Origin of the sequence: Nonomuraea sp. B19D2 (assembly GCF_040137845.1) — a bacterium.
GTDB lineage: Bacteria > Actinomycetota > Actinomycetes > Streptosporangiales > Streptosporangiaceae > Nonomuraea.
In genome coordinates this window covers 57,099-114,769 of sequence record NZ_JBEFAK010000013.1, presented here as the reverse complement: position 1 = coordinate 114,769, position 57,671 = coordinate 57,099, and the positions used below count along the sequence as shown (strand labels likewise).

Below are 57,671 nucleotides of genomic sequence, written 5' to 3'. Positions count from 1 at the left end.
CGGCAGCTCCACCGCGACGTGGGCCGGTTGCCGCCGCCCGAGGTAGCGCAGGATGGTGCCGTCGCGGCGCTCCTCCATGATCCGGCGCAGGAAGGCGATCCTGGCCGGGCTCTCCCCGAACAGCGCGCCGCCGTTGCCGATCCAGGCCCTTTCCTGGTGGCCGGTCAGCGACTCGCCGTGGCCCACGTAGCCGCCGCGCGCCATGCCCTCCCAGAACCGGTCCACCAGCTCGGCGCCGGTCACGTTGCCCCAGCGCTTGCCGAGGTTGCCCTCGTAACAGATCTCGTCGATCACCACCGGCTTGGCGCAGGCCGTGAGCCACTCGCCGGTCAGCGTGGCGTCCCAGTGCTGGATGCTCTGGTGCGTCACCCACGGCTTGGTGAAGTCGTACAGCGACGCCACCTCGTACATCCGCGTCCCGTTGTGGATCGACCGCAGATGCTCGTACGGGTCCAGCCGGAGGATCGTGCGCAGGACGTCGTCCCAGTCGTGCACGGTCTTGGCCCGGTTGAAGTCGTACTCGTTGGCGGCCGACCACCACACGTTGCGGTAGGCCGCCAGGCGGGCGATGACGTAGCGCAGGTAGGCGTGGTCGGTCTCCCTGCCCATGTCCTCCACGCCGCGCAGACCGCCGTCGTACGGGTGGAAGAGGATCACGTCGGCCTCGACCCCGATGTCCCGCAGGTCGCGGACGCGCTCCTCCAGGTGGCGGAAGAACACCGGGTTGAAGCGGGTCTTGTCCAGCCCGTCCGGATCCGCACCTGCGAACGGCACCTCCGGCGGCGCCATCTGCCCGGTCGGCAGCACGCACATGCGGAGCTTGTTGAACGGCGAGGCCGCGAGCGTCCGCAGCGTCTCGCGCTCGCGGTCCTCGTCCATGTCGTGCGTCCAGTGGTAGCAGGTCGTCCCGAACGGCAGGTACGGCGTTCCGTCCGCGTAGGCGAAGCCGGTCCCCACGGCCCGCACGGGGCCGTGGTTCCCGGAGGAAGCAGGCGTCACCTCGAAGCCGCCGGTGTGCCCGTCCAGCTCGGCGACGTTGCTGACGGTCGTGAACCGCCACGGACCCACCGCGTCCGGCATGAACCGGACGCGGTAGACGCCGTCACCGTCGTAGAAGCCCTCAGCCTCCACGATGCGGTTGCGGTACCGGTACCGGGCCGACAGGCGGACCTCCGCGAAGGGGTTGCCGCCCGCCGGACCGGCCAGCTCGAGCTCGTGGACGCCCCAGCGTTCCACGGTGGTCAAAGGGTCACCAGTCCTTCCCAGCGGCGGCCTGCGCCTTGATGTAGGCGGGGATGCCCTCCTGCTCGGTCACGGTCAGCGACTGCTCGGGCGTCATGCCGTCGCGCAGGACGTGCTGGCGGAAGACCTGCCACAGGGGGAGGTCCCAGTACTCGGTGTTCTGGTAGTTCTTCACCGTGGCGTTCTCGCCCCAGTAGACGGCCGAGGTGTCGAGGTTCGCCAGCTCGGGCACGCTCTTGCCGAAGTTCGACACGACGGCGTCGGTCTGCAGTACGGCCTTGACGCCCTGCTTCGACAGCTCCGTCTGGGCCTCCTCCGACACCAGCCACTTCACGACCTGCAGCGCCTGGTCCTTGTGCGCCGCCGCCGGCGGGATGAACGCGGCCCGGCTGTTCGGCTGGTAGACCGCCTTGGAGCCCGACTGCAGCACCGGCACCGTGGAGACGCCGATGGAGACGCTCTTCGCGTCCTCCTTGAACTGCTCCTCGTCCCCGTCCTCGATGAACAGCTCGCGGCCCGCGTACATGTTCAGCCGGGACAGCGTGTCCACCGCCATGGCCAGGTGGCCCGGCTTGGCCATGTCACCCTTGAAGAAGTCGTTCACGGTGGTGAACTCGTTGCGCGGGATCATCAGGAACCGGTACAGGCTCTCCACCTGCTGCTTCCACCCGTCACCGGTGATGCTCACCTTGACGTCCTCGGGCTTGGGCTGCTCGCTCGTGGTCGGCAGGAACGGGTAGAGCCCGAGCTGGTTGAACTCGAGGTACTGGTCGGGGTGCTGCATGTAGCCCTTGTAGTGGTCGAGCCCCTCGTCGCGGGTCAGCTTCTTGGCCAGCCGGTACGCCTCGTCGTACGTCATGCCGGCCTTGGGGTGGGGCACCCGGAACTTGTCGAAGATCTTCTTGTTGTAGAGCAGCACGTGCTCGTCGATGAAGAGCGGCACGCCGTAGATGCCGCCGTCGGAGCGCGACTTGACCAGCTCGACGGCCGCCTGGTTCAGCTTGCCGAGGTCGATGCCGGCCTGCTGCAGCGACGGGGTGAGGTCGCCGACCCAGCCCAGCGGCTCGAGGTCGCGGTCGATGCGGGTACGCGGGTCGTCGATGACGATGTCGGGCGTGACGCCGGCCTTCTTCAGGTCCTCGTAGCGGACCGGGTAGTCCCACGTCGCGTACTTGATCTTGACGTTGGGGAACGCGGCGCGCAGCTTGTTGCCGATGACCTCGTCGAAGACCTTGCTCGCCTGCCGGTTCTCGTCGGCGGTGGCCTCGAACGGCTTGTAGTTGGCCGCGAAGACGAACAGCTCGTCGTCGCAGACGCTGAACGGCTTGTTGTACTTGTTCGGCACGTCCTTGCAGGCCGCGGCCGAGGCCGAGGCGTTGGCGGAGACCGGGGCGGTGGTGACGGTCAGAGCGAGCGCGAGCAGCGCGAGCCCACGGGCCTTCATGTTCATTCAGACTCCCCCTTGGCAGGCGTGTAGCTGCACCTGGACACGACGTTTCGGCGCACGCCGTTCTTGAACTCGGTGATCGTGTGCTGGGGCCAGTTCGACAGCAGGCCCACGGCGTCGCGGAGATACTGCTCGTTGAAGACGACGTGCCGGATGTTGTTGCGGTTGTAGGAATAGACCATGTGGATGAAGCCGTCGCTGCTCTGCGTCATCACCGGATAGGTGAACTGCGGCCCCGACTGGGCCTCCACGTCGACCGAGTTCTCCCAGGTCCGGCCCTTGTCCGGAGAGAGCGACACCCGCATGGGGGAGCGGTGCTCGACCCAGGGGTTGTAGGCCAGCACCAGCTTGCCGTTGTCCAGCTTGAGCGCGGCGATCCGGGAGTTCGGGTTGCCGATGGGCTCGGCCACGGGAGCGCTCCACGTGCGGGCGAAGTCGGTGGACTGGCTCTTGTAGATCGCGCCGTCCCCGGTGCGCATGTACGCGACCAACTTGCCCGGCTCGACCTCCACCACCGTCGGCTGGATCGAGCTCTTCGGCGTGCGGATCCAGCTCGTGTGCTCCTCCGGGTACGCCTTCCACGAGCTCATGTCCTGGCTGAACACGTAGAAGCCCGAGCTGGACCCGGCCTCGTCGTAGATCGGCACCAGCACCTCGCCGTTCGACATGCGGATCGGGTTGGTGCCGACCATCCACCCCCACTCCCTGCGGATGTAGGTCGGGCCGCTCCAGGTGTGGCCGCCGTCGTCCGAGGTGATCAGCCGGATCGGGGCCTGTTCCCAGCCGTGCCCCTCGATCGTCACGAAGAACAGGTACAGGCGCTTGCCGTCCGACCACAGCACGGGGTTGCCGTCGGCCTTGCCCGGCTCGTCGAACACCACCTCGGGCGTGGACCAGGTCCGCTTGCCCACCGCCAGGCGCGACAGGTAGAGCGCCTGGTTGGACGCGCCCTCGGAGGTGCCGCCGTAGTAGACGGTCAGGATGTCGCCCGTCGGCGCCTGCGCGATCGCGGCTGCGTGCACCTTGGGGACGTTCGGGTCGGGGGCGGCCACGTCCTGGCGGCAGGCGTAGGAGCCGGTGGGCTCCACCTGCACCTGGCCGCCGCCGTCGTCGTCGGTGAAGTACGACGGGACGGCCACGGCTGCCGCCAGCGCCCCGTATAAAATGCTCTGCCGGAATTTCATGGCTGGCCAATCTCCAGATATTTGATGGTTTTCCGCAGGTAGGAAAAGGCGACGTGCAGGCGTCCGCCGCCGCCGTCGATGAGGCTCGGGTAGGAGTAGCCGAGCTCGTTCTGCCAGTACTCGGGGTCGGTGTCCTGCAGCACCTGCCGGTACGGCCAGCAGGCGCCGCCGTCCTCCGACACCGCGAGGACCAGCGGGGTGCGCACCGCTTTCTTGCGGAGTTGCCCGTTCTTGCGCACCCATCTGAACTGGTCGCGCTCCAGGCTCGCGTCGTTGTAGACGAGCGCGAGCCGTCCATCCACCCTCGTGAGCTGGACGGAGGAGTCGTTGTTGGGCAGGCCGGTCCGCTCGGGAGCGGACCAGGCCCGGCCGTCGGACGAGGTCGAGGCGTGGATGCGGCCCGCCCTCCGGTCCCTGAACAGCGCGAGCAGCCCGCCGTCAGGCCGCCGCGCGATGGTCATCTGCACCACGTCGCCGCTGCCGGGCACCTCGTGCTCGTCCCACGTGCGCCCGCCGTCCGCGCTGACCTTGACGACGCTGCAGTCGCCGGACTTCCCGCAGTGGTAGGCGGGCAGCAGCCAGGCGCCGCCGTCCAGGATCAGCGGCGGGTGCCGGACGAAGGTGCCGGGCTCGGCGAAGAGCACGCGCGGCTCGCTCCACGTACGTCCCGCGTCCGCCGAGGTCCTGGCCACGACGTGCGCGGTGGTCTGGTCGTACGGCTCGCTGGAGGTGTGCAGCAGCCAGACCAGCCCGTCCGCCTCGAACAGCACGGGGTTCTGCTCGCTGCGCTCCGGGTCGGCGGCGACGACCCGGGGCCGCTCCCAGCGGTCGCCGGTCAGCCGTGACAGCACGACGTTCGTGCCGGGATGGCCCTCCTCGGGGCCGCTGAACCAGGTGCACAGCAGGCCGCCGTCGCGCGTGCGCAGCAGGTTGGCCGCGTGGTTGTCCGGCCCGTGCGGCGCGGGCAGCAGCGCCTCGCGCGCACCCGGCAGGACCGCCGACGGGCGCACGATCCCGTCGAAGCGCGGATCGGCTGTGTTGATTGGTCGCTCGCTTCGCTCGCTCATGCCGTCACCTCCCGCACGTCGGGGTCGGGCACGCCGCGCAGCTCCAGCTCCTCCGCGAAGTGGCAGGCCACCCGGCGGCCCCCGACCTCGCGCAGCGGCGGCGGTTCCGTACGGCAGGTGTCCTTGGCGTACACGCAGCGCGGATGGAACGGGCACCCCGGCGGCACGTGCGCCGGGTCGGCGATGTCGCCCAGCAGCTTGATCCGCTCCCGGTGCCGCTTGGCCGCCGGATCGGGGTCGGGCACCGCCGACAGCAACGCCTCGGTGTACGGGTGCCGCGGCCGGGCATACAGCTCCTCGGTGGGGCCCTGCTCGACGACCTTGCCCAGGTACATGACCGCGACGACGTCCGCGACGTGCTCGATGATGCCCAGGTCGTGGCTGACGAACAGGTAGGCCAGGCCCGACTCCTCCTGCAGGTCCGTCAGCAGGTTGAGGATCTGGGCGCGGACCGACACGTCCAGCGCGCTCACCGCCTCGTCGGCCACCACCAGCCGGGGCGACAGGGCCAGCGCCCGCGCGATCCCGACCCGCTGGCGCTCGCCGCCGCTGAAGGCGTGCGGGTAGCGGTTGGCGTACTCGGGGCGCAGGCCCACCCGGTCGAGCAGCTCGCCGACCCGCTCGTCGATCTCCTCCTTGGTGCCGTACTTGTGTGCCCGCATCGGCTCGCCGATGATCTCGCGCAGGGTCTTGCGCGGGTTGAGCGAGGAGTGCGGGTCCTGGAAGATCATCCGCACCTGCGCCCGGTACGGCTTGAGCTCCTTCTCCTTCAGCCCCGCGACGTCGATCACCGAGCCGTCCGGCTGCCGGTAGAGCATGCGCCCGCCGGTCGGGTCGTGCGCCCGCACGATGCAGCGGCCGAGCGTGGTCTTGCCGCAGCCGGACTCCCCGACCAGGCCGAGCGTGCTGCCCGCCGCGATGGTCAGGTCCACCTGGTCCACGGCCTTCACCGCACCCACCTGGCGGCCCAGCAGCCCGCTGCGGATCGGGAAGTGCTTGGTCAGCCCCTCGATGCTGAGGAGAGGTTCGGTGCTCACGCTTCCTCCTCGTAGAGCAGGCAGGAGACCTCGCGGTCGCCTACCGGAACCCGGCGCGGCGGCACCGTGTCGCACTTCCCGGCCAGCACGGCGTCGCAGCGCGGGTGGAACGTGCACCCGTCCGGGCGGTTGAACGGCGGCGGCACCATGCCCTTGATCGCCGTCAGCCGGGTGCGCGAGGCCCGCCCGAGCCGGGGCATCGAGCGCAGCAGCGCCCGCGAGTACGGGTGCCGCGGCTCGGCCAGCACCTGCTCGGCCGCCCCGTACTCGACGACCCGGCCCAGGTACATGACCGCCATGCGGTCGGCCACCTGCGCGGCCACGCCCAGGTCGTGGGTGATCAGCATGATCGCCATGCCGAACTCCGCCTGCAGGTCCCGCAGCAGCTCCAGGATCTGCGCCTGGGTGGTCACGTCCAGCGCGGTCGTCGGCTCGTCGGCGATGAGCAGGCTCGGCCGGCACGACAGCGCCATCGCGATCATCGCCCGCTGCCGCATCCCGCCGCTCAGCTCGAACGGGTAGGCGTCCACCCGCCGCTCCGGCTTGGGGATGCCGACCCGGTCGAGCATCTCGATCGCGCGCTGCCGGGCGGCGGCCTTGCCGACGTTCTCGTGCAGCCGGACCGCCTCCACGATCTGGCTGCCGATCGTGTGCACCAGGCTCAGCGACGCCATCGGCTCCTGGAACACCATCGCGATGTCCCGCCACCTGATCTGCCGCAGCAGCTTGCGGTCGGCGCCGACCAGCTCGACGGGGCCGCCCTCGCGGTGCAGCGTGATCCGCCCGCCCTCGATGTGGCCCGGCGGGTCCACCAGGCGCAGGATCGAGCGCGCCATGACGCTCTTCCCGCAGCCGGACTCGCCGACGATGGCCAGCGTCTCGCCCTTGCGCACCCGCAGGTCCACGCCGTCCACCGCGCACACCACGCCGTCGTCCAGCAGGAAGTGGGTACGCAGGTCCTCGATCTCAAGCAGCACGTCGTCTGCGGCCACGCCGGCTCCCTCCGTAAGGATCGGCGGCGTCGCGAAGCCCGTCACCGAAGAAGTTCATGGCCACCACGACGATGACCACCGCGACGCCCGGCGCCAGCAGCCAGGGCGCGTTCGCGACTACGCGGACGTTCTGGGCGCCCTCCAGCAGCACGCCCCAGCTCACCGCGGGCGCCTGCAGGCCGAGCCCGAGGAAGCTCAGGCTCGTCTCGCCGAGGATCATGCCCGGGATGGCCAGCGACAACGACGCGATGATGTGGCTGGCGAACGACGGGATCATGTGCCGGAAGATGATCGACAGCCGGCTCACGCCGTCCAGCCGGGCGGCCATGACGAAGTCCTCCTCGCGCAGCGACAGGAACCGCCCGCGCACGTCCCTCGCCAGCCCGGTCCACCCGATCAGCGACAGGATCACCGTGATCGCGAAATACCTGGTCAGCGGCCCCCAGTCGGTCGGGAGCGCGGCCGAGAGCGCCATCCAGAGCGGCAGCGTCGGGATCGCGATGAGGAACTCGATCACCCGTTGCACGGCGTTGTCCACGCCGCCCCCGAAATATCCGGATATGCCGCCTATGAGCATGCCGAGTAAGAAGCTCGCCGCGACGCCGACCAGGCCGATCGACAGCGACACCCGGGCCCCGTGGATGAGCCTGGACAGCAGGTCGCGCCCGTTCTGGTCGGCGCCCAGCAGGAAGGCCGGCTCGCCCTTGGTGACCGGGCCGATCAGGTGGATGTCCGACGGGATCAGGCCGAGCAGCTTGTACTCGTCGCCGTGCACGAACAGCCCGACGTCGATCCGCTTGCCGGGGTCCTCGGTGTAGCGCTGCTCGTACGTCTTGGGGTCGCGCTCGGTCCGGTAGCCGTGCACGTAGAGGCCCAGGTCGCCGGAGTAGCGCAGCAGCTGCGGCGGCGCGTACGTCATGGACGTGTTCGCGGTCGAGCTGGACATCGGCGCGAAGAACTCCGCGAAGATCGCCCCGAAGTACACCGGCACCAGGATGGCCACGCCGGCCAGCGCGAGCCGGTGCCTGCGGAACTGCCGCCACATCAGCCGCCACTGCGGCAGCGTTCCCACTTCCTTGGAAGGTCGCCTGAGGAACATGTGGCGCTACTCTCTCTTGTACCGTTTGCGGATTCGCGGGTCCCACCACGCCAGCGCCAGGTCGCTCACCACGGTTCCGATCACGGTCAGCGTGCTGAGGATCATGATGAAGCTGCCGACCAGGTACATGTCCTGGTTCATGACGCCGTTGAGCAGCAGCGGGCCGCCGGTCGGCAGGCTCATGACCACCGACACGATCGTCTCCCCGCCGATCAGCCCGGGCAGCAGCCAGCCGACCGTGCTGAAGAACGGGCTGAGCGACATCCGCACCGGGTACTTCAGCAGCAGCTTCCACTCCGGCAGGCCCTTGGCCCTGGCCGTGTGCACGTAGGGCCGGTAGAGCTCGTCCAGCAGGTTCGCCCGGGTGACCCGGATCATGCCCGCGGTGCCCGACACGCCGATCACCACGATCGGCACCCACAGGTGGCCGAGCAGGTCGAGCACCTTGCCCAGGTTCCAGGCCGCGTCCTGGAACTCGGGCGAGAACAGGCCGCCCACGCTCTGGCCGAAGAAGCGGAAGCCCACGTACATGAGGACCAGCGCCAGCATGAACTCCGGGACCGCCATGCCGATGAACCCGAAGAAGCTCGCCGTGTAGTCGCCCCACGAGTACTGCTTGACCGCGCTGTAGATGCCGATCGGGAACGCGATCGCCCAGACCATGAGCAGCGAGCTGATCGACAGCACCGCCGACAGGGCGACCCGCTCGCCGATGAGCGTGGAGACCGCCTGATTCCAGGCAAACGATTGACCGAAATCGCCGTGGAAGACGATGGCCGTGATCCAGCTCCAGTACTGCACCATGAGCGGCTCGTCCAGGCCGTAGCGGTGCCTGAGGTTGGCGATCTCCGCCGGGGTGATGCCCTCGCCGCCCGCCTGCGCGTTCGCGACTAGCGTCGAGACGTAGTCGCCCGGCGGCAGGTTGATGATGACGAACGTGACGATCGAGATCGCCCAGAGCGTCACCACCACGTACACCAGGCGGCGGCCGAAGTAGCCAAGCACGTCGGCCCCTCAGAGGGAGTACTGCTCGGGCTGGGTCGGCCCGGGGGTCACGGGGGCGGAGGCCATCGAGTCGGGCACGTTCTTGAAGCTGTTCGACACGATGCCGTACTCGTCCGGGTACGTGCTGATGCCGATCGCGTAGAACTGCTGCGCCGCGATCTCCACGACCTTCTTGGCGGACTCGATCGCCTTGGTGGAGTCGTACTCGGTGCGCATCTTGGTGAACGCCTCGAGCTGCTCCTTGACCTCCTTGGGCGGCTCGTCGCCGGACTTGCCCTTGCTGCCGTACCACTGCGCCCAGCGGATGGCGTAGCGGGCGCTGCCGGAGTTGCTCGGCACGTAGTAGTGGTCGCCGCCGGTGCCCGTGATGATGTCGAAGTCGCTGCACGTGTACGACGAGGCCTGTGGCTGGTTCGCCATCGTGCGCTCGGTGAACAGCGTGTCCGCCACCGGGTCCACCCGGAGCCCGACCCCGACCGCCTCCCAGCCCTTCTTCACGAACTCCAGCGCCTGGGTGTGGTGCGGGAATTCGGTGCTGGCCATGACCGTGACGACCAGCGGCTTGCCGTCGGGGCCCAGGCGCTTGCCGTCGGCGTCCTTCTTCGTCAGCCCGGCCTTGTCCAGGAACTCGTTGGCCTTGGTGACGTCGTACTCGGTGTACTGCTTGGCGAACTGCTCGTTGTAGACCACGTTGCGCTTGGACGGCGCGGCCTGCCACGGCTCGCCCTGGCCGGCGTACACGCCGTCGATGATCTCCTTGCGGTTGATCGCGTACGACAGCCCGATCCGGAAGTCCTTGTTCCTGAACAGGTCACGCAGCTTCTCGTCCGCGATCGTCTGGTTGAACTGGATGATCATCGTGTTGCTCAGCCGGCTCGGCACGTCGAACAGCCGGTACTTGCCCTTCGCGGCGTTCTGGGCGACCAGCGGCTTGTTCTCCGGCGTGTTGAAATTGCGCAGCTGCATGCCGAGCTCGCCGTTCATGATCTTCAGCAGCTCGACCTGGACGTCACCGAGGACCTCCGCCCTGAACCGGTCCAAGTAGGGGAGCTGGCGCCCCTGCTGGTCGACCTTCCAGTAGTACGGATTGCGCTCGGCCACCAGCGCGGTGCCCTTGCCGACCGGGTTGCTCACCTTCCAGGCGTGCAGCGTGGGCTGGTCGGCGTTGTGCCACGGGTCCTGCTTCAACATGAACAGCTGCGTCCAGTCCTCGAGCTGCGCCTCCTTCGCCAGCTGGTCGACGTCCGGGTTGTACTTCTTGTGGAACTGCTTGAGGTAGTGCTTGGGCAGCAGGAACCCGGTCGCGCCCGGCCGCTCGAACGTGGCCACGGCGATCTGGAACAGGAAGCCCGCCTTGGGCTCCTTGTAGACGTACCGGACGGTCCGCTCGTCCACCTTCTCGACCTTCACCCGCTCGGTGGCGCTCCCGTTCTCCAGGAAGAGGTCGTAGATGCCGGTGGTGTGCAGGTCGTGGTAGGTCGCCACGTCCTCGAAGGCGAACAGCAGGTCGTCGGCGGTGCACGGCTGGCCGTCCGACCACTTGAGGCCCTCGCGCAGGCGGAAGACGTACTCCCGGCCGTCGTTCTTGACCTCGAACTCGGCCACGTTGGCCACGATGTCGTCCGGGCCCTTCTGGCCGTTCGTGCCTGGCTTGAGCCTGACCACGGGCTCGTACCCGAGGGTGCTGGTCAGCCACTCGAGGTCGTCCTCGCCGACGAGGGCCGAGGCCCACGTGCCGCCGTACTTGCCCGCTTCCTTCAGCGGCGTCACGACGAGGGGGTTCTTCGGCAGGCGCTGCTCGAGCGGCGGCAGCTTGCCGCTCTTGACCAGCTGGGCCAGCGTCGGCGCCTCCTTGGCCGACAGGTCGGCGGCCTGCGCGGCCCCGCCCGTGTCGGGGCTGGTGTCGAGGAAGCTGCATCCGGTGGCGGTCGTCAGCAGGAGAAGGCCTCCGCCGCGGAGCAGGTTCCTCCTCGTCAACGGTTGGTGTGTCATTGGCGTGCTCCCGTTCTAACGATTGACCTTCACCTGACTGAATGTGGCCGCGGTGTAGGCGTGGACGGCGTTCGCCTCCTGGTTCCCGTCGACCGCGAGGCCGATGTAGAACCGGCCGGTCCGCATCGCGATGCGCTCGTAGCCGATGCGCGTCCAGCTCAGCGTGTCCGTGGAGATGAAGGCCTCGAACTCGTTGTCGCCGCCGGTCAGGCTGCGGCAGACCAGGCGGAGCCAGTACTGCTTGCCCTTGTCGAGGGGCTTGTCCGCGACGGCCGGATAGAGCCCGACACTGGCCTGCCTGCCCTGTCCGGCGACCCTGATGGCCTTGGCGCGCTTGCCGTCCTCCGACCAGCCGAGCGCGGCCAGCATGAACGGCGAGTTCGGCGCGAGGTCCTGGCGCACCATCAGACCGGCGACGGCCTCGACGTGTTCCCTGCTGATCTCGTCGATCCGGGCGCTGATCTCGATGACCTCGCCGCGCTTGCTGAACCCGACGGCCTGGTAGGCGAAGTGGAAGGAGTCCTTCCAACCGGCGATCTTCCCCGAGCCCTTCACGGTGATCGTGCCGTCCTGGACCACGGTGTGCCCGGGAATGGGCACCTCGCCGATGTCCTGGGCCTTCCAGGGGGCGGTGCCGCCGGCCTGGTTGACGTGGATCGGCACCAGCGACGAGCCTGTTACGGACCCGGTGCTGTCGGTGGCCCTGGCGGTCAGGTAGTGCGACCCGTCCGCCACGCCCGCCCAGGTCACCTGGTACGGCGCCGAGGTGGCCTCGCCGATCTTCTGGTCGCTCTGGAAGAACTCGACCTTGGCGATGGAGGCCTGGTCGAGGGCCTTGGCGCGCGCCTGCACGGTCACGTTCTGGCCGGCCTTGAACACCTGGTCCGTGGTGGGCTGCGTGATCGCGACCTCGGGGTTGCGGCTGCCGGTCCGCTGGATGGAGTTCAGGTACCGCTCGAGGTTGGTGTAGCCGCTCGCGTCCACGGCGTTGCGGTCGTCGGCGCTCTCGGGGTTCAGCCCCTGCGCGCGTTCCCAGTCGTCCGGCATGCCGTCGTGGTCGCTGTCGGCCGGCGCCGGGTCGGCAGGCAGAGGCACGAAGCCGCCCACGTCTTTCTGGGAGTTGATGTGCCGGCCGGTGCCGGTGCGCACCTCGTTGATCAGCCGGGCGTCGACGGCGTCCCGCCGCGGTAATATCGCGCCGACCTGGTCGAGTACGGTCGCGTACGCCTCGGCGGGCGTCTGCGCGGTGATGCCGTTCTCGAACTCCACGGGCCTGGGCAGCAGCGTGATGCCGCCGACCGGATAGGTGATGCCACGCGTGTTGTCGGCGGTCACGTCGGGGTGGCCCTCGATCACGTTGCTGCTGACGTGCCACTGCCCGAACCGGCCCGGCGCCACGATCTCCCGGGCGATCGCGGGCAGCGTGTTGGGGCCCGGCTTGTAGTAGTTGCCTACCATGTTGACGCCGTTCGACCACTCACCGCCGTAGCACGATGTGATCCCGTGGTTGTAGATCACGTTGTTGCGGTGGTCGACCACCATGTTCGTGCCTTCGGTGAAGCTGAACCGGGGGTTGCGGGCGTTCTGGTGGACCAGCAGGTTGTGGTGGTACGTGATGTTGTCGCCGCCCCACAGGCCGCCCATGCCGTGGCGTCCCTTGTCGTGCACCGAGTTGGTCAGGCCCTCGGAGATGATGCACCACTGGACGGTCACGTTCGTGTTGCCGTAGACGGAGAAGCACTCGTCCACGCCCCAGCTGAAGGAGCAGTGGTCGATGATGACGTCCCGCACGCCGCGGGCGCCGAACGTGTCGATGCCGGTGCCCAGCTCATCGCCGCCGCGGAAGCGCAGGTAGCGGATGATGATGTTGTTGCCCCTGATCTTCGTCTCGTTGCCGGTGACGCAGATGCCGTGGCCGGGGGCGGTCTGACCGGCGATGGTCAGGTTGGAGCCGGTGATGTCGAGGCCGCCCTTGATCCGGATGTTCCCGGAGACGCGGAAGACCACCGTCCCGTCGGACTTCGCCACCGCCTCCCGCAACGACCCGGGCCCGGAGTCGTCGAGTGTGGTCACCTCGTACACGGCGCCGCCGCGGCCGCCGGTGGTGTACATCCCGGCGCCCTCTGCCCCGGGGAAGGCGGGCACGCCCTTCGCCGACATGGCCGTGGGGCTCTGGGCGGCGGCGGCCACGGCGGCGCCGGGCACGCTGCCCCACGCCATGGCGGGGGTGACCAGCGCCGCGGAGCGCACGAAATCCCGGCGACTGAATTCTGATTGCTGGCGATCGAAGCCAAGGGCCTCGGTCATGCGAAACGCTCTCTTTCCGCCCGAATAGACAGGGCTGTGCCGTCCTTCGGCACGACTCCGGACCACGCTGTCGCTAGGTGAGAATTTTTATTCAGCCATGAATGGAGTGGATTCATCACATCGTGAACGACACTGTTGTGACTGTCAAGAGCGCTTTTCGACGCAGCCAGAGGATCCGGTAAACCACCGGTGCTTTGACGCCCGGCCACCTGCGGTCGCCGCATCCGGGGCTCGACTTTGTGGCGTGCCGGAGACACCCCTGTGCCCGCGTCCGGGGCCCTTTGCCGGGACGTGCCAGGGGAAGCGGCGCCGGAAACACCTTTCCAGCGCCGGTGAGGTCAGTCCTTGAGGAGTTGCTCCGCCACGCCCACATCCGTGATGAGCGTGTTCACCCAACCCCCCCGAAGCGCCGCCCGGATCGCCGCGGTCTTGCGCCGTCCCCCCGCGATGGCGACGCGCCGGGGCACCCGGAGCAGGTCGGCGGCCGGGATCCCCAGGATGCGCTCCTCCAGAGGAGAGTCGATCAGCCGTCCTTCGGCGTCGAAGAAGCGCAGGCACACGTCGCCCACCGCCCCCAACCCTCGCAGCGTCTCGACGTCCTCCTCCGTGATGGCGTTGCCGCTGTCGCGCAGCAACGGTGACGGATCCAGGCTCCCGATCCCCACCAGCACGGTGGTCAGCCGCGACCAGGCGTCGACCACCTGGCGCACCACCTGGTCGTCCGAGAGCGCCTGCCGGGCCATCGCCGAGCCGACGAGGCCGGGTGCGGGCAGGAAGACGGGCTCGGCGCCGGTGAGGTCGGCCAGGTGAGCGGCCAGGCGGGTGGCCTGGACCTGCGCGGACCCCTTGCCCACGCCGCCGATGAGCTGGACGACCTCGTCCGCCACCCGTACCGGCCGGCGCTGCATGGCCTCCACCGTGGCCAGCAGGCTGGCGCTCCAGGAGGAGATGCCGAGGTGCTCGCCGCCGATCAGGGTGGCGTCCAGGTATGTCGCCCCGGCCGAGCCGAGCGCGGCCACCACGTCGTGGCTGTCGCCGGCGGCGTCCACGATGATGATCTGCTCGACGCCGTACTTGCGCTCGAGGTCCTCCTCCAGCAGCGCGTGCACGCCGCTGGGCACCACGACCACCGTGCGTACGATGCCGATCTCCGCGGCCTCCTTGAGCAGCCGCGACACCCGAGGCTGCGAGATGCGCAGCTGCGCGGCGATCTGCGGCTGGCGCACCCCGTGCTCGTGGTAGAGCCGGGCGACCCGCACCAGGAGCCGCATGCGCTCCGACTCCTGGCCGAGCCGGCGACCGCTGAACCTCAAGGGCTCACCGCCGGAGCGGCCCTTCTCGAACTGACTTTCAGCTCCCACGATCGCTGGCCTCCGCTTCGGCTCCGCCGCTTCTGCTGGTCCGGTGGCGAGCCCGGCCCACTGCTGAGTGCCATTTTGCTAGCGCGCGGCGACGCTCGCATGACGATGGGCCAGGCGCATGGGACGCCCGATCGATCCGCCGTGGTGCCGCTCGTTCCATTCGACGAGCCGGCGCACGAGGTATTCGCCGATCTCGCCGCAGGGTGCGGCGACCGGCCCGCGAATGTCGAGGCTCGGCGAAAGCAGCGCGTGCGCGATGGAGAATTGGTCGTCCGCCGCGTTCTTGGCGGCACTGTCGACGATCACCCTGCGCCGATTGGAAAAGGTCCTGCCCGGCATGGGCGGCCTCCGGTATGAATATTAATTCAGAGTCGCATCTATATTCCGATATTATGTTGTGACATTTGTGGTGTCAAGATCCCAGAGGATGACGGACAGCGCGTACGGCGAGATGGTGTGGTCGTCGTGCGTCGCGTCCTCCAGCAGGTCCCACCGCCCCTGCTCGGGCCGCCCGCCGGCCAGCAGCGCGACCCGGTCGCGCACCGGAGCCTGGTAGACGCGGTGCCCGACCCCGTTGAAGCAGCACTCGTCGAACCGGTTGAGGATCTGCAGCTGGCCGCGTCCCGGGCCGACGGAGGCCAGCACGTACATGTCGAGGAAGTCGTCAGCGGTGCCGGCGGTGGCGGCGGCGTAGAAACCGGGCAGCGCGTCCTTGGTCTGCTCGAAGTCGCCGGTCGTGGGGCGCGGCTTGGGGGAGGCGGGACGCAGGAAGAACGGCAGCGACCCCGCCGTGGGGTAGCTGCGGGTGACGCGCGGGTCGAGCGCCGAGAACACCGTCGTCGTCCAGCCGCCGCCCGACAGGCCGATCATCTCCACGCTCTTGGGCTGGTACGTGGCCTGCGCGTAGTTGAGCGTGACCGTGAGCGGCTCCAGGAAGAAGGTCAGCGTCGAGAACCCGGCGCTCTCCCAGGGCGGCAAGTCGCGGTGGGAGGGGTTGGGCAGCAGCTTGGCCGGGTCCTTGGGATCGGCGATCTGCTGCTGGTTCCAGTGCTGGAACGGCATCGCGTACGCCATCACGCGGTAGCCGCGGTCGAGCAGGGGCTGGACGGTGCGGAGCATGGTGTCGAACGGCTCGCCGTGGCCGTTGTGGTAGAGCGCCAGGCGCCGGTTCCAGGCGCGGTGCGGGACGATGTCGTACACCTTGGCGGACACCTGGTGACGCAGGGGGACCGTCAGGCGGTCGATCCTGCGTACCCCGGTCAGGGAGGCGAAGTCGGGCGCGGTCACGCCAGTCTCGACCGCAGGCAGCGTCCTCGGCCGGCCCGCGCCCTTCCAGATGTAGTCGATCATGGCCTTGCGCTTGGCGGCGATGCCGGCGGCGGAGTCGATGCCGATCAGCGGCTCGATGTCCACGCCTGCCACGGCGGCGGGCAGGGTCTTGTACTCGGGGCCGAACCTGGCCGCGACCTCCTGGTTGACCGGCGCCACCGGCCGCGGCGTCCCCTTGCCTCCGTGGGCGCCTTCGCCGGGGTCGGTCGCCGCCGCGGCGGGACCCGCCGTCGAACCCGCGACGGCCGCCGCGCCGATGCCGCCCAGCACCCCGCCCAGAATGGTGCGCCTGCTCGCTGACCTGTCCATTTCATTCCCTTCAGTGACGTTCCATGACCTCAACGGCGCCCCGGCTCGGGATCCCATCCGCCCAGGACGAACGCGGGATCGCTCCACTGCTTCGCCTCGGCCGCCGTCATCTGGCGTGAGCAGGCCAGCCGCTGCGAGGTGTCGATCGCGCGACCGGTGGTCAGGTCGGTGCTGCCGTACTCCCAGAAGGCGAGACTCTGCGCCTGTGCGCAGTCGTTCGGGTCGATCACCCAGCCCACGGGGGCGATGTGGCCGTCCATCCTGGTGTCGATGAAGACCGCCTGGCTGTGCGTGAACCGCCACACGGCGCTGCGGCTCAGCGTCACCGAGCCGTCGGGCACGCCGGGGGCCCGGGTCAGCTTGGTGCGGACGAACACCGCTCCCGGGCGGGTCCCGTCGTTGCGGCTCTGCGAGATGTAACCGGCGTCCGTGGACTCCAGCACCGAGTCCTGGATGAACACCGTGCCGGTGCCCCACACGAAGTCGGTGTCGCCGCTGATCCGGCTGCGGGTGACGAAGCCCTTGCCCTGAAGGCGCAGGGTGTCCTGGTGGCTGCGCAGGTCCACGCGCTCGAGCGTGATCCGCTCGTTGTTGCCCCTGAACGCCTCGGCCTGCGAGCCGCCGTCGGGTGTCGTGTTGTGCAGCGTGAGGTCCTGGATCCGGAAGTCGGCCGCGTCCACCCCGAACATCGCCCGCCAGCAGTTGTGCAGGTCCGAGGTCTCCAGCACGCGGCGCGGGCACACATCGGCCGGCCCGCCGTCGCTCAGCGCCTTGTCGCCGTTGCGCAGGTCGTTGTTGGCGTACCGGATCACGGTCCGCCCCGCGCCGGCGCCGCGGACGGTGATGTGCGGGCGGTCCTCGCGCACGTAGACGATCTCGGTGTAGACGCCGGGCCGCACGTCGATGGTCACGGGCTCCCGGTTGCCGTGGGGAACGGCGTCGACGGCGCCCTGCACGGTGCAGAAGTCACCGGTCCCGGTCCCGGAAACCGTCAGGTGCCGGCCGTGAGCGCCCCGCTTGCGGGTCCTGAACTCCCACTTCCCGGGCTCCCGCACTCCGTCGAACCCCGCGAACACGCCCGGTTCGACGGTGACGTAGTACTCCTGTCCGTACTCGAGCTGCCGGTGCAGGTAGACGCTGGCCGTGCTGCCATCGATCACGATCGATTCGTACGAGAAGTCGTGCGGCAGCCCCCCGTCCGAGACCGCGGCGCCGATGTTCTTCCTGTCGGCCTTGGCGGCGGCGGCCTCGACGCGATCGACCAGCGCCCCGTCGGCACGGCGCACCTCGATCGCGCCGGACGGGCCGAGCGCGGGAGGCTCGGGGAAGGTGATCTTCAACGGCGCGTCGACGCAGGTCCCCATCGCCTGGCCCGGCACCGAGAACCGGACCTCCGATCCGGGGGAGGCGGCGGCCGGGGTGATGGGGGACAAGGCGAGCGCCGTCGCGACGAGCGCGGTGATCGTGGCCTTCACATTCACCTCTCGAGGAGCGAATGGATATTGGAGATTGAATATATATGTAGACGTCTTCGCGGGGACGGTCAAGGGGAGCTGAGGTCTTGTCGGTGCCCAAGATGCGTGGCATGTCTCAAGTGACTTACTTTCGAAAGGGGCCACGATGAATACTTCGACCGTGCGCGTCATCTTCGACACCGACATCGGCACCGACGTCGACGACGCGCTGGCGCTCGCCGTGCTGCTCGGCTCGCCGGAGGTCGACCTGCTCGGCTGCACGACCGTCTACGGCGACACGCGGCTGCGGGCGCGCCTGGCCAAGCGGCTGGCACGCCTCGCGGACCGGTCCCTGACCGTCGTCCCCGGGGCCGGCCGGCCCCTGACGGACCGGCCCGTCTGGTGGGCGGGGCACGAAGGCCGCCTCTTCGCCGACCTGGACGCCGAGCAGGTGGACCAGGGGGACGCGGCGGCGTACCTGGTGGACCAGGTGAGCCGCGCGCCCGGCCAGGTGGACGTGGTGGCGGTGGGGCCCCTCACCAACATCGCCAACGCGATCACGGCCTCCCCGTCCTTCGCCCGGGACGTTCGGCACCTCTGGATCATGGGGGGCCGCTTCGACGGCCCGAAGCCAGAGCACAACCTGAAGTGCGACCCGGAGGCGGCGGCCATCGTCTTCGGCTCCGGAGCGCCGATCACGGTCACCGGGCTGGAGATCACCACCACGGTCCGGATGGACGCCGCGGACGTGGCCGCCATCGCGGAGGCCGGGGCGCTGGGGAAGGCCTTGAAGGCGGAGATCGAGCAGTGGTGGCGGTTCTGGAACGAGGAGTGGAACAACCCGCACGACCCGATCGCGGTGCTGACCATGCTGGTGCCTGACCTGTTCGCGGTCACCCCCGAGGGCCGGGTGGCCGTCGGGGCGGACGGGTCGAGCACGTTCGAAGAGGGCAGCGGCCGTACGCGCGTGACCACGTCGGCTCTGACGGAGCCGGTGGCCCGGGAGATCGTCCGCCGCATCGTGGCCGCCGCCGCGTAGCACGACGCGGGACTCGACCCGCCAAGGCGGTGAAGGGCAAAACTTGTTCCATGTGCGGGGGCCGATGTCGCCATGGCTTGCCAATGATTCGGTACGTGTCCCCGATATGCCCGATGAGCAGGCATATTGTCCGGGTGGTCAGCACCTGCCATGAGCATATGTTGGTTGTATCGGCTCTTGTCGGCGAATGGTGACCTACTCGTCAAGTCAAGCCGGTGCGAGGCATCGATGACCACTGCCACATTGCGTACTTCGGCCCCGACGTACCTCAGCGGGCTGCCCGCTGAGGTAACCAGTTTCATCGGGCGTAAGCACGAAGTAGCGGAAGTCAAGCGCCTGCTGGCTGACGCCCGCCTGGTGACTCTCACGGGGCCAGGAGGCGTCGGTAAGACCCGGATTGCCCTGCGCGTCGCCGCCGACCTGCGACGGGCCTTCCCCGACGGGGTCTGGCTGGTCGAACTCGCCGAACTGGACAACCCGGCGCTGCTGCCCCAGGCCATGGTCGCCGCGTTGAAGATCCAGGAGCACTCGGCCCGGCCGCCCGTCCAGGTGCTCAGCGAGCACCTGCGCGAGCGGCGGGCGCTGGTCGTCCTGGACAATTGCGAGCACGTCCTCGACGAGTGCACCATGATGGCCCAGACGCTGCTGCGCTCCGCCCCGGAGCTTCGCATCCTGGCCACCAGCCGGCAGACGCTGGGAGTCGCCGGCGAGCAGGCGTTCCCCGTGCCGACGTTGCCGCTGTTGAGCGGCGAATCCCAGCGCTCCACGCCATCCGCTGTCTCCGATGCGGTACGGCTCTTCGCCGAGCGGGCCACGGCCGTGGTGCCCGGTTTCACCGTCACGGACGAGAACCGGGACGCGATCGAGCAGATCTGCCGCCGCCTGGACGGCGTGCCGCTCGGCATCGAGCTCGCCGCCGTGCGACTGCGCGTGCTCTCGGTTCACCAACTGCTCGACCGGCTGGACGATCTCTTCGGGCTCCTCAGGGCGGGACCGAACATCGCGCCCCGCCACCGGACGCTCCGCGCCCTGATCGACTGGAGCCACGGGCTCTGCACCGAGAACGAGCGCCAGCTGTGGGCCAGCCTCTCGGTGTTCACCGGCAGCTTGGATCTGGAGGCGGCCGAAGCGGTCTGCGGTGGGGACGGCATCCCCCGTGACGAGATCATCGATCTGGTCATCGGCCTGGTGGAGAAGTCCATCCTGATCCGGGAGGACCACCCGTACGGGGTGCGATACCGGCTGCTGGACACGATCCGGCAGTACGGGCGCGAGCGCCTCGTCGACTACGGGCAGGAGCAGGAGCTGAAACGCCGGTATCGCGACTACTACCGGCAGCTCTCACGTGAGGCGCAGGCGCAGCTGTTCGGCCCGGCGCAGGCCAAGCTGCTGACCCGGCTGCGCGCCGAGCATCCCAACTTGCGGACGGCCCTGGAATACTGCCATGCCGAGCACGCCGGGCTCTGCATCGACATGGCGAGCGACCTGCTCGACCACTGGATCACCAGCAGCCACCTGGGCGAAGGACGCAACTGGCTCGAACAGGGACTGGCGGACGTCGCCGGCCGGTCCGAGGTCAGGGCCCGGGCGTTGTGGGCGTGCGGCTCGCTCGCCATCATCCAGGGCGATCCGGCCTCGGCCATCGGGCTGCTGGCCAGGAGCAGGACGCTCGGCGAGCAACTGGGGCTGGAACCGGTGCTCGGCTATGTCGCGCTCTACTCCGGAATGGTCGCCATGCAGGGGGGAGACACCGCATCGGCCATCGGATCCTTCGAGGAGGCGGTGACCCATCATCGCGCCGGCGGAGATCCCGCGGGCGAAGTCCAGGCGCTGACCTGGCTCTCCCTCGCGCACTCGTTCATCGGCGACTCGGAACGCGCCGTCGCCGCCGCCGAAGAGAGCATCGCCATCTGTGACGCTCATGGCGAGAGCTGGCACAGGGCGTACACGATGACGGCGCTCGGCATCGAGCTCTGGCGCCAGGGCGACACGCGGCGCGCGACGGCCTTGGAGCGGGAGAGCCTGCGCGTCTTCAACACGCTGGGCGACTCGGTCGGGGCCGGGGTCAGCATCGAGGTGCTGGCCTGGATCGCTGCCTCACAGGGCGAGTACGCGCGGGCCGGCGAACTGCTGGGCATCCTGCGCAACCTCTGGGCGGCGATCGGCGCGCCACTACTGGGATTCGGCCACCTCGTCCGATACCACGAGGAATGCGAGGACCGTACCCGTGGTGCCCTTCGCGAACAGGCCTTCCAGGCCGCCGTCAAGAGAGGCGCCAGGCGCTCCCCTGACCAGGCGCTCGCTTACGCCCTCACGGAGGAAGAGCCGTCTCGCGGCCGATCCGGTGAGGCCGACCCGTACTCGCCACTCACCCCGCGGGAGGCGGAGATCGCCCAGCTCATCGCCAAGGGAATGAGGAACAAGGAGATCGCGGCGGCGCTGGTGATCGCTCAGCGCACCGCAGAAAGCCACGCCGAACACATCCTGCAGAAACTCGGCTTCACCTCCAGGGCCCAGATCGCCGGCTGGGTCGCAGAGCGTGCCCGCCCCGCCGGCGAGGGAGCTGCCGGCGGCGAGTGAGCATGCCCGTGAAAGACACGATCTGGAACGTCCAACAGCCGGCGGGGGACTGGCAGCAGACCGACGCCACCGGTTTCGTCGGACGACGGCACGAGATCGCCGAGGTCAGGCGGATCCTGGCCAGGACCCGCCTGCTGACCCTGACCGGCGCGGGCGGGGTCGGCAAGACCCGCCTGGCACGACGTGTCAGCGAGCTCCTGCCGCAGCGCTACCGGGACGGGGTCCGGCTGGTGGAGCTGGCCACCATCGACGACGAGGACCTGCTGGCCCCGGCCGTGGCCGCCTCGTTGGGGATCCACGACCGCACGCCGGACCTCGTGGCCCTGCTGACAGAGCATCTGGCGGACAAACAGCTGCTGCTGGTGCTGGACAACTGCGAGCACCTGCTCGGCGCGTGCGCCCGGCTGGTGCACCAGCTCCTGCGCGGCACCTCGCGGCTGCAGATCCTGGCCACCAGCCGCCAGTCACTCGGGGTGTACGGCGAGCAGGTGCTGCCGGTGCCGTCATTGCCGATCCCGCAGCCCGGCGACAGTACCCGCGACATCGCCCGGCGGGACGCCGTGCGCCTCTTCGCGGAGCGGGCGGCGACCATCCGGCCGGGCTTCCTCGTCAACGCGGCCAATGCCCAGGCGGTCGCCCGGCTGGCCTGGCGCCTGGACGGGATTCCGCTGGCCATCGAGCTGGCGGCGGTACGGCTGCGGACGACCTCGGTGGAAGACCTCGTGAACGAGCTCGACGAGCGCCTCGAAGTGGCGGCCGAGGCCGGCTCCGGCAGGCTCGCCCGCCACCAGACTCTGTGGGCGACCATGGAATGGAGCTTCGGGCTGTGCTCGTCCGGCGAGCAACGGCTGTGGGAGCGGCTGTCGATGTTCGCGGGTGGTGTGGACCTGGAGTCCGCCGAAGCCGTCTGTCCGGGGCAGGGGCTGGCACGCGAGGACGTGCTGGATCTGATGATGGGGCTCGTGGACAAGTCCATCCTGAGCGGAGACCAGCACGGCACCGGAGTCCGCTACCGCATGCTGGAGACCATCCGCGCGTACGGCCGCGAACAGCTGTCCGCACTGGACGCCGAGGCTCTGCGCGAGCGCTACATCGGCCACTATCGCCGGCTGGCGGATCGAGTGCGCGTGGACCGGGCGGAGCCGGACCAGATCGATCGCATGCGGGCGCTGAAGCTGGAGCTGCCCAACGTGCGCGTCGCCCTCGATCTCTGCTTCGGCCGGCCCGGCGACGCCCCCGCCGGTTTGGAGATCGCCTCCGAGCTGTGGGCCAACTGGCTCGTCGCCGGTGCTCTCGGCGAAGGCCGGCACTGGCTGAAACGCGGCCTCGCGCTCGTGCCCGGATCGAGCGTCAGCCGGGCGATGGGCCTGTGGGCCGACGGGCTGCTCGCCTACTACCAGGGCGATCCGGTGGCGGCAGCCGACGCGCGGGAGTGCCTGGCGCTCGCGCGGCAGCTGAAGGACGAGGCGGCGCTCGCGTTCGCCGTCCAGCTCTCCGGCGTCGCGGCGTTGTGCGAGGGCGACATAGAGGGCGGGCTCGCGCTCCTGGAGGAGGCCCGCACCCTGCACTGGGCGAGAGGCGACATCCACGCCGTGGGGGTCACCCTGTACCTCGCCGCCATCTTCGCCGCCACGATGAGCCCGGACCGGGCCGCCGAGTACGGTGAGGAACTCGTGATGTTGTGCGAGAAGCGCAACGCGGCCCTCTTCCGCACGTACGCACTGTACGGGGTCGCCATGGCCCGCTGGGAGCAGGGCGAATGGCAGCAGGCCGAGGCCGGCATGCGGGAGGTGGCCGCGTTCTGGGGCGCCGCCGACGACCGGTGGGGCCTGCCCAATTGCCTGGAGGTGCTGGCCTGGACCGCCGGGGCACGCGGCCGGCACGAGCGCGCCGCCCGGCTGCTGGGCGCCGCCCACCTCCTGTGGGAGGCGGTCGCCTGCTCTCCGATGCGGCTGCGCCTGCACGCGAGATCGCACCAGGAGTGCGCCGAGCGGGCCCGCCGCGCGCTGGGGGCCCGGGCGTTCACGGCGGCTTTCCGGGACGGCGCGCGGCTCGAGCTGTCCCGGGCGGTCGCCTACGCGCTGGAGGAGCCGTGACGAGCACCACCAGCCCCCGCTGTGCTCTGTACTGGTGTCCGAGCGTGTCACAGCTACTTGAGGTCGGAGACGAAGGTCTTGGCCAGCCGGACGACGGCTGACTGCGCGACGGAAGACTCGAAGGCCGGGGCCAGGTAGCCGGGGCTGCCCACGATGCCGCCGCCGGTTGTCGTACCTCGGTAGGTGAATTCGAGCGTGCGGTCGCCAAGGAGGACCTCGACCAGGACCTCGTGGGTGGTGCCTTCCTCGGGGCGGTTCGGCCGGTACGTGGAGGACACCACGGCGAACGCCTTCTCCCCGAGGCCGGAGATGTTCTGGCGGACCTCGTAGTCGGTGTGGATGTTGGCGTCGCCGACGCCGCCCTTGGCGTTGTAGCGGTCGAACTTCTTGGCGGCCCGGTCGAACTGGAACTTCGAGCCGAAGCCGTCCTTGCCCCAGTTGGTCAGGTGGATGACCAACGTGCCGCCACGGGCGGTGAACTCCTGGCCGGGGCTGTGTTTGACGACCTCGCTGATCTTCCAGGTGCAGCTGGTCTGCTGGATGCTGCCGGAGTTGCCGCCGACGGACGGGCCCTCGACGGTGGGGAAGAAGGCCGACTTGATGTCGGAGGTGGTGAGGATCGCGCAGGGGCCGGAGAGCTTCACGGCGGCGGCGTCCTTGGCCATCTCGGCGGTGATGAGCTCGGCGACCTTGCCCGTGGCCTCGCGGACCGAGTCGCCGGTTGGGTATTTGTCGCCGGTCCGGTTGTCGCCGCCGTACGAGATCTCGATCAGCCAGGGGCCCTGCCGCACGTACACGGTGGCGAAGAGGCCGCTGCGGCCGATCGAGCTCTGGCTGTACGACGCGTCACCGAAGGTGAGTTCCTTGAGCGGGCCGAACGTGGAGCCGGTGGTTTTGCCGTCGATCCGCTTGCCGTCGCGGACGTTGACGCGGCGTTCATACGATTTCTTGTCGCGGTCGAACTGGTCCTTGGCGTAGTCGAGCGCGTTCTGGGACCTGCTGCTGCGGGCCTCCACGGAGATCTTCAACGAGCGGTAGCCGAGAACGCCGGAGCCCACGTCCATCTTGCTGTTGTTCCACGAGCAGGCCGCGTGCTTCTCGGTCTCGGTGGCCACGCTGGTGGACGCGTCGTTTCCGCCGTACTTGCCGTCGGTGACCAGAGTTTTGCGGTACGCGTCGGGGATGGCGGCGCAGAGCTGGTCGCCGGTGAGCGCCCGCAGTTTCACCGCCGCGACCGTCGGTGTCGCGGACGCGACGGCCTTCCGCCGGGTGGCGGAGGTGGTCGCGGCCGGGCGAGGTTCGTCGCTGGACGCGCGTAGGAGCAGCCAGCCGCCGGTCGCCAGACCGCCGATCATGAGGGAGCCGAGCACGACGATCAGCCCGATCAGTAGCCCCTTCCGGCCGCCGCGGCGAGGCGGCTGAGGTGCCGGTGGCAAGTACCCACCGGTCTGCCGGCCCTGCGCTCCGTGTCCCTGAGGCTGCCCGAGCGGCTGGCCCTGCGGCCACTGGGGATGAACGGACCCGTTGGACGGCGGGTACGGCGTGGGCATCGCGACCTTTCAACCGGCAGATGGCTGGTCGCGACTCTACGGAGAGCTGAATGCCCGGTCTGTCAGGTGAACACCCGACAGGATGATCACGTTTTGGCGACTCCCCGGGAAGAAGAATCGCAAGAAGTCCGCGTGAGGTGGCGGGTTAGCGTCTTCCTCTACAGTCGGACAGTGGCTCACGATGACGATGCGACGGTGATCCGCGCGACCGAAGCGTGCAGGTCAGGGGTGTCGGAGAGGAGCTGGGCCTTCAGGTGGCGGTGCGCGGCAAGCTGGAGCCACTGCGCGCGAAGATGACCAAGCTTGCCGACCGCGGCTGGCTGCACAAACGCCCCGACGGGCGGTTCACCGCACGCCCGTAACCGCGCGAGGCGCGTGCGAGCGGGCATCGGCACTGGGCCGAGATTCAGACGAACCCATGAGCAACTCGGCTGCTCGCGTGTCGTGCCCTACAGCAGGTACATGATCGATCCGTCCTTCTGAACACCGGTCACCGTGTCTGGCGAGTTCGGATACACAGGGACTGGGGCGAGCAGTGCTGCCGCAGCGGCCACGAAGTGGGCCTCAATGTACCCGCCGTGGCGATAGCGGCTGTCGTGAGTGTCGGCGGTGACGAAGACGTTGTCGCGTATGCCCTGACGCGTTGGGTGGAGGAACCTCCGTTTCTCGTGGATTTGCGCCCAGGGATAGACCAGGCCACTGCTGGTAGCGGCCCACGAGCCCCCCGTCATCCTGTGAGCATGAGCAACTACGCAGACCTCGTCGGTACGAGTCAGGTTGGTGTTGGCCAGGGGTTCTTCAGGGTCGTAACGGCGGAACACGCGGGCGCCGTGGTCGCGGGCAAAGACGAAGAACTCCCGGGCACGCTCGCTTAAGCGCGCAAGTTCTTGTTCCGCCGTACGTTGCACCTCAGCATGGTGTGCGGCTGCGGACTCGGCGTCACTCCTCAGCCGGCGCGCGTGAGCGGCGGCAGCATCTTCCAGATCAGACATGCATCCCCTCCGAATGCTTCTCGCTGCCTTAGTGAAGCAGGCATGACAGCTGAGTGACATCCCCTACGGCATCGCCTGACGACTCAGCTTGCCCTTGCCAGAGCCAGCTCAAGTGCTCAGTGGATCGCCTTGTCGACGTCAACTGCTGTCCGGAGCTGCGCGCTGTGACCTCTTCGGCTTGTCTTCGCGAACAAACGAGCCTCGCCCCGGAATGGTCTCGATCAATTTGAGATCGTCTCGCAGGTAGGCGATGGCCTGGCGAACAGTAGGGCGCGAGACCTCTAGCTCGCGCTCGAGCTGCACTTCTGAGATGACGTCGTTGTAGCCGATCTCACCTGCCTCGATCCTGCGCTGGATCTCGTCCGCGACCTGACGCCACTTCGGGATCCGTGGGTTGTATTCGATCACGGCTCAACTCTAGATAGACCCTGTGTGGCAGGCATAGAAGGGTCTATATGCTCCTATGATTATCGACCTTTACAGGGGATGATAGGTTGTGCCACTATGGCTGACGTGCGCGGGACCTCGGCATCTGGAGGCGGTTGCAGGTGGTGTCTCTAGTCCAGTCGCGCTCACACGCAGCGCAGGTACGCCCGTTATCCGAGGTGGGACGGAAGGAGATCGCGTGATGGATCTGTACGGCAGCAAGCTCGGCGAAGTGTCGTTCACCAAGCTGTGCGGCGGAAACCAGCAGGAGGAGAACATGGAGAGCTGTGTCCTCATCGCCCCGATCCCCGGCGTAGCGGACGCCTACGCCCTGCGTGACTCGAAGAACCCGGACGCCGGGACCCTCCGGTTCACGGGTGATGAGCTTCGTGCGGCCGGGATAGCCACTATCTAGGCGTCCTCCGAGGACGGCGGTCCCTGCTTGATCCAAGCAAACAGGGGCCGCCGCCTCCCGGAATCGTACGGGAGCTCCCCACCATGCACTGGCACGGCTACCACTGGATCGGCGCCGGAGTCGATCGCGCCAACGAGGCCGAGCGTCGGCCGAGCTCGTCCGACTTCCTCGCTTCGGTGCTGCCGCCGATGCGGACCGGCGACTGGCTGGCCAAGCCCGCATCACGGATCGCGGCGACGTTTCACGGGGCCGAGCAGGCGGCGGGCTGGATGGCAGGCGAGTACGCGAAGGTGCGCGAGGCGCTTCCGCTACCCGAACGGGTGCCTCTTGAGGACCGGCTGGAGATCGCCCTTGATCTACTGCCCCGGGGTGTGGACGTGCAGTGGGGCGAATGGCTGCAGGCAGGCCGGTTCGCCACGATCGGCGTGATCTGCTGCCCGAACCGGCACGTCGCCCACCCCTGCCCGGCCCGCCGCCCCTCCGGGTGACGTGCGGGCGGCCCGCTCAGTGAGACCACCGCGTTGAGTCGCACCCGTTGCCCGGAGCTGGACATCACGATCGGCCTTGGAGGTCGGCATGACGATGGAGGAATTTCACGGTACGCACGTGAAGCCCCTGAAGGAGGGGCACGTTGCCATCGACTGGTCCGACCCGGTGGCCAGATGCAACTCCGTCAGGGTCCGAAGCTACACGTGCGACTGCTTGCCGACGGTCTACGAGCTCTGCGCGGCGGGCGGCCTCGGCCATATCCGCCGAACGGAGAGGTCGACCAAGGGCGACCGGATCAGCGAGAGCCCGTGGCTCCGGGACACGGAGGCGAAGCGCCTGTGGCACGACCTCCTTGACGGGGAAGCGAGGTAGCGTTTTCGCAGGTGAACGAGCTGGGGGGCGTTCTGGAGGAAAGCCCGGCCCGCCAACTGCGCCTGATCGTGCTCGACCGCTCAGCGGCGGCCGCCGATAACGGCTGGCTATGGCCGCCCGCCGGACGGCGGAGAGTGTGTCACCGTCAAAGGTTGTGGCAGGTGACACGGCAGGGTTGGAGGAGGCCCTCACCCGGGCGCTTCGACTGGCCGGCGACCACGTCGGCGCGCTCGACTCCAGCATGCGCTATATGGCGGCACACGCCTGGGTGGGCGGCGGCGCGGGCCCCTTCACACAGGCCATGGGCGACCAGCGCGCCCGGTTGCAGCGCGCCTTCGAAACCGCGGTCGCGCAGATCGCCGAGCGCATCCGCGCTCTCGGCGGGAACGCCGCTGCGCCGTCGCTGTCCACCCCGCTCGCCGCCGCCCCATCCGCGCGCGGCGGCTACGCCGGGATGGACGTGGAGGCGATGACTCGCATGGTGGCGGACCTGGAGCGTGCCGGGCACGAACTCCCCGCCGCGGGAGGTCGGCTCTCGGTGGCGCTGGCCTCCGCAGGCATCAGCGCCGCGCCCGCCAGCCAGGTTGGAAACGTGGGCGCCTGGGCCGGCGGACAGGTCGCCGACCTGCGCAGACGGCTGACCGTGCTCCAGCGTCGCCCCGATGGTGAGATGGCTACCGCGGCCGTGCTCGGCTTCGGGCTGTTCGGCGAGTCCGCCCCCGACCCGGGCCGCGTCGGCGACGTGCTGGCCGCCGCCGCGGCCGGTGACCCCTCGGCGCTGAAGAAGGTGATTGAGGCGCAGAACACCGGCAAGGACTCGACCCTCGCCGCCCGGGTCAGCGCCTGGTGGCAGATGCTCGACCCGGCCGCCCGCCAGCGGCTTATCGACACCGCGCCGCAACTGGTCGGCTCGCTCAACGGCGTGCCCGCCGCCACCCGCGACAGCGCGAACCGGGCCTACCTGGCCCTACGCAAGGACGCCATCGCCAAGCGGCTGGCGGAGCTTCGGGCCCTGGACGAGTCCCTGGCGAAGGGGATCATCGCGGCGGACGCGTGGCGGAGGATGAGCACGCGCCGCGAGATCGAGGCGTTGGAGGCGCAGCAGCGGCAGATCGAGGCCGTCACCAAGAGCCTGGCCCTGGGCGGGGTCAACGGCCGCCCGCCCGCGCTCCTGCTCGCCCTCGAACTGGGCGGGCTCGGCAAGGCCGCCATCTCCTTCGGCGACCCCGACAAGGCCGATTCGGTGGTCACCTCGGTGCCGGGCACGGGCAGCAAGCTTGAGGGGATCGGCGGTGACGCGGCCCGCGCCGGAACCCTGTGGGATCAGGCCGACGCGTCGGCCCCCCAGGTGAAGTCCGCCTCGATTGTGTGGCTCGGCTACACGGCCCCGCAGCTCGACGCGGGGATCCTCCATGCCGATACCTCTGTGGCCTCACCCCATCTCGCCCAGGCCGGGGCCGGGCCGCTGGCTGGCTTCCTCGACGGCCTGCACGCCACGCACCAGGCGGCCGGCGCACCGCGGTTCACCGTTCTGGGCCACAGCTACGGCAGCGTGGTAACCGGCATCGCCGCCCAGATGAGGAAGGGGACGTTCGCCGATCAGCTCATTCTCGTGGGCAGTCCAGGGACGATGGCGTTGCGGGCGGGCGATCTGGGAGTCAAGCAGGTCTGGGTGGGAGAGTCGCCGCAGGACCCCGTAGCCGACCTGGGCCATCTTCCGTTGAGCGGTGGGCGGCACCCAATCACGGGCGTGCTGCAGCCCGCATTCCCGAACGGCCCGGGTCCTTTCGGAACCGACCCGAGCAACATCGCCTTCGGTGCCCAGCGCTTCCGTGTCGATGTGACACCGGTCTCGGGCCTCTTGGGTTTTACTGGATACGACATCGGAACCCACTCCGGCTATTGGGACGATGACTCTACCTCGCTGAGGAACATGGGATCCATTATCACGGGTCAGTACGATGATGTGCTGAAGCTGCCGACGCCGAAGCCGGTGTCGCCTCCGACGCTGCTGCCGACGCCATCACCAGTTCCGTCACGCCCTTCTCCGGAACCGGTGTCCCCGCCGTTGCCCGCCCCGCAGTCCTCGCCCACCCCGCCGGGAGAGTAGATGTTCCGCTCCGTGAGGTTGATTATGGCAGCCGCGATCCTTGTCGCCGGCTGCGCGCCCGGCGGATCTTTGAGAGGAGGAGCGATGAACGCATCGGCAGACAAGCCGACGATCAGCAAGGCTCAGGCGCTCGTCCGGATCGAGCAGCTCATCAACGGGACCGTCGCCATCATCCGTCCCAAGCCCGTGCCGGAATTGCACAGGCCTAGCCTCAACGACAGCCTATGCCTCGACCCGCTCGACGGAGGTTCGGAAGAGCGGATCGTGGTCAACCGCAGGTATTTTCTGCGCGGACTGCCTAAGGGCGCGCTCAAAGAGGTGATTGCCCAGGTGAAGGCGTACTGGCAGAGCCAGGGACATTACATCCAGGCAGAGTCCGAGAACGGCCTCCAGCTCTATGGGCGCTCCCGCCCCGACGACTTCCTCATCACCATCGGGAGGTCTGCGGGTGACGTGCTCACCTTGGGCGCCACCTCGACCTGCTTGTGGCCCAACGGTACCCCCGAGCCCTCCTCCACGCCCTGAACCCCCTCCAGTAAGAACGCGAACGATCATCCGGGTAGTCGTTCTTCTCGACGTCCGCTTCGCCTGACACTGTCTCAGGCGCAGAGGAGGCGCAGCTCCGGTGTCTGCGGGAGCGAAGACATGCACTTCCTAGACTTTGAGCCACTGGATCTGCCGCGCGCCCAACTCAACGGCGGCCTTGCACAAAGCGGGAATATGGGAGCCGTCGGCAGTGAGCAGGCGGCCCGGGGCGTTGGCGGAGGCCGCCGTGGCAGTCACGAGCGCGTCTATGACGTTGCTATGACCATCGAGTCCGGCGTACTCCAGCAGCCCCGCCGCCAAATCGGCCAGTTGCTCGGTGACAGGCACGATCACCAACCGAGAGCGGAGCCAGCGCATGCGGGCCGCGGCCTGTCCGGTCCTGCGCTGCTCGGCGAGGGTAACGACACTGATGGTTGCTGCATACCCGTCCTCACGGGACACCTCCACCAGGTCCACAGTGCTAGCGTGGTCGTCGGCGAGGAGCGAGAGAGCCTGAGCGTCGAGCACCAATAGCGGTCCGGCAGTTGTCGCCGGGAGCTGCTTCAGGCGTCGCGCCACCGACGCCTCGCTTGCTCCAATCGCTCTTCGCTGATAGGGCCGTGCTGGCGCTCGTACTCATCGACTATCTCGCCTGTCTTCATCAAGGCGAGCCAGTGTTGGGCGGCTTTGGCCATGAAAGCAGAGAATTCGCCACGGCCGATGCGCGCATCGATGTCGGCGGCGAGTTGCTCCGGCATACTGATGGCCTTTTTGACCTTCGGGCCAGGTATGTCGTGGGCAATGTAGAGCGCGGCCCGAGATGACTCCGCGCAGTCGGGCGTGGCTGCGCTGGCTGCAGCGTTCATAGCTCTATCATACCATTGGTATGATGATCAAGAGGGGTGTCAGGCTGCGCTGTCTATAGGCTTCTCGGTGACAGGCAATCGCAAGGTTCGGTCGCCGAAGTCGACGACCAAGTCGAGCCGTGCGCCGAGTGCCTCGACATAGCGAGCGATGACATCGAGGGACCCCACCTCGCCGTGCTCGATCTGCGAAACCCGGGCGACGCTCACATCCATGATTGCTGCAATGTCCTTCTGTCCCAAGCCGCGTTCCTTCCGCGCTTCGGCCAGCTGGTGGCCCCTTGCCTCGGCGAGCAGGCGTCGTGCTCCTGCTTCGATCTCTGCCGGGGCGACTCCAGCAGCGTGCAGTTCCCGCTCCAGGTCTTCCCAGTCTCCCGGCGTCCTTTTCGGCATGTTCACTCCTCGCTATCGCTCGTGTAGAGGGTATAGAGCTCTTCGGCCAGCGGGATGTTCTCCCGGTACCACCGCTCCCAGTTGCCTGCCTTGTCACCACCCAGCAGGAGCAACGCGGCCCTGGAGGGATCGAACGCGAAAATCACTCTCATCTCCGAGCGGCCTTGCGATCCCGGACGCAGTTCCTTCAGGTGGTGCAGCTTGCTCCCCTTGAGACGGTCGACGAGCGGCCTCCCCAAGGTTGGCCCTTCCTCACGCAGGGCCGCAACGGCTTGGGCGACCTGGATTGCGGACTCGAGATCCTCCTTGATCAACACACGGAACCAGGCGGCGTATTCGTCCGTGACCTTCACCGTCCACGCCAAGAGATTCTCCCAGATTCAAGGGTAGCCTTAAGTTTTGAGCCAGGCTACTTCCTCGGGACTGAACACATACTGGAGTCAGCCAAAATCACAGAGTGTCCGATGGCTCGCTCAACCATCGAGCCGCGCGCGGGGCACCGGAATCCGGTGGCCTGTTCACCCGATGCCTTCCGCGAGTGGTCCGAGGACCAGGGCGGGCAGGAAGGTGGAGGTCGACCAGGATCACCACGAGGCCCGCGAGCAGGCGCGAGCACGGGGCGACGAGGAGGGGCCGGGCTGCCAATCCTCCATCGTGAGGTGCCACGACGACAACATCAAGGATGCGGGGAGCGGGCCAATCGACGTGGTGAGCGTACGGTGGTCCGCGGCGGCCAGAAGTAGGCCGCCTCCGGCAGGCTCGGCTGACGGCGGTACAGGTGCTCGCCGTCCAGGTCGTCAGGAGTAGAGGCGGTCGGGAGTCACCGTGACCGCCTACGACAGCGACTACCGGCCCACCGCCACCAAGGTCACCATCCCGGCCGGCGAAGGCGACCTCGGCCGCGAGTACGCCTTCACTTCCTCCTACGACGCCGCCGGCAACCTCCGCGAAGAGACCCTGCCCGCAGCCGGGGGTCTACCGGCTGAGACGCTCACCCACAGCTACACCGACCTCGGCTTCGCCAAGGGCCTGAGCTCCGATCTGGGTGGCTTCACCTACGTCAAGGACACCACCTTCACCCTCACCGGCAAGCTCGAGAGCCGCTCACTGGGCGGCAACGGCCAGATCAAGCGTGTCCTCGAACGCGAGCCCACCACGGACTGGCTTTCGCGCGTCTCCACCCAGACCAAGGCGGACACCTCCACCCCGGACACCGTCCAAGACGACCGCTACGCCTACAACGTCGCCGGCAACATCACCCGCGTTCTGGACGCCGCCTCGGCCATCCCCGGTAGCACCGACGGCCAGTCCGAATGCTTCGCCTACGACGGCCTGCTCCGGCTCAAGACCGCCTACACCACCACCGCGAGCTCGTGCACCGGCACCGGTGACGCCAAGGGTAGCGATCCCTACAGCCAGGCCTACGGCTACGACAAGGTCGGCAACATCACCACCCTGACCGACAACGGCCAGAGCGCCACCTACACCTACCCCGCCCCCGGCCCCACCGCCGTCCGCCCCAACGCCGTCACCAGCATCGCCCGCCCGAGCGGTACTGACACCTACGCCTACGACAACAACGGCCAACTCGCCGCCCGCACCGTCGCCGGCAAGCAAGCCACCTTCGACTGGAACCAGCTCGGCGAACTCACCCAGGCCACCGTGGACGGCCAGCAAACCGGCATGGTCTACGACGCCGACGGTGAACGGCTGATCCGGCGCGACCCCGACGGCAGCACCACCCTCTACCTCGGCTCGATGGAACTGCGCCTGGCCAGTGGCCAGGTCACCGCCAAGCGGTACTACACCACCGCCGACGGCCTGGTGGCCATGCGCGACACCAGCGGCGTCACCTGGATGCTCGCCGGCATGCACGGCAGCACCCAACTCGCCGTCAACGATGCCACCGGCACCGTCAGCCGCGAGCGCTACCTGCCCTTCGGGCAACGCCGCGGCGGCGACGACCTGCCCTTCACCGACCGCGGCTTCCTCGGCAAGACCGAAGACGCCTCCACCGGTCTGACCTACCTGGGCGCCCGCTACTACGACCCGGCCATCGCCAAGTTCATCTCCACCGACCCCGAACTCGACCTGCGCACCCCCGAATGGGCCAACCCCTACTCCTACGCCGCCAACAACCCCATCGACCAATCCGACCCCGACGGCCGCCGCGTCGAAGCCGGCGGCGGCAGCTCCGACAAGAGCTACGGCTACTCCCGCGACAATAAGCGGCCCAACGCCAACCAGAACTTCGCCGAAACCCACAACCCCAACGGCGCGAAAAAGACCGCCCGCGAACGCAAAATCCACAAGCAGCGGCACCAGCAATACGAGAAGCAGCGGACACAGAGAGCAAAGAGGGCTCGCGATAGGGCTCGCGAAGAGCTCGCCGCCGACAAGATTCGGACGCAGCGAGAGAACGACGCTATGAGAGCACAGAGTTGCCGCCATCGCCGTTGTGATCGAGGGCGTGTCGAAGAGAATGATGACGTATCGAATATCGTAGGCTCGATCGGCGGCGTCGGCAGCATCGCAAAGGCTGCGTTGACAGCGGCGGCTAGGAGAGCAGCACAGTTTGCTGCAGCCCGCGCAGCGCGAGACGCATATCTAAAGGAGTTGGCCACGCTGTCAAAGACTCAGCGGAGCAAGATATCTACTGTCACCGGAGGGATAAACAAGAGGACAGGGCAAACCGCTTATGGATGCGCCTCAAAAGGCAAGTGTGCAGAAGATGACGTAGTAGAAAAACTTGGAGGAAACTCGAGGGATGTCCTCTTCAGTGAGGCAACGCGCCCCCGAAAGGGGGAACAGCAGCCGATTTGCTTAAGGTGTCAATCCAAGTACAATCGTAGCCAGTTCCCGCGTGGAACCGTGTACGAGAAAAGGCCCCCACGTGGAGCCGACTACTAACGAAAGACCGAAAAGAATATGCCCGAATGGCCTCCCGGTGACGCCCGATGGAGACCCGAGTGGGTCTCCATCCCCGACTATGCCGCGAATATTCCGACATATCTGCGTATTCTTCGCGAATCGAACGATGCCAAGTTGATAGAGGATGCTCGAGTCTCTCTAGAGCATGCCGTCGCATTAAATCATGGGCTTTATGAAGGGGCTTATCATCTCATTCCTTTTCTGATTGAATTGCTTCATTGGCGGACGTCTCGCATCAAGGCTGCGATCTATGACCTTCTAGTAGAAATAGCGTACTCAGAGCCGCTGGGTGAGGCGGATGAGGTTGTCGGCGATGACGGTCGCACACCGGTCGCCCTCGGCATTGCATGCCGCGATCGGCTCATGCAGGCGCTATCCGTCGCATGGCATGATCTCGCCAACGACGACGACGAGGATGTCGTTTTCGAAGCGATGGATTTTATTGGTGCTGTCGACCCCGACAAAGACAGATTTGTGCAGCATCTGCGAAATTCCGCTGCATCATTTAGCGATAAATGTCGCCGTAACGCTGAGGACTGGCTCGCAGAGTACGACGGCACCGAACCTTCTCCATCGTAACGATGGTTGCGGGGGGCCGCGTTCATTACTGGCACTCGCCCTGCCCGGCGGCTGAGGGCGTCTTCGCGCCGGGGCACTTGGGCGAGCTGACCGCGCTCGTGCCGTTCGAACTCGTTGATGCGCGGTCCTTGAAGCGACGTGCAGCGACGACTGCGTGCTCTGCCCTCGCGTGTCGGGGTCTACTTCCTGCTGGCGATGTGCTTGTTCCCCGAGGTCGGCTACCTGTTGGTCCGGCAGAAGCTGACGGCCTCTCGCTGACCACCCAGGTTGTGGCGCCCATCGCCAAAGCCCTGCGCGACCTGCGTCGAAAGGCCGGCAGCGCGGAGTGTCGCCTCCCGAAAACGAATGGCAGATCGATCGCATTGAGCCTAAGTCGCGAGGTGGGTCGGGTGACCCGTCTAACGGCCAGGTCTTGTGTCGGGTCCGTAATAGGGCAAAGTGGGATAAGTGAAGGGCGATTTCCTGTGAGTAGTGAGCTGGAAGGGGCTTACCTCAACCCGGTTCAGCGAAAGATCCATAGTGATGTGGCAGCTCAGGGGTGGAGCTGGATTTGGGTCTTCGATCCTGGCATGGAACGCCCTCCTTTTGCGTACAGCATCGGGTTCGGTTCCAGCTTTGATCAACCAGAGGTGGTCGTGGCTGGGCTTCCGGAGGAGACTTCGGGAAGCGTCTTGAGCTCAGTTCAAGCCATGCTCGCTGAAGGGCTCGCGTATGGAGATGGTGACACCTCTGGCGACATTCTTGAGGGATTCAGTGTGCAGTTCCGGGCAATCTCGCAAGATCTTCTGAACGCTAACCTGGTACAGGCTTCGGTGTTCTACGGAGAGAGATCATTCAGTGCACTTCAGCTGGTTTGGCCTGATAGGGATGGGAACTTTCCCGGTGAAGAACGTGCGCCTGCCTGGCTGAGTGATCGACAAACCCTGCTGCCGTAGCCAAGGGAAACGGGATTGTCGTCTCACATGGGGGACGATTCTTGGAAGTCATCGCTGCTGGGACGAACTCCGAAGAAGGATCAACGACGGGCACATCGACCCAGACGAGCTGATCCGTATCGACGTCTACGGCGGGAAGTAGTGCTCTGATGTCTATGATCCATACGACAGACCCCGACTTCCGCGTGTGTCAGATCAGTTTCGATACTCTGCTCGAGATCCAGTCGGAGGCGGAAGATCGCGGCTGGGCAACTCGGTGGACCTCGGTGGACGCACTCCGCAGCCAGGTCAAGGAAGAAGTTGTCCTCCTCCAGGCGCTGATGCGCGAAGAGCGAGGAGGCGCTGTGCGGGCCTACCGATGCCTTCTGCTCTTCTCGGCCGTGGATGACGGGGATGCTGGCGGAATTGCCACAATCGATCTAGATCCAGCGAGGTTCGAATCGCTGGAGCGACTCGATCGGGACCCGGATGTTCGGAAGGTGCTTGCCCGGATGTTCTCCCTTGCGGTGGGTGGGATTTCGATGGTCTCGAAGAAGTAGTGGGCTCTGCTGATTTCCGCGGTTCGGTGGCCCGGAGGTGGGATCTCACCTCCGGGCTCCCACAGATCCCGGCTTGATGGTCTTCAGCCACCGGCTCTTCTCAACCTCACCGTCAGAACTCGGAATTCACCCCTCCCGCCAGTCCGCGAAGAATCGCGGGCGCAGATGGAGCTGAGGAGTCAACTTGTGTGAGGCACCGCCACGCGAGCTTCGCCGTACGGCACCAGCCGGACAGGACCAATGAGGCCATAAGGCTGGCGTGTCAGCCCGCCGTACACCGCCGGGTCGGCGACCCTGAGCCGGTTGCCGAGCGGTGTCGCCACCTCCACCCGTAGCGTGCGGACGCCACGCCCCAGGTCCACGACCGGATCGAGCTGGTTCACGGGGTCCAGGAGGCGGCCGTCGGCGAGCACCCGGCACGTGTCCGTCACCTCGCCGAGCTCCAGGTACGCCCCGCCCTCCAGCCGTATGTCGGTGGTGTAGACGCCGATGCCCGATACGTCGGCCAGATCGGGAATGTCCGACCAGGGGGACAGTCGGTCGAGGGCCATCCGGTGCGTGGTCGTCCCCTCCGGTCGCCAGTCCTCGACCTCCAGCTGCCATGACGACAGGACCACCGGCTCGGGCACCGGTCCGATCATGGAGGTCACCGTCCGGCCGTCGGACAGAGTGGTCGTGTACGTCCCGGCGCGGGAGGCCCGCACCACCAGCGTGCCCTTCTCGAACCTCACCAGGTCCGCGTCCGTCGCGACGGCGTGCGGCCCCTTCACCGTCCCGGTCCCGAACAGAGCGGGCCGGCCGATGGCCACCACCATCGACTCGCCCGGGCGCAGCCTCACCCGCAGCCGGATCCCGTCGCCGTCCTCCGCGTAGAGCGCCAGCCGCTCGGCCCGCCCGGTCCACGGGTCCAGCAGGTACGGCACCCCGTCGCGGGCCGTGCGGGCCAGCGTGACCTCGTGGTCGACCAGGGCGATCGGCGGCTTGGGGTTCTCGACGTGCTTGCCGTTGCACAGGTAGTAGTAGTCCACGTCACCGGCCACCCGGCGGGCCGTGAGCAGTGTGGACGCGGCGGCGTACCGCACGTCGGGCCGCACGCCGAGGGCGTCGAGCGCGGCCGGCACGTCGCCCGCTGCCGCGATCATGCGCACGCTGGGCCGCGACAGCAGCTCCGCCAGGAGGCCACAGAGCCGCTCGTTCTCCCCATCCCGCGCGACGCCGGGCACCGAGGCCGCCCGCCAGTCGCCCAGCAGTACGATCGGCAGCCCCGCCGTGGCGTATCCCAGCAGCCGCCGCGCCACCCCCACGGTCATCGTGCACTCGCCGGCGTTGAAGCGGTCGCCCTCCACGAACAGCGCCTTGTACGCCGGCCCGTCCGGCGCCAGCCGTCCGTGCGCGACCCGGGCGGCCGGCAGGTCGAGCAGCGGCCCGCTGACGAACTGGTGAGTCCAGCCGATGGGCACGCCGCTCGCAGTGAACCAGCCGGCGCCGATGCCGGTCTTCGTGTAGCCGGTCTGCCGCAGGACCGCCACGTCGGCACATGGCACGCCTTCTCGCATGACCTGGTGAATTCTTGCGAAATATCCGGAAATGTCGTTGATATGCCGCCAGGTGGGCTGGCGCGGCCCCCAGGACTCGGCGTACCCTGCGGTCCCGTTGTAGGGCGTGAAGGCGGCGAATCCCGGCCAGGCCGCGCCGGGCGCGGTGGCGTAGGAGAAGCCGTGCAGGACGGTCTGGTTGAGCCCGGCCGCGTACGCGCCGCCCATCGTGCGCAGCAGCTTCGTCCAGGTGGTGGTGTAGGCCCCGCCCTGGTACGCCCCCGCCTCGCAGGACAGCACCTCGCGGCCCGCCAGGTCCCGGCCGCCCGCCAGGCACCGGTAGTCGTCGAGGTTCTTGAACCCCAGCGACTCGCCCTCGGCCACGTCGAGAATCGCCGCGCTCGCGATGGCATCGGTGCGCAGCCCGTACGGCTGTGCCCGCAACTTCAGGCCGATCGAATGCGCCCAGTCGCGCAGCATCCCGAGATGGTGCTCGTTGAACAGCTCGGAGACCGTGTCCCAGTAGTCCTTGCGCGCGTGCCTGGTCAGCGCGGCATCGTAGGCGAAGACCTGGTCCTCGTCCGTCAGCACGATGACCGGCAGGAAGGGCGCCAGGTCGTAGCCCCGCCGCCGCTCGAACTCCGCCGGCAGCCCGGGCGTCCACGGCAGCGCGTCGCTCTCGATCTCGATGGAGTCCTCGAACAGCGCACCGCCCGCCCGCTTCAGCAGCCTCCGCACGGTGGGCGTGAGCAGCGTGGACTCCCAGTAGTCGATCACTGCCTGGGAGCCGGCCCGGCTGAAGTGGTCCACCACATACGCTTCGGGCACGGTGTGCGGCCCGGACTCCGGACGCTGGCCCGAGCCCCGTTCCCAATAGGCGATCAGCACCCATCCGCCCTCGGCGGGCGCGGTCCACTCGACGCGCCCGTCGCTCACCGGCACCCGCACCACCGAGGCGGGGTCGAGGCCGGTCTCGTCGCGGGTGGAGTTGGCGGGCTCGACCCTGGCCGCCTGGACGAGCAGCAGCTTGCGTACCGGATGCCCGGCCACGGCGGGAGGCGGCGCCTCGCCCGCGTACGTGGTCCCCGCCGGCACCGCCACCGAGCCGTGAGCCAGCTCTTTGACGGCCGCTGCGCTGTCCGGCGTGATCGTGGGAACGGCCGCCGGCCAGGAGGGGCCGATGGTGAGGTCGATGCGCAGGCCGCGCCTGGCCGCCTGGTCGAGCGCGGCCTCGACGGCGGCGTTCCACGCGGGTGTGCCCCAGCCGTGCCCGGCGGGGTCCAGCACGGACTTGTCGCGGATGCTGTGGTGCACCGCCGCGATCTCCGCCCCGCCGAACCCGGCGTCCGCGAGCTGGTCCACCTCCCGCCTGATCTCGGCGGGGTCCACGTGTGCGTCGGGCCACCACCAGCGCACCATCGGCCGTACGGCCCGGCGCGGGTGCGCGAACCAGCCCGCCCCCGGAGAGGTGGCGGAGGCAGGCGAGCCGGTGAGGGCGAGCGCGGTGGCGGTGCCCAGGAAGAGGAAGCCTCGGCGCGTGAGGTTGTTCACGGTGCGCTCCAGGGGGTGCGGGGCCGGGCGGTCACGCCCGGCCCCGGAGAGGTTCGCCTAGCTCGGGATCGGGTATTCGCTTAGCTCGGGATCGGGTACGGGAACGCGCTCGTCACGCCGATCTTGTCGTACTCCATCTTCGAGGTGTCGAAGCCGTCCGCCCAGTTGGCGTTGGTGACCTCGTTGCACTTGTAGGCCTGGTACTTGTCGTCGCTGACCTTGCCCACCTCGACGTTGGAGATGGAGAAGCCGCAGCCGCCCGCGTCCATGTGCACGCCGCGCGTGCCGGAGTCCGGCATCTGCCCGGCGGGGTCGTTGATGACGTCGCCGATCACCATCTGTGTGACGTGGTTGTCGATCGGGTGCGGCTCGACGTTGTGCACGCCGTAGGTGTAGAAGGCGCCCATGTCGCCGCTGTCGAGACCGGTCTCCTCCAGGCGGATGTAGGAGAACTTGTTGCCGCGGGCGTAGTTGTCCTCGTTCTTGATCTCGGGGCGGACCTCCAGGCTGATGCCGTAGCGGGCGCTGTGCTTGACGACGATGTTGCTGACCTCGTTGTAGCCGGTGCTCATCAGCTCGATGCCGGCCGCGTCGCCGGGGACCAGCTCGCCGACGTGGTAGATGTAGTTGTTGGTGAACACGTGGTGTCCGGAGATGGCGCCCTCGCCGGGATAGCCGCCCTCCACCTTGATGCCGTCGCCGCCGATGTTGTCCAGCAGGCTGTCGGCCACCTTGACCCGTTCGTTGGCGAAGTTCAGGAAGACGCCCGTGTAGCCGCTGTCCGAGATGTGCAGCCTGGTCAGGTCGATGTCACGGGTGTTCTCCAGCGTGATCATGCCGAACCTGTTGCGCGGCAGCTCGATCTGCCGGTCGTAGACCGGGTACTTGTGCTCGTAGCCCGAGTCGCCCGGGCCGTTCCACCCGTACCGGTACCAATCGACGAAGTCGGAGTACTGCAGCGCCAGCCCGTCGAAGGCGACGTTCTGCACCCGCCGATCGGGCGACGACCCGTGCAGCGAGATGAGCGTCTTCACCGTCGGGGCCATGACCTTGTCGATGGAGCTCTTCGGCCAGTAGTAGACCTCGCTGTTGGCGAAGTCGAAGTAGTACTCGCCCGGCTGGTCGAGGAAGCGCAGCGTGTTCTGCAGGAAGTAGCGCGAGCCGCTGCGGCTGTTGACGAGGTGGAAGCGGGCGTCGTAGCTGAGCGTGAAGAAGTTCTTGCGGAAGTCGGCCCCGCCGAGCGGCACGGTGTCGGTGAACCAGCTCCACGACCCGCCCGACCAGACGACCATCTGCGCGTTCTTGTCGAAGTCGGGGTCCCACTCCTTCGGGACGTCCTTGGCGTCGAAGAAGAGCCAGTTGTGCACGGCCTGGTACTCCGCCTCCGGCAGCACGGAGAACAGATAGGGCGACCACAGGTCGTCGCTGGTCCTGTTCGGGTAGCGGGCGGTAGTGGCGCGCTTGCCGTCCTCGAAGAGCGTGTAGAAGTTCCGGTCGACCTTGGTCTTGTAGATGTTGTCCTTGTACTTCTGCCAGCCGGTCAGCGGCTTGGCCCCGAGCAGCCTGGCCTTGCCGGGGCCGTCGGCGCTGCGGTAGATGATCTTGTGGCCGTTCTCGCCCGAGTCGGCCTCGGTGAAGTTGATCGTCTTGTCGACGACGTAGTCACCGGTCTTGAGGTTGACCACGATGTCGCAGTTCTGGTGGTTCTTTTTGGCTCGGAGCTGGTCGCGGGCCTGCTCGATGGACTTCCACGGGCGCTGGGCGCTGCCGTCGCCGCGGTCGCTGCCTGACGGGGAGACGTAGTAGTTGCAGTTGGCACTGGCGGCGTCCGTACTCGGGGACGTCAAGCCGCCCAGGAGTAAGACGACCGCGCCCAGGGACCTGAGGATCACTGGCTCTCCTTCACATTCCGCCACCGCTCGTACTCGGCGCGGGTTTCGGGGGTGAGTGGGTAGTAGTCGGAAAGCGCCCCGCCCTCCTCGATGCGGGCGCGGCTGTAGCGCTCCCACTGCTCGTGGTCGGCGGCGGCCTCGAGCACCGCCTCGGCCCGGCGGCGCGGCACCACCACGGCGCCGTCGTCGTCGGCCACGCACAGGTCGCCGGGCAGCGCGAGCGCCCCGCCCACCGCCACCGGCACGTCGTACGCCCACGGGAACAGCTCCGCCTGCGAGGCGTAGTGCGGGGTCGCGCCCGTGGTCCAGAGCGGCAGGCCGATGCCGCTCACCCGGGGCAGGTCCCTGATCCGGCCGTCCACGACGATGCCCGCGCCGCCCTTGCGCTTGAAGTAGCGCACCAGCATGTCGCCGAAGCAGCCGGTGTAGGCGCTCCCGTAGGCCTGCACGAGCAGCACGTCGCCGGGCTCGATGGCCTCCAGCACGGCCCACAGCGCGGTGTGCCGCTCGACGTACTCCTGGCCGAGCCCCGAGGCGATGTCCTCGCGCTGCGGCATGAACTGCAGCGTGCGGACCCGGCCGGCGATCTTCTGGCCCTGGGCGATGGGACGCGGTCCCTCGATGAAGGTCCGCCGTATGCCCTGGGCGTGCAGCTTGGCGCAGGCGGTGGCCGAGCTGATCCGGGACAGCCCCGCCACGAGGACGGGATCGGGTTTGGCGGGCAGCGGCCCGCGAACAGGCAGATCCCAGATGGCGTCGTCCATGTATCTCCTCAGTAGTGCTGGTGTGACGGCGTGCGGACGCGCGCGGTCGTGTGCAGGTCGAGCCGGATGCGGCGGCCCGGCGGCAGCTCGACGAGCAGGCGCGGCCCGTCCACCGTCACCTCCTGCTCCGACTCGGTGATGGGGGGAGAGGTGTAGGAGCGCGGGTAGCCCGGGTAGCCCTCACTCGCCCGGGTGACGACCGCTCGGTCGATGTCGTGCTCGCCGAACGCGCCCGCCTGCACCACGACCCTGCGGGTGCGGGTCAGGCCCAGGTTGACCAGCTCGACGCGGACACCGTCGGGGCGTACCGAGTCGACCAGCGCGGCCACGTCGTGGGGCAGCCCCGGGCGGTAGCGGTCGGCGTCGAAGTAGGCCAGCCTGGTGGGCAGCAGCCCGCCGTTGTAGAGCACCTGCGGGGTGCCGGTGACGAGCTGCAGCAGCGCCTCGGTGAGCACCGGGTTGAGCCGCTGCCAGTGGTGTACGTGGATGGTGGCCAGGTCCGCGTGGTCGGCGTGGATGAGCGCCATCCGCCGCTGCACCTGGCTGAGCGCGGTGGACAGCATGGCCTCGGGGAAGCCGGGGTTGGCGCCGCGCAGGAACTCCAGCCAGGGTGCCTCGTGCCCGGCCTCCTCCTTGTTCCTGAACGGGCGCACCGTGGACCAGTCGTAGCCGGAGGCGGCCCGCAGCCGGTCGATCCGCCCGGCGTCCCGCCGCCCGAGCGAGGCGTGCCAGAGCCAGACCGGCAGGCCGAGCTGCGGCGGCTGGAAGTCGAACCAGCCGTGGTCGTCGTGCCGGTTGGGCACCAGCATGGTGGGCTTGCCGGCCTCGTCGCCGAGCTCGGCCAGCCAGCGGTCGCTGATGCTCATCTCGGTCTCGGTCACGCCGGCCTGGACGGCCTTGTCGTACACGGCCTCCAGGGGCGCGCGGCCGATGGCGAGCGCGTCGTCGTCGCCGGTCAGCAGGTGGGCGTTGAGCGCGGCGATCGCGGCGGCGGCGCCCACGCTGTAGAGGCCGTGCGGCCACTGCCAGCCGTAGTTGCCGCCGTACCAGCGGCCGCCGTGCAGCTCGCCCACTTCGCCGGACGGGCCGACGTTGTCGGGCAGGATCCCGTTGTTGGCCTCGGCCCGCCGCTGCCAGGCGCCGATGTAGCGCAGCGCCCAGTCGCGGTAGCGGTCGTCGCCGTCGTACAGCCAGGCGTTGACGGCCAGGCTGGTCGCGGCCAGGTTGACGGCCACGTCGCCGCGGCCGATGCGCTCGCTCATGGCCGCGCCCATGCGGGCGGCGTTGTTCGGGTCGGCCAGGTCCTCCCACTTCGTGATGCCCGGCAGGTCGCGCAGCGGCAGCCCGTACGGCCGCATGCTGACCAGGTCCGTGTGGTAGGAGGCCCACTCCCACTGCAGCCCGTAGCGGGGGCCGCCGGCGCCGTTGTGCGGGGCGCGGATGATGTCGTGCTCGGCGTCGTAGTTGGCGGAGCCGGGCAGGTAGAGGTCGGCGAAGCGGCGGGCGCGGTCGCGGAAGCGCTCGTCGCGCGGGTCGGCCGCGCAGATGCCGTAGAACAGCAGGAGCGACTCGCCCTGGTGGAACCAGTCATAGCCGCGCTCGAACTCGTCCACCAGGTAGCCCAGCTCGGTGAGCTGCGCGGTCACGCCCTCCCAGTGCTGCTTCGACGCGTCCAGCAGGTCGTCGGCGCCGCCGAGCTGGTAGAGCGTCGGCCAGTTGAAGAACGCCTCGTAGAAGTCGTCGGCGCCGTCCCTGTCGGCGGCGGGGCCGTGGTAGATGAGCCGCCCGTCGGGCCCGCAGTAGCGGTCGGCGAAGGCCCGCCAGGCCTCGTCGAGGGCGTCGAACAGCCTGCGCTCGAGCACCGCCCAGGCCGGTGGCACGCCGAGCGGGACGGTCGCTGTGACAGAGGGATCGCTCGCGTGTCCCGGAGATACAGCTCGCATCTTCACCCTTTCGTTGCTCCCGCGGTGAGGCCGCTGATGATGTGCCGTTGCATGAAGACGAAGAAGACCAGCAGCGGGGCGATGGCCAGCAGCAGCGTCGGGAAGACCACCGTGTAGTCGGTGGAGTACTGGCTGACCGCCGCGTAGACGCCGGTGGTCACGGTGTAGAGGCCGCTGCCGGGGCCGAGGATGATCTGCGGGTTCACGAAGTCGTTCCACACCGAGAAGGTGTTGAGGATGACCATCGTGGCGACCGCGGGCCTCATCAGCGGGAAGACGATCTGCCAGAACGTACGCAGCCGGCCCGCCCCGTCCACGGCCGCCGCCTGGTCGAGCACGGCCGGGATGGTGGAGATGTAGCCGGCGTACAGGAAGATCGAGAAAGGTAGCGTTAACACGGTCTCGAACAGCACGAACCCTCGGATGGTGCCCATCAGGCCGAGGGTCTTGAGCACGTACACGACGGGGATGACCAGCACCTGGCCCGGGATGAACGTGCCGGCCAGGAAGAACAGCATCAGGATCCGGAAGCGGCGCTTGGGGCTGCGCGCGATGACGTAGGCGGCAGGGGCGGCCAGCACCACCGACAGCACGTTGACCGCCACCACGAACAGCAGCGTGACCGCGTACCCCTTGACCACGTTGAACTGCGGGTTCGTCAGCGCCCTGCCCAGGGGTTCGAGCGTGAGGTTCCCCAGGCCGAACGGGTTGCCCAGGATGTCCTGCTGGCCCTTGAACGCGTTGACGGTCAGCACGTACAGGGGGATGAGCATGAAGGCGACGGTCGCCCAGAGGAAGGTCTTTCTCACTGGTGCCCTCTCATTGGTGCGCCGCCAGCTCGCCGCGCCTGCGCAGCTTGGTCACCACGAACGCCAGCGCCGCCGTCACCAGCATGAGCAGCACCGACTGCGCCGAGCCGAAGCCGAGGCGGGAGTCGTGGAAGGAGTTCCACAGGATGAGGTAGGCGACGGTCTGCGTCTGGCCCGCCGGGCCGCCCGCCGTCAGCGACACCACCAGGTCGTACGTCTTGAGCAGCGTCACCAGCGACAGCACGATGTTGACCGTCACCGACGGGCCGAGTGCGGGCAGCGTGACGTTCCTGAACACCTGCCGGCGCGTCGCGCCGTCGATGCGCGCCGCCTCGATCAGCGAGTGCGGCACCGCCTGCAGCCCGGCCAGGTAGAGCACCACGTTGACGCCGAACCCGGCCCACACCAGCACCGCGATCATTGTGATGGTGGCCCAGGTCGGGTCGGACAGGAACGGCAGCACCTGCCCGCCCCACTCGCTCACCAGGTTGTTGACCGCGCCGGTGGTGCCGAGGATCGCCGACCAGAGGAAGCCGACCACGAGGGCGCTGAGCACGTGCGGGTAGAACAGCACGATCCGGAAGAACGTGTTCGCCCTGGAGACGCCGTTCACCAGGACGGCGAAGCCGAGGCCGAGGAGGTTGAGCCCGGCCGTGCCGGCCGCGGCCACCAGCAGGGTGACGAGGGCGGCGCGGCGCAGCTCGGGGTCGTCGAGGAGGTCGAGGTAGTTGGCGGCGCCGACGAAGGCGGGGTCGGCGCTGAAGCCGTCCCAGTCGGTGAGGCTCAGGTAGAGCGCCAGGCCGACCGGGATGATCAGCATCACGGTGTAGAGGACGGTGGCGGGGCCGACCATGATCGCGGTGGCCCATCCGTCGCCGCGCTTTCGCTTCGGGAGGGCGGGTGCTTCGGTGCGGGCTGGGGGTGCTTCCCGGGTGAGCGTCATTTGCGGCCGGCCAGCCAGCGGTCCACGCCCTCGGCGACCTCCTTGGGCGACTTGCCCACGTACAGGCCCTGGACCTCGGTGTTCCAGGCGGCGTTGAAGCCCTTGGGCAGGGTCGCGTCGCCGTACCCCTCACCCTGCGGGACGCCGGCGGGGGCGCCGTCGAGGATCTGCTGCACCTGCTTCTCCAGCGGGGTGAACTCGCGCTCCACACCGGCGCGGAAGTTGCCGTCCTGCTTGAGCTGGCTCTTGACCGCCGCCGGGTCGGTGACGAGCCACTGCACCAGCTTGAGCGCCGCGTCCTTGTTCGGGGTGGACTTGAGGATCATGTACGGGGCCGCCATCGTGGCGCCCTGCGGCCCCGGGTACTGCTGGCCCTTGCCGACCGGGGCGGGGAAGACGCTGACCTCGAAGTCCTTCTTGGCCTTGGCCTCGGCGGCGGTGAACCAGCTGCCCATGATGTACATGGCCGACTTGCCGGACAGGAACGCGGTCTCGGCGTCGGCGTACTTCATGCCCAGGGCGTTCTTGTCGACGTACCCCTTGTCGATCCAGGCGCGGTAGCGCTCCAGGTACGGCAGGAGCGACTCGCCCGCCTTGAGCTTGCCCGCCTTGATGTCCTGCTGCCAGGTGGGGTGCGACTGGGCGCGCGACGGGCCGGAGAACTGCAGGAGCTGGAGCCCGGTCAGGAACTCGCCGCCGGTCTGCAGCGGCAGCCACCCGGCCGCCTTGAGCTTGCCCATCGCGGCGTCGAACTCGTCGAGCGTGGCCGGCGGCTTGTCGATCCCCGCCTTCTCGAACGCGCTCTTGTTGTAGAAGACCAGCGACTGCGCCTGCACGCCGACGCCCACCGAGTAGATCTTGCCGCCCAGGCTCGCCTCCTTGGCCAGCGGCGTGTCCTTCGCCCATGGCTGGTCGGTCAGGTCGAGCATCTGCTTGGAGAGCGTCTCGTCCGCCGTCAGCGTCTCGACCACGTCGGGCGGATTGCCCGCGGCGAGCTGCTGCGGCAGCGTGTCCGCCACGCCCTTGCCGGTCGGTGCCTCGACCTTGACGTCGATGCCGGGGTTGGCCTGCTCGAACGGCTTGACCAGGCCGTCCCAGTACGCCTGAGTGAGGTTCGGGGTGATGTTGACCAGCATCCTCACCGTGACCTGGCCGCCCTCGTTCTGCTTCGCTTGCGAGTCGCCGGCGAAGCCGCCCCCGCCGCAGCCGGTGAGCAGGAGCAGACAACCGAGGGCGGCTGGGGCGAGGAATGGACGGGGGGAACGCATCGCACCTCCAAGGGGGCGAGATCTGCGACGCCTTTTAATGGGTCGATACTCGATTAGCGATTATTTAATACGTTGGTCACATAGCCTCGTCAAGGGGCTATGCGGCGCTACAAATAAGTTTCAAGCGGGTGGCTGAGTCATAAATACGTTAGGGTGGGGCTGTGTCTGGACGCACTGACGACAAGCGGCTGGTGCTGGGTGCGGAGGAGCGCGCCACTCTTCGCGAGTGGGCGGAGGGGTCCTCCGAGGGGTTGAGTCTGCGGAGCCGTATCGTGCTCGCCTGCGCCGACGGGCTGCCCCGCAAGGAGATCGCCGGCCGGCTGGACGTGAGCCCGGCGACGGTGGCGAAGTGGCGGGCCCGCTTCGTGGAGCGGGGGCTGGACGGGCTGGCGGACGCGCCGCGCCCCGGCCGGCCGCGCAGCGCCGAGCGGCGGGAGGCCGAGCGGGTGATCGCCGCCGCGGCCGGCGGCTCGGCCGTGCCCTCGACCCGTACGATGGCGCGCCAGCTCGGGCTCTCGCAGTCGACGGTGGCGCGGATCTGGCAGGAGCAGCAGGTCGCGCCGCCCGCGGCCCGGCTGCTGCCGAGGGAGCTGCTGTCCGACCGGGTCTACGCGCTGCTGCGCGGCTGGATCGTGGCGGGGGAGCTGGTGGCGGGGCAGCGGCTGGTGGAGGCGGAGATCGCCCGCCGGGTCGGCACCAGCCAGGCCCCGGCTCGTGAGGCGATCAAGCGGTTGGCGCACGAGGGGCTGGTCATCTCCTATCCCAACCGGGGGAGCTACGTCGCGGAGATCTCGGACGAGCAGGCCCGCGAGGTCCGCGACATCAGGGTGTTGCTGGAGGAGTATGCCGCACGCGGTGCCGCCGTCCGCATCCAGGCCGACACGCTGCGTGAGCTCTCGGCCGACGTGATGGCGATGCGTCAGGCGGCCCGCGACGGGGACATCGGGGCCTTCCGCGACGCCGACCTGGCCTTCCACCGGCGGGTCTGCGCGGCCTGCGGAAACTCGTTCCTGCTGCGGTTGTGGCGGACGATCGAGTCCAACCTGTGGAGCCTGCACGTGGTGGGCAACCCGCTGTACGACGGGGACTGGACGGCGATGGCCGGTCACCACGACGACCTGGTGGCGACCCTGGCGTCGGGCGACCCCGACGAGGCGGCCCGCCTGTTCGCCGCCCACGCCCGCGGCGAGGCCTCCCGCACCCGCCCCCGCACCCGCCCGGCCGCCGTCCCCGGCCTGGCGGGCTCGTCGTCCGGCGCGCGGGCCGGCGCGTCCGGCGTCCCGACGTTCTCGGACACCGCACCCGAGACGGCCCCCTGACGCGCCCGCCGCCGCTTACGCCGGCCGAGGGGACAGGCCGCTATGCCACGGGGCCGCCCGTCGGGTGCTCAGGGGGCGAGGTCGTACGTGGCTCCTCGGTGGGTGTCGAAGACGAGCACGCCCGGCTCCGGGCGGTCGGCCGGGACCGGGCGCCCGTGCGACGTCACCGTCACCGGCTGAGCCGTCCGGAGCGTGAGCTTGCGCCCCAGGTCCGAGCGGATGCGCCCGTGGACCAGTGCGCCCGCGCTCCACGACAGGTCCACCTCGAAGCCGCCCCGCGCCCGCAGCCCGCGGAACGACCCGGTGGGCCAGGCGGCGGGCAGGGCGGGCAGCAGGTGCACCTGGTCGCCGTGGCTCTGCAGGAGCATCTCCGTGATCCCCGACACCCCGCCGAAGTTGCCGTCGATCTGGAACGGCGGATGCAGGTCGAACATGTTCGGCGCCGTACGGGCGGGCAGCAGCAGGTTGGACAGCCGCTTGTACGCCTCGGGAGCGTCCAGCAGCCGCGCCCAGAAGTTGATCTTCCAAGCCAGCGACCACCCGGCCCCCGCCTCGCCACGCAACTCGAGGGTGCGGCGGGCGGCGGCGGCGAGGCCGGGCGAGAGGCGGGGGTCGATCTGGTGGCTGGGGAAGAGGCCCCACAGGTGCGAGATGTGGCGGCTGCGCGACAGCGCGGCGTCGCCCCGGTAGTCCTCCTGCCACTCCTGGATCTGCCCCAGGTGGCCGATCTGGTTGGGAACGAGCCGCGCCCGGGCCGCAAGGGCCTTCGAGCGCATCCCGTCCTCGACGCCGAGGGTCGAGGACGCCTCCGCGAAAGCCTGGAAGAGGTCCCGCAGGATCTGCATGTCCATCGTGGGCCCGGCGCAGATGCTGACGTTCTCCCCGCCGTCCTCGTGGTGCCCGACCTCCGGAGAATGCGACGGGTTCGTCACCAGGTAGCCGGTCCTGGGATCGGTCTGCAAGGTGTCCAGGAAGAACTCCACCGACCCCTTGATCAGCGGGAAGTGCTCGCGCAGCCGCCGCTCGTCGCCCGTGTAGAGGTAGTGCTCCCAGAGCATCAGGCACAGCCACGCCCCGCCGCTCGGCCACACGCCGTAGAACGCGAAGTCCACCGGAGCCGTCCCGCGCCAGCCATCGGTGTTGTGGTGCGCCACCCAGCCCTTCGCGCCGTACTGCGTCTCGGCGGTCCTGGCCCCCGACTCCGCCAGATCCTTGACCAGGTCGAACAGCGGGTCCATGCACTCGACCAGGTTGGTGGGCGCGGCGGGCCAGTAGTTCATCTCGCAGTTGATGTTGATGGTGTACTTCGACTCCCATGCGGGCGTGAGCGAGTCGTTCCAGACGCCCTGCAGGTTGGCGGCGTAGCCGGGCGCGCGGGAGCAGGAGATGAGCAGATAGCGGCCGAACTGGAAGTACAGGGCGGCGAGCGCGGGATCCGTGTCGAGCTGCTTGCGCGCGATCCGCTCGTCGGTGGGCAGCGCGGCCGCCTCCGACGTGCCCAGGTCGATCTCGACCCGGCCGAAGAGCTCCTGGTAGTCCCGTACGTGCCTGCGCCGCAGCACCTCGTACGGCTGCCCGCTCGCGCGTACGAGATGCCGCCCCGCCACCTCTCCCGGGTCGCCGCCGACGTCCTTGAAGCTGCGGTAGCTGGAGCCCATGGAGATCAACAGCGTGACCTCGTCGGCGCCCTCGACGATCAGCGTGCCGCCGTCCGTGCGGACCGTGCCGCCGCGCGCCTCGGCCTTGGCCACGGCGCGGAAGCGGACCTCGCCCTTCAGGCCCTGGGTGTCGCCGCTCACGCCGTCGAGGGCGATCGAGTCCCGCCCGGCCGAGGCGGTCGAGGACTTCTGCGGGCTGGAGAAGGTCGCCTGGAAGCTCACCGAGCCCGGCTTGTCGGCCGTGTGCCGTACGACGATGACCTGGTCGGGGTTGCTGGCGAAGGCCTCGCGCGTGTGGCGCACGCCGTCCCGCACGAACGTGACGGTGGTGACGGCGCGGGTCAGGTCCAGCTCGCGGCGGTACTCCGTGAACTCGGCCGAGCCCGGGTAGGTCAGCGCGAGGTCGCCCAGCACCTGGTACGCCGCCTGCTCGCTGGGCTTGCCGAGGAACTTCTTGTCCGCCAGGTTCTGCGCGGCCTGCCACTTGTCCTCCCAGACCAGCTGCCTGATCTGGGGGAGCGCGGCCAGCGCCTCGGGGTTGTCGTAGTCGTGCGGCCCGCCGGCCCAGATGCTGTCCTCGTTGAGCTGCAGGCGCTCGGTGGCGACGCCGCCGAAGACCATGGCCCCGAGCCGGCCGCAGCCGATCGGCGTCGCCTCGAGCCAGGCCGCCGCCGGACGCTTGTACCAGAGCACCAGCGGGTTGCTGCCCGGCTCGGTGGCGAATGCCGGGCTGGTCACGAGCAGGGAGCCCGCCGCCGCTCCTAAACCGGTCTTGAGTACGCCTCGTCGTGTGTAGCCGTCGTTGGACACAGTTACTCCAGAAGGCAGTGAGGGCGCGTGGATGCGTACAACCTGTCCGGCGGGTAAGCCGCTCACAGGGACGCCACAGGCGCGGTGAACGTAGGATGTATCTTTACGCGAAGTCGCCGTCATATGTCCAGATCTCCCGAGGATCTAGCCGAAAGATTGGAGGTCTGCTAGTTTGCCGATCATGGAGAAGCTCGGTCGCAGCATCGTGGCCGGCGCCCGCAGCCCCAAGGACCTGGCCCTGGCCGCCGTCCCGATCCCCGACGACCTCTGGACCGAGTTGGATTGACCTATGAGCCGCATTGACGCCCACCACCACGTGTGGGACCTCTCCGCCCGCCCGCACGGCTGGCTCGACCCCGAGCCGATGGCGCCCGTCCGCCGCACGTTCACCCTCGACGACCTCGCCGGACCCGCCGCGGCGGCAGGGGTGACCGCGACCGTGCTGGTGCAGGTGCTGCACGACCTGGCGGAGACGCGGGAGTTCCTGGCCCTGGCCGCGCAGTCCGAGCTGGTCGCGGGCGTCGTCGGGTGGATCGACCTCACCGCGCCCGACGCCGCCGACACCCTGGCCGGGCTGCCGGAAGGGCTGGTGGGCGTCCGCCACGGCGTGCAGTCCGAACCGGACCCCGGCTGGCTGAGCCGGCCCGACGTGCGGCGGGGGCTCGCCGCGGTGTCCGCCGCCGGGCTGGCCTACGACCTGCTCACGCTGCCGCACCAGCTGCCCGCCGCCATCGACACGGTGGGCGCCCTGCCCGAGCTGACGTTCGTGCTCGACCACCTGTCCAAGCCGCCGATCGCCTCGGGCGAGCTGGAGCCGTGGCGGAGCCGGATCCTGGAGCTGGCCGCCCACCCCAACGTCTACTGCAAGCTGTCCGGCATGGTCACCGAGGCCGACTGGGCGTCCTGGCAGGTGGCCGATCTGCGGCCGTACGCCGAGACCGTGCTGGAGGCGTTCGGGCCCGAGCGGGTGATGTTCGGCTCGGACTGGCCGGTCTGCCTGCTCGCGGCCGGGTACGAGCAGGTGGCGCAGGCCGCGGGCGAGCTGTGCGCGGGGCTGTCGGAGGGCGAGCGGGCCGAGGTCTTCGCCGGCACGGCCCGCCGCGCCTACCGCATCAGCTGATCGAGACACGGAAGGTCGTGTGGTACGTCCGCGACTCCTGCGGCCCCAGCCAGATCATGCTGCCGTCCTCCCTGGCCGCGGCGTCGCCCGACACGTGGTGGGTGGACGGCTCAAGGCCGACCGCGTAGTTGCCCGAGCGCAGGTTCAGCCACTCGAAGAAGTACGGGAACTCCTCCGCCCGCCACTCCACGGCGACCTTCATGCCGAGCCGCTCGTTGATCAGCGCCACCCGGTGCAGCCCGTCCGCGCCGGGGTTGAGCGCGTGCTCGTACACCTGCTCCACGAAGCCGGGCGCCGGACCGGGGAAGGTGACGTGGTCGGCCTTCTGCTCGGCCACGCTGTCGCTCTGCCAGAGCGTCTCGCGGATGTCGGCCTCGAGCCTGGCGCCCTCGTCGAGCAGCGGCCAGCCCAGGTTGATGTGGTAGAGGAACATGTGCGGCGCCGGCTCGAACCCGGCGTTGGTGACGGTGTCGACGAGCCTGATCTCGTCGCCGCCCAGGTCGGTCTCGATGCGGCGGACCAGGCGCAGGTTCTCGGCGAACACCGCGGCCTGGCGCACCTCGCCCTCGGCCCACAGCACGCAGCGGTCGCCGTCCCAGCGCTCGCCGTACCCGGTGAGCCGGGCCGGGATGTTGCCCACCCGGCCGTGCAGCCCGTGCCGCACGGACTGGCGGGGCGGGTAGCGGTAGCTGCCGGCGGGCACGTCGCCCCCGAACAGCGTGTGGTCGAGCCCGGCCGTGACGATGAGCCCGGAGAACGAGCGCAGCCAGGACAGCCCGTCCTCGTCGGCGTTCTCGTGCAGCCCGGGGTGGCGGAAGCCGGTGGGGGAGCGCCAGCCGAACGAGCGCCCGGCGTGCTCGGCGTGCCCGATGTCCATGCACCTGTCCACCAGCACGTCGAACGCCAGCCCTGAGCCGGTGCGGAACTCCAGCGTTCTGATGCCGCGCTCGAGACCGTCCCCGAGCGTCACCAGCCGGACCCCGCCGGCCGCGCTCAGATCCCCGGTCAGCTCGGCCAGCCGCCTGCGGTCGGGCGTCATGCCATCACCCACCCTCCGTTGACTTCGATGGTCTGCCCCGTGACGAACGAGGCGTCGGGCCCCGCGAGGAACGACACCACGGCGGCCAGCTCCTCGGGCGTGCCGCGCCGCTGGAGCGACTGCCGCTCCAGGACGAACCGGTTGTACGCCTCGGGGTCCTCGTGGATCTCCTCAGCCGCTGTCGGGAAGGCGCCGGGGGAGACGCAGTTGACCCGGATCTCGCGCGGCCCGAGCTCCCGGGCCAGCGCCCTGGTCAGCGCCGCCGCCGCGCCCTTGGTCGCCACGTACGCGGCCAGCTCGGACCAGCCGCCGTGCATGGTGATCGAGGCGATGTTGACGATCGCGCCGCCTGAGGTCATCTGCCTGGCCGCGTGCTGGGCGGCCAGCCAGTAGGCCCGCTGGTTGACCGCGTGCACGTCCTCGTACTCGGCCAGCGGCACCTCCAGGAACGGCCTGGTGGGGTAGACGGCCGCGTTGTTGACCAGGATCCCGATCGGGCCGAGCCGCGCGGCCGTCTCGGCGAACGCGGCCTCGATCGCGGCCGGATCGCGCAGGTCGGCCTTCAGGTTGAGCGCGCCTTCCAGGGCGCTCGCGTCGAGGTCGAGCGCCGCCACCTGGTGGCCGTCGGCGGCCAGGCGGCGGACGATCGCCCCGCCGAGCGCTCCGGCGGCGCCTGTCACGAGCGCCGTGGTCATTGCTGCCTCCATTCCTTGTGCAGGTCCTTGAGGAGTTCGCGGGCCTTGACGCGGGCGAGCAGCCCGTCGCGGATCAGCGTGGACGATCTCTCCTGCAGGGCGATGTAGCCGGGGAAGCGCGGCCTGATCCAGGCGGCCTCCATGGTGGCCGTCGTGGGGCCGTCCTTCCAGGCGGAGCGGGCCGCGGGCTGCCCGCCGGCGGCCGGGAACAGCTTCGTCTGCACGGGCTCTGACACGAGGCGGCGCAGGTGGGCGCGCACGGCCTCGCGGATCGCGCCGATGCGCCGCCTGGAGACCACGAGCCCCGTGCCGCCCAGCACGCTCCCGGGTGCCCGCCCCGGCCAGGCGGGTGCGTCGGAGAAGGCCAGCGGGTACGCGGTGTACTGGTACACCAGGGGGCAGTAGTCCGCGGCGTTCCCGGCCATGGCGTCGAGGACGCCGATCGGGTTGAGCAGCGACACCGTCGGATCGGCGAGCGTGCGCAACTCCGACATCAGCTCCAGCGCCCGGATCCCCTCCTCCTCGTCGAGGAAGTCGCCCGAGCACAGCGCGCAGAACATCAGGAAGGCGTGCGGCCCGCCCAGGCACAGCGCGGTCCGCGTCCCCTTGGCGAACTCCGCCACCTCCGGCCAGGTCTCCGGCGCGGCCACGCCGGGCCGGGCGACGGCGACCTGGGTGGCCGCGTCGAGGGGCAGCGCCCACTGGCGTCCCTCCAGGCGGTAGCTGTCCCAGGTGCGGCCGGCCGGGCCCGCCCGCAGCCGCGCCAGCTCGTCCGGCTCGAACAGCTCCTCCATCGGCACCAGCGCGTCCATGGCCGCGCCCAGCCCCGGGTGGTCGATGACGAGCACGTCGTATGTCTCGCACAGCTTCGCGATCGGCTCCGACTCGAAGCCTTCGAGCGGCTGCCGGTCCCACTCGATCGGCTCCGGCACGTCACCGTAGGGGTTGCTCCCGGCGAGATCCAGCCGCGTCAGCTCGTCCAGCGGGGCGTACCCCCGGGGATGGTCCCAGGTCAGTCCTCGCATGCCAGCACGCCCTCCGCCACCAGCTCGGCCGTGCGCTCCGGCGAGTAGCCCAGCTCTTCGAGCAGCTCCCTCGTGTGCTCGCCCACCAGCGGGGCGCCCCTGCGCACCTCCGGCGGGGTGGCGCTGAAGCCGTAGGGGAAGCCGGGCGTGGTGACCGTGCCCTCGGTGCGGTGGTCGTAGGTGACGAACGAGCCGTTCTGTTCGACCTGCGGGTCGGCCACCAGCTCCGCGTACCCGTACACCGGGCCCGCCCACAGGTCGTGGCGGGCGCAGATCTCCAGCCACTCGGCGGTGGTGCGGTCCGGCAGCCTGCGGGCCACGCTCGCGGTGATCTCGTCGCGCCTGGTGTGGCCGTCGGCGTCGCCGTCCATGCCGGCCAGCTCCGGCAGGTCCAGCGCCACGGCCAGCGCGTCCAGCCGGGGCATGCCGAGCGCGAGGTAGCCGTCCTTGGTGGCGAACACCCCGTACGGCGCCCGGATGTAGGTGTGGCCGTGCGGCTCGCGCCCGCGCCGCTGCGGCACCCCGCCGACCGTGAAGATCGACAGCTCCTGCATCTGCACGGCGATGGCCGCGTCCAGCATGTTGACGCTCACCCGCTGGCCCTCGCCGGTGCGCTCGCGGTGCAGCAGCGCGGCCAGCGCGCCCTCGAACGCGCTGTAGGCGGTGATGGCGTCGACGGCGTACGTGCCGGCGGGCGCGGGCGGGTCCCCGTCGCGGCCCGTGCTCAGCATGGCGCCGCTCATGGCCTGCAGCAGCAGGTCCTGGCCCGGCCTCGACATGTACGGGCCGGTCTCGCCGTACCCGGACATGGAGACGTACACGATGCCGGGGTTGATGCCGCTGATCGTGTCGTAGTCCATGCCGAGCCGCTCGGCCACGCCGGGACGGTAGTTCTGCAGGAACACGTCGGCCGTCGCGGCGAGCCGGTGCACGATGGCGCGGCCCTCGTCGGACTTGAGGTTCACGGCGAGGCTGCGCTTGTTGCGGTTGAGCGACAGGAACGAAACGTTGACCCTGTTGCCCGTCGCCCCGCCTGCGGGGGCGTGCCGCTGCCACTCGCCGGTCACCGGCTCCACCTTGACCACGTCCGCGCCCAGGTCGCCCAGCCGCATGGCGGCCAGCGGGCCCGCCATCGCGATGGACAGGTCGACCACGCGGTAGCCGTCCAGGACGCCCATCAGCGCCCCTCGAAGACCGGCTCGCGGCGCTCGGCGAAGGCGGCCCGGCCCTCGGCCGCGTCCTGCGTGGCGAAGCAGACGGTCTGCAGGTCGCGCTCGTACTGGATGGCCTGGTCGAGCGGCATCGAGTAGGCCGCCTTGAGGTTGGCCTTGGCGGTCTGCGCGGCGATCGGCGGCCGCTTGGCGATCGTCCCGGCCAGCTCGAGCGCCGCCGGCAGCAGCTTGTCCTGCGGGACCACGTCGGTGACCAGCCCCCAGGCCAGGGCGCGGGCGGCGTTGACGGGCTCGCCCGTCAGCAGCATGGTGGCGGCGTTGCCCGGCCCGACGCAGTGGGCCAGCAGCGCGGACTGGCCGCTGCCGCCGATCCAGCCCAGCTTGATCTCCGGCGCGGCGAACGTCGCCGTGTCGGCCGCCAGCCGGATGTCGCAGGCCATGGCCAGCTCCAGGCCGCCGCCGTAGGCGTAGCCGTTGACTGCCGCGATGATCGGCTTGCGCAGGGCGCGGACGGCGTCGCCGTAGTCGCCGCGGTTGCGGAACTCCCACGGCGTGGCGTACTCGTCCAGCTCCCGGATGTCGCTGCCCACGCAGAACGAGCGCTCGCCCGCGCCCGTGAGCACCGCCACCCGGATGGCGGGGTCGGCGTCCACCCGGCTCAGGCAGGCACGCAGCGCGGCGGCCATGTCGGGGGTTATCGCGTTGAGCTTGGCAGGTCTGTTGAGGGTGACGACGGCCACGGGGCCGTCCACGTCGATGCGGACGTCCAAGGGTGGGCTCTTTCTGGCGGAGGTCTTCTAGCAGCAGAGGCGTACATGCTGCTCGGCGTCGGCGCGGGCGACCTCGACCACCTCGCGCATGGCCTCCTCGGCCTTGCGGTGGTGGCGGCGCCTGATCGCCAGCGCCACGCGTTCGTGGCCGGGCAGCGTTTCCTTGTTGTGCGCGACTGAACGGGTGTGCACCTGCCGTACGGAGCGCAGGGCGATGCTGATCATGTCGTAGATGTAGAGCAGCAGGTCGTTGCCCGCCGCGGCGAACACGGCCTTGTGGAAGGCCAGGTCGGCCTCGATGAACGGCTCGGGGTCGTCGGCCGTGGCGTACAGGGCGGCCAGGGCCTCGTCGATGCGCTGGACCGCGATCGCGTCGGCCCGTTCCGCCGCGACCCTGGCCGCGCCCGGCTCCAGGGCGACGCGCAGGTCGGCCAGCATCTGGATGTCCTCAGGGCGCGGCTCGGGCTCGAACCGCCAGCTGAGGACGTCGGGATCCAGCAGGTTCCAGGACTCGCGCGGGCGCACCCTGGTGCCCGCGCTCCGTCTGGTCTCCAGCAGGCCCTTTCCCGCCAGGACCTTCACGCCCTCGCGTACGGCGGAGCGGCCGATGCCCAGCTCGCCGACCAGGTCCTCCTCGATGGGGATGGAGGTCCCGGGGGCGAGCTCGCCAGTGACGATGCGGGGGCCGAGGGCCTGGAC

At 69.1% G+C, this 57,671-nt stretch carries 52 protein-coding genes and 1 pseudogene (2 of these 53 cut by a window edge); 18 read left to right on the top strand and 35 right to left on the bottom strand.

All coding sequences use genetic code 11. The features are described 5' to 3' along the window. The 14 genes from ABN273_RS24410 to ABN273_RS24345 form a co-directional block, all read right to left on the bottom strand. Positions 1–1,236 carry the 5' portion of a DUF5060 domain-containing protein gene (locus ABN273_RS24410; protein WP_349451437.1) on the bottom strand. 138 nt of this gene lie to the left of the window's left edge, so the window shows 1,236 of its 1,374 coding nt (coding positions 1–1,236); it begins with the start codon at positions 1,234–1,236; its stop codon lies off the left edge, out of view. A 13-nt stretch (positions 1,237–1,249) separates the two neighbouring features. Then, positions 1,250–2,692, bottom strand: a complete 1,443-nt coding sequence (locus ABN273_RS24405) for an ABC transporter substrate-binding protein (RefSeq protein ID WP_349451302.1) — start codon at positions 2,690–2,692, stop codon at positions 1,250–1,252. Then, the gene (locus ABN273_RS24400; protein WP_349451301.1) at positions 2,689–3,873 is read right to left on the bottom strand and encodes a sialidase family protein; all 1,185 of its coding nucleotides are present in this window, start codon (positions 3,871–3,873) and stop codon (positions 2,689–2,691) included. The genes ABN273_RS24405 and ABN273_RS24400 overlap by 4 nt, the downstream gene beginning before the upstream one ends. Continuing rightward, on the bottom strand, positions 3,870–4,940 hold the full coding sequence (locus ABN273_RS24395; protein ID WP_349451299.1) for a sialidase family protein: 1,071 nt from the start codon (positions 4,938–4,940) through the stop codon (positions 3,870–3,872). Before ABN273_RS24395 ends, ABN273_RS24400 begins: the two co-directional genes overlap by 4 nt. Then, the gene (locus tag ABN273_RS24390) at positions 4,937–5,977 is read right to left on the bottom strand and encodes an ABC transporter ATP-binding protein (RefSeq protein ID WP_349451298.1); all 1,041 of its coding nucleotides are present in this window, start codon (positions 5,975–5,977) and stop codon (positions 4,937–4,939) included. Before ABN273_RS24390 ends, ABN273_RS24395 begins: the two co-directional genes overlap by 4 nt. Beyond that, positions 5,974–6,969, bottom strand: coding sequence for an ABC transporter ATP-binding protein (locus tag ABN273_RS24385; RefSeq protein WP_349451297.1), 996 nt, complete (start codon positions 6,967–6,969; stop codon positions 5,974–5,976). Before ABN273_RS24385 ends, ABN273_RS24390 begins: the two co-directional genes overlap by 4 nt. Next, on the bottom strand, positions 6,944–8,068 hold the full coding sequence (locus ABN273_RS24380; protein WP_349451296.1) for an ABC transporter permease: 1,125 nt from the start codon (positions 8,066–8,068) through the stop codon (positions 6,944–6,946). The genes ABN273_RS24385 and ABN273_RS24380 overlap by 26 nt, the downstream gene beginning before the upstream one ends. 6 nt (positions 8,069–8,074) lie before the next feature. After that, a complete protein-coding gene (locus ABN273_RS24375; RefSeq protein ID WP_349451295.1) occupies positions 8,075–9,073 on the bottom strand; it encodes an ABC transporter permease in 999 nt (332 codons plus the stop codon). Between the two features lie 9 nt (positions 9,074–9,082). Beyond that, complete coding sequence (locus ABN273_RS24370; RefSeq protein ID WP_349451294.1) at positions 9,083–11,065, bottom strand: ABC transporter substrate-binding protein; 1,983 nt, start codon at positions 11,063–11,065, stop codon at positions 9,083–9,085. Between the two features lie 15 nt (positions 11,066–11,080). Further along, positions 11,081–13,372, bottom strand: a complete 2,292-nt coding sequence (locus ABN273_RS24365; protein ID WP_349451293.1) for an Ig-like domain-containing protein — start codon at positions 13,370–13,372, stop codon at positions 11,081–11,083. Positions 13,373–13,710: 338 nt separating this feature from the next. Then, positions 13,711–14,733 carry a sugar-binding transcriptional regulator gene (locus ABN273_RS24360; RefSeq protein WP_349451292.1) on the bottom strand — a complete coding sequence of 341 codons (1,023 nt, stop codon included), beginning with the start codon at positions 14,731–14,733 and terminating at the stop codon, positions 13,711–13,713. A 78-nt stretch (positions 14,734–14,811) separates the two neighbouring features. Further along, the gene (locus ABN273_RS24355; RefSeq protein WP_349451291.1) at positions 14,812–15,072 is read right to left on the bottom strand and encodes a hypothetical protein; all 261 of its coding nucleotides are present in this window, start codon (positions 15,070–15,072) and stop codon (positions 14,812–14,814) included. Between the two features lie 51 nt (positions 15,073–15,123). Beyond that, positions 15,124–16,371 carry a hypothetical protein gene (locus ABN273_RS24350; RefSeq protein ID WP_349451290.1) on the bottom strand — a complete coding sequence of 416 codons (1,248 nt, stop codon included), beginning with the start codon at positions 16,369–16,371 and terminating at the stop codon, positions 15,124–15,126. Positions 16,372–16,400: 29 nt separating this feature from the next. Beyond that, on the bottom strand, positions 16,401–17,846 hold the full coding sequence (locus ABN273_RS24345; protein ID WP_349451289.1) for a pectinesterase family protein: 1,446 nt from the start codon (positions 17,844–17,846) through the stop codon (positions 16,401–16,403). Between the two features lie 145 nt (positions 17,847–17,991). Between ABN273_RS24345 and ABN273_RS24340 the strand changes: the two genes are divergently transcribed. The 4 genes and pseudogenes from ABN273_RS24340 to ABN273_RS24330 all read left to right on the top strand — a co-directional run bounded on the left by ABN273_RS24340 (position 17,992) and on the right by ABN273_RS24330 (position 23,540). Further along, positions 17,992–18,864: a nucleoside hydrolase gene (locus ABN273_RS24340; protein ID WP_349451288.1), complete on the top strand. Its 873-nt coding sequence runs from the start codon at positions 17,992–17,994 to the stop codon at positions 18,862–18,864. Between the two features lie 150 nt (positions 18,865–19,014). Beyond that, positions 19,015–19,497, top strand: a pseudogene (locus ABN273_RS59585) (AAA family ATPase); the annotation flags it as partial. A 90-nt stretch (positions 19,498–19,587) separates the two neighbouring features. Further along, a complete protein-coding gene (locus tag ABN273_RS24335; RefSeq protein ID WP_502911126.1) occupies positions 19,588–21,444 on the top strand; it encodes an ATP-binding protein in 1,857 nt (618 codons plus the stop codon). Positions 21,445–21,452: 8 nt separating this feature from the next. Further along, positions 21,453–23,540: an ATP-binding protein gene (locus ABN273_RS24330; RefSeq protein ID WP_349451286.1), complete on the top strand. Its 2,088-nt coding sequence runs from the start codon at positions 21,453–21,455 to the stop codon at positions 23,538–23,540. A gap of 53 nt (positions 23,541–23,593) precedes the next feature. Here the strand turns inward: ABN273_RS24330 and ABN273_RS24325 are convergent, their stop codons facing one another. Then, on the bottom strand, positions 23,594–24,976 hold the full coding sequence (locus ABN273_RS24325; RefSeq protein ID WP_349451285.1) for a hypothetical protein: 1,383 nt from the start codon (positions 24,974–24,976) through the stop codon (positions 23,594–23,596). Between the two features lie 329 nt (positions 24,977–25,305). Between ABN273_RS24325 and ABN273_RS24320 the strand changes: the two genes are divergently transcribed. Then, positions 25,306–25,452, top strand: coding sequence for a hypothetical protein (locus ABN273_RS24320; RefSeq protein WP_349451284.1), 147 nt, complete (start codon positions 25,306–25,308; stop codon positions 25,450–25,452). Positions 25,453–25,539: 87 nt separating this feature from the next. Here ABN273_RS24320 and ABN273_RS24315 read toward each other — a convergent pair whose 3' ends face one another. After that, positions 25,540–26,082 carry a hypothetical protein gene (locus ABN273_RS24315; RefSeq protein WP_349451283.1) on the bottom strand — a complete coding sequence of 181 codons (543 nt, stop codon included), beginning with the start codon at positions 26,080–26,082 and terminating at the stop codon, positions 25,540–25,542. A gap of 138 nt (positions 26,083–26,220) precedes the next feature. Beyond that, positions 26,221–26,490 (bottom strand): GntR family transcriptional regulator, encoded by a 270-nt coding sequence (locus ABN273_RS24310; protein WP_349451282.1) that lies wholly within the window; start codon positions 26,488–26,490, stop codon positions 26,221–26,223. A gap of 220 nt (positions 26,491–26,710) precedes the next feature. On the opposite strand from ABN273_RS24310, the gene ABN273_RS24305 reads away from it, so the two are divergent. The 5 genes from ABN273_RS24305 (at position 26,711) to ABN273_RS24285 (ending at position 30,419) form a co-directional block, all read left to right on the top strand. Further along, entirely contained in the window at positions 26,711–26,923 is a 213-nt protein-coding gene (locus tag ABN273_RS24305; protein WP_349451436.1) for a DUF397 domain-containing protein, read from the top strand. A gap of 83 nt (positions 26,924–27,006) precedes the next feature. After that, positions 27,007–27,411 carry a hypothetical protein gene (locus tag ABN273_RS24300; protein ID WP_349451281.1) on the top strand — a complete coding sequence of 135 codons (405 nt, stop codon included), beginning with the start codon at positions 27,007–27,009 and terminating at the stop codon, positions 27,409–27,411. A gap of 118 nt (positions 27,412–27,529) precedes the next feature. Beyond that, positions 27,530–27,784 (top strand): hypothetical protein, encoded by a 255-nt coding sequence (locus ABN273_RS24295; RefSeq protein WP_349451280.1) that lies wholly within the window; start codon positions 27,530–27,532, stop codon positions 27,782–27,784. A gap of 154 nt (positions 27,785–27,938) precedes the next feature. Then, complete coding sequence (locus ABN273_RS24290) at positions 27,939–29,894, top strand: alpha/beta hydrolase (RefSeq protein ID WP_349451279.1); 1,956 nt, start codon at positions 27,939–27,941, stop codon at positions 29,892–29,894. A gap of 84 nt (positions 29,895–29,978) precedes the next feature. Beyond that, positions 29,979–30,419 (top strand): hypothetical protein, encoded by a 441-nt coding sequence (locus tag ABN273_RS24285; protein WP_349451278.1) that lies wholly within the window; start codon positions 29,979–29,981, stop codon positions 30,417–30,419. A 129-nt stretch (positions 30,420–30,548) separates the two neighbouring features. Here ABN273_RS24285 and ABN273_RS24280 read toward each other — a convergent pair whose 3' ends face one another. The 4 genes from ABN273_RS24280 to ABN273_RS24265 all read right to left on the bottom strand — a co-directional run bounded on the left by ABN273_RS24280 (position 30,549) and on the right by ABN273_RS24265 (position 32,040). Beyond that, on the bottom strand, positions 30,549–30,896 hold the full coding sequence (locus ABN273_RS24280; RefSeq protein ID WP_349451277.1) for a hypothetical protein: 348 nt from the start codon (positions 30,894–30,896) through the stop codon (positions 30,549–30,551). Between the two features lie 86 nt (positions 30,897–30,982). Beyond that, positions 30,983–31,285 carry a hypothetical protein gene (locus ABN273_RS24275; protein WP_349451276.1) on the bottom strand — a complete coding sequence of 101 codons (303 nt, stop codon included), beginning with the start codon at positions 31,283–31,285 and terminating at the stop codon, positions 30,983–30,985. Positions 31,286–31,324: 39 nt separating this feature from the next. Then, entirely contained in the window at positions 31,325–31,675 is a 351-nt protein-coding gene (locus ABN273_RS24270) for a helix-turn-helix domain-containing protein (protein ID WP_349451275.1), read from the bottom strand. 2 nt (positions 31,676–31,677) lie between these two features. Then, positions 31,678–32,040, bottom strand: coding sequence for a type II toxin-antitoxin system RelE/ParE family toxin (locus tag ABN273_RS24265; protein WP_349451274.1), 363 nt, complete (start codon positions 32,038–32,040; stop codon positions 31,678–31,680). A gap of 460 nt (positions 32,041–32,500) precedes the next feature. Here ABN273_RS24265 and ABN273_RS24260 point away from each other — a divergent pair, with 460 nt between their 5' ends. The 6 genes from ABN273_RS24260 to ABN273_RS24240 all read left to right on the top strand — a co-directional run bounded on the left by ABN273_RS24260 (position 32,501) and on the right by ABN273_RS24240 (position 36,659). Continuing rightward, positions 32,501–34,585, top strand: coding sequence for an RHS repeat domain-containing protein (locus ABN273_RS24260; protein WP_349451273.1), 2,085 nt, complete (start codon positions 32,501–32,503; stop codon positions 34,583–34,585). An 18-nt stretch (positions 34,586–34,603) separates the two neighbouring features. Beyond that, positions 34,604–35,185: a hypothetical protein gene (locus tag ABN273_RS24255; protein ID WP_349451272.1), complete on the top strand. Its 582-nt coding sequence runs from the start codon at positions 34,604–34,606 to the stop codon at positions 35,183–35,185. Positions 35,186–35,323: 138 nt separating this feature from the next. Then, positions 35,324–35,443 (top strand): transposase domain-containing protein, encoded by a 120-nt coding sequence (locus ABN273_RS59580; protein WP_502911124.1) that lies wholly within the window; start codon positions 35,324–35,326, stop codon positions 35,441–35,443. Positions 35,444–35,510: 67 nt separating this feature from the next. Beyond that, positions 35,511–35,636 carry an HNH endonuclease gene (locus ABN273_RS59575; protein WP_502911123.1) on the top strand — a complete coding sequence of 42 codons (126 nt, stop codon included), beginning with the start codon at positions 35,511–35,513 and terminating at the stop codon, positions 35,634–35,636. A 13-nt stretch (positions 35,637–35,649) separates the two neighbouring features. Continuing rightward, positions 35,650–36,120, top strand: a complete 471-nt coding sequence (locus ABN273_RS24245) for a DUF4262 domain-containing protein (RefSeq protein ID WP_349451435.1) — start codon at positions 35,650–35,652, stop codon at positions 36,118–36,120. A gap of 155 nt (positions 36,121–36,275) precedes the next feature. Next, positions 36,276–36,659, top strand: a complete 384-nt coding sequence (locus ABN273_RS24240) for a hypothetical protein (protein WP_349451271.1) — start codon at positions 36,276–36,278, stop codon at positions 36,657–36,659. Positions 36,660–36,838: 179 nt separating this feature from the next. On the opposite strand, the gene ABN273_RS24235 is transcribed toward ABN273_RS24240, so the two are convergent. The 7 genes from ABN273_RS24235 to ABN273_RS24205 all read right to left on the bottom strand — a co-directional run bounded on the left by ABN273_RS24235 (position 36,839) and on the right by ABN273_RS24205 (position 47,364). After that, entirely contained in the window at positions 36,839–39,745 is a 2,907-nt protein-coding gene (locus ABN273_RS24235) for a glycosyl hydrolase (RefSeq protein WP_349451270.1), read from the bottom strand. Between the two features lie 80 nt (positions 39,746–39,825). Then, entirely contained in the window at positions 39,826–41,637 is a 1,812-nt protein-coding gene (locus ABN273_RS24230) for a right-handed parallel beta-helix repeat-containing protein (RefSeq protein WP_349451269.1), read from the bottom strand. After that, positions 41,634–42,401, bottom strand: coding sequence for an RraA family protein (locus ABN273_RS24225; protein ID WP_349451267.1), 768 nt, complete (start codon positions 42,399–42,401; stop codon positions 41,634–41,636). The genes ABN273_RS24230 and ABN273_RS24225 overlap by 4 nt, the downstream gene beginning before the upstream one ends. 8 nt (positions 42,402–42,409) lie before the next feature. Beyond that, positions 42,410–44,344 carry a DUF8034 domain-containing protein gene (locus ABN273_RS24220; protein WP_349451266.1) on the bottom strand — a complete coding sequence of 645 codons (1,935 nt, stop codon included), beginning with the start codon at positions 44,342–44,344 and terminating at the stop codon, positions 42,410–42,412. A gap of 2 nt (positions 44,345–44,346) precedes the next feature. After that, positions 44,347–45,153, bottom strand: a complete 807-nt coding sequence (locus ABN273_RS24215; RefSeq protein WP_349451265.1) for a carbohydrate ABC transporter permease — start codon at positions 45,151–45,153, stop codon at positions 44,347–44,349. A gap of 10 nt (positions 45,154–45,163) precedes the next feature. Continuing rightward, the gene (locus tag ABN273_RS24210) at positions 45,164–46,096 is read right to left on the bottom strand and encodes a carbohydrate ABC transporter permease (protein WP_349451264.1); all 933 of its coding nucleotides are present in this window, start codon (positions 46,094–46,096) and stop codon (positions 45,164–45,166) included. Beyond that, positions 46,093–47,364, bottom strand: a complete 1,272-nt coding sequence (locus ABN273_RS24205) for an ABC transporter substrate-binding protein (RefSeq protein WP_349451263.1) — start codon at positions 47,362–47,364, stop codon at positions 46,093–46,095. Before ABN273_RS24205 ends, ABN273_RS24210 begins: the two co-directional genes overlap by 4 nt. Positions 47,365–47,525: 161 nt before the next feature. Between ABN273_RS24205 and ABN273_RS24200 the strand changes: the two genes are divergently transcribed. After that, positions 47,526–48,683 carry an FCD domain-containing protein gene (locus tag ABN273_RS24200; RefSeq protein ID WP_349451262.1) on the top strand — a complete coding sequence of 386 codons (1,158 nt, stop codon included), beginning with the start codon at positions 47,526–47,528 and terminating at the stop codon, positions 48,681–48,683. A gap of 68 nt (positions 48,684–48,751) precedes the next feature. Here ABN273_RS24200 and ABN273_RS24195 read toward each other — a convergent pair whose 3' ends face one another. After that, positions 48,752–51,151 (bottom strand): glycoside hydrolase family 95 protein, encoded by a 2,400-nt coding sequence (locus ABN273_RS24195; RefSeq protein WP_349451260.1) that lies wholly within the window; start codon positions 51,149–51,151, stop codon positions 48,752–48,754. Positions 51,152–51,440: 289 nt separating this feature from the next. Between ABN273_RS24195 and ABN273_RS24190 the strand changes: the two genes are divergently transcribed. Then, on the top strand, positions 51,441–52,271 hold the full coding sequence (locus ABN273_RS24190) for an amidohydrolase family protein (protein WP_349451259.1): 831 nt from the start codon (positions 51,441–51,443) through the stop codon (positions 52,269–52,271). Here ABN273_RS24190 and ABN273_RS24185 read toward each other — a convergent pair. The 6 genes in view from ABN273_RS24185 to ABN273_RS24160 are tightly spaced (at most 27 nt apart) and all read right to left on the bottom strand, a layout consistent with a single transcriptional unit that may run on beyond the window. Further along, on the bottom strand, positions 52,264–53,310 hold the full coding sequence (locus ABN273_RS24185) for an aldose 1-epimerase family protein (RefSeq protein ID WP_349451258.1): 1,047 nt from the start codon (positions 53,308–53,310) through the stop codon (positions 52,264–52,266). The genes ABN273_RS24190 and ABN273_RS24185 overlap by 8 nt on opposite strands. Next, positions 53,307–54,005: an SDR family NAD(P)-dependent oxidoreductase gene (locus tag ABN273_RS24180; RefSeq protein WP_349451257.1), complete on the bottom strand. Its 699-nt coding sequence runs from the start codon at positions 54,003–54,005 to the stop codon at positions 53,307–53,309. Before ABN273_RS24180 ends, ABN273_RS24185 begins: the two co-directional genes overlap by 4 nt. Beyond that, positions 54,002–55,030, bottom strand: a complete 1,029-nt coding sequence (locus ABN273_RS24175) for a hypothetical protein (RefSeq protein WP_349451256.1) — start codon at positions 55,028–55,030, stop codon at positions 54,002–54,004. The genes ABN273_RS24180 and ABN273_RS24175 overlap by 4 nt, the downstream gene beginning before the upstream one ends. Then, on the bottom strand, positions 55,018–56,208 hold the full coding sequence (locus ABN273_RS24170; RefSeq protein ID WP_349451255.1) for a CaiB/BaiF CoA transferase family protein: 1,191 nt from the start codon (positions 56,206–56,208) through the stop codon (positions 55,018–55,020). The genes ABN273_RS24175 and ABN273_RS24170 overlap by 13 nt, the downstream gene beginning before the upstream one ends. Next, the gene (locus tag ABN273_RS24165; RefSeq protein WP_349451254.1) at positions 56,208–56,972 is read right to left on the bottom strand and encodes an enoyl-CoA hydratase/isomerase family protein; all 765 of its coding nucleotides are present in this window, start codon (positions 56,970–56,972) and stop codon (positions 56,208–56,210) included. Before ABN273_RS24165 ends, ABN273_RS24170 begins: the two co-directional genes overlap by 1 nt. 27 nt (positions 56,973–56,999) lie before the next feature. Next, a protein-coding gene (locus ABN273_RS24160; protein WP_349451253.1) for a FadR/GntR family transcriptional regulator crosses the window boundary here: on the bottom strand, positions 57,000–57,671 show its 3' portion. 39 nt of this gene lie beyond the right edge of the window; the window shows 672 of its 711 coding nt (coding positions 40–711); its start codon lies beyond the right edge, outside the window; the stop codon is at positions 57,000–57,002.

Coding starts and splice junctions, on each gene's coding strand:
- ABN273_RS24305 (WP_349451436.1), top strand. CDS start 26,711: ATGGATCTGTACGGCAGCAAGCTCGGCGAAGTGTCGTTCACCAAGCTG.
- ABN273_RS24395 (WP_349451299.1), bottom strand. CDS start 4,940: ATGAGCGAGCGAAGCGAGCGACCAATCAACACAGCCGATCCGCGCTTC.
- ABN273_RS24180 (WP_349451257.1), bottom strand. CDS start 54,005: ATGACCACGGCGCTCGTGACAGGCGCCGCCGGAGCGCTCGGCGGGGCG.
- ABN273_RS24270 (WP_349451275.1), bottom strand. CDS start 31,675: ATGCCGAAAAGGACGCCGGGAGACTGGGAAGACCTGGAGCGGGAACTG.
- ABN273_RS24275 (WP_349451276.1), bottom strand. CDS start 31,285: ATGAACGCTGCAGCCAGCGCAGCCACGCCCGACTGCGCGGAGTCATCT.
- ABN273_RS24340 (WP_349451288.1), top strand. CDS start 17,992: ATGAATACTTCGACCGTGCGCGTCATCTTCGACACCGACATCGGCACC.
- ABN273_RS24220 (WP_349451266.1), bottom strand. CDS start 44,344: ATGCGAGCTGTATCTCCGGGACACGCGAGCGATCCCTCTGTCACAGCG.
- ABN273_RS24400 (WP_349451301.1), bottom strand. CDS start 3,873: ATGAAATTCCGGCAGAGCATTTTATACGGGGCGCTGGCGGCAGCCGTG.
- ABN273_RS24380 (WP_349451296.1), bottom strand. CDS start 8,068: ATGTTCCTCAGGCGACCTTCCAAGGAAGTGGGAACGCTGCCGCAGTGG.
- ABN273_RS24350 (WP_349451290.1), bottom strand. CDS start 16,371: ATGGACAGGTCAGCGAGCAGGCGCACCATTCTGGGCGGGGTGCTGGGC.
- ABN273_RS24225 (WP_349451267.1), bottom strand. CDS start 42,401: ATGGACGACGCCATCTGGGATCTGCCTGTTCGCGGGCCGCTGCCCGCC.
- ABN273_RS24355 (WP_349451291.1), bottom strand. CDS start 15,072: ATGCCGGGCAGGACCTTTTCCAATCGGCGCAGGGTGATCGTCGACAGT.
- ABN273_RS24300 (WP_349451281.1), top strand. CDS start 27,007: ATGCACTGGCACGGCTACCACTGGATCGGCGCCGGAGTCGATCGCGCC.
- ABN273_RS24175 (WP_349451256.1), bottom strand. CDS start 55,030: ATGCGAGGACTGACCTGGGACCATCCCCGGGGGTACGCCCCGCTGGAC.
- ABN273_RS24210 (WP_349451264.1), bottom strand. CDS start 46,096: ATGACGCTCACCCGGGAAGCACCCCCAGCCCGCACCGAAGCACCCGCC.
- ABN273_RS24255 (WP_349451272.1), top strand. CDS start 34,604: ATGCCCGAATGGCCTCCCGGTGACGCCCGATGGAGACCCGAGTGGGTC.
- ABN273_RS24370 (WP_349451294.1), bottom strand. CDS start 11,065: ATGACACACCAACCGTTGACGAGGAGGAACCTGCTCCGCGGCGGAGGC.
- ABN273_RS24240 (WP_349451271.1), top strand. CDS start 36,276: ATGATCCATACGACAGACCCCGACTTCCGCGTGTGTCAGATCAGTTTC.
- ABN273_RS24315 (WP_349451283.1), bottom strand. CDS start 26,082: ATGTCTGATCTGGAAGATGCTGCCGCCGCTCACGCGCGCCGGCTGAGG.
- ABN273_RS24185 (WP_349451258.1), bottom strand. CDS start 53,310: ATGACGCCCGACCGCAGGCGGCTGGCCGAGCTGACCGGGGATCTGAGC.
- ABN273_RS24170 (WP_349451255.1), bottom strand. CDS start 56,208: ATGGGCGTCCTGGACGGCTACCGCGTGGTCGACCTGTCCATCGCGATG.
- ABN273_RS24405 (WP_349451302.1), bottom strand. CDS start 2,692: ATGAACATGAAGGCCCGTGGGCTCGCGCTGCTCGCGCTCGCTCTGACC.
- ABN273_RS24285 (WP_349451278.1), top strand. CDS start 29,979: ATGAACGCATCGGCAGACAAGCCGACGATCAGCAAGGCTCAGGCGCTC.
- ABN273_RS24365 (WP_349451293.1), bottom strand. CDS start 13,372: ATGACCGAGGCCCTTGGCTTCGATCGCCAGCAATCAGAATTCAGTCGC.
- ABN273_RS24190 (WP_349451259.1), top strand. CDS start 51,441: ATGAGCCGCATTGACGCCCACCACCACGTGTGGGACCTCTCCGCCCGC.
- ABN273_RS24205 (WP_349451263.1), bottom strand. CDS start 47,364: ATGCGTTCCCCCCGTCCATTCCTCGCCCCAGCCGCCCTCGGTTGTCTG.